Here is a 57015-nt window from a genome sequence, read left to right on the forward strand (position 1 = left end):
AAAGAACACCACGATTCCTACGAAGCATTCACAGGTCTATTCCACTGCGGAAGATAACCAGCCAGCGGTGACGATTAAGTGTTTCCAGGGTGAGCGTGAGATGGCTGTAGCCAACAAATTACTCGGTGAGTTTAATTTGGAAGGCATTGCTCCTGCACAGCGCGGTATGCCGCAAATTGAAGTAACTTTTGATATTGATGCCAATGGTATTTTGCACGTGACTGCAAAAGACAAAACAACCGGCAAAGAGAACAAAATCACTATCAAAGCAAACTCGGGTTTGACTGAAGAAGAAATTCTGCGCATGGTGAAAGACGCTGAAGCCAATGCGGATGAAGATAAAAAAGCATTGGAATTGGTAACGGCGCGCAATACTGCTGATGCTTTGGCTCATTCCACTAAGAAGGCTTTGGAAGAGCATGGCGCTACTTTAGAAGGTTCTGAAAAAGAAGCGATCGAAGCTGCCCTGAAAGAGCTGGACGAAGCAATCAAAGGTAGTGATAAAGCTGCCATTGAAACCAAGACCGAGGCTTTGGGTAAAGCCAGTCAGAAGCTAGGCGAAAAGGCCATGGCTGCTGAACAGGCTAAGGCTGGTGGCGGTGCTGCTCCCGGCGCAGCTCCCGGTGGCACACCAGGCGCTACTCCTGATGCCGATGTGGTGGATGCGGATTTTAAAGAAGTCAATGACAAGAAGTAATCTCAGAGATTGAAAGCAATTTAACGCAATTTAGAAGTAATTTAATAACAAGTCGGCCTCGTGCCGACTTGTGTCATTCAGGTTGTTGAGAGGAATTTTGTGGCTAAAGGTAAACGCGATTATTACGAAGTGCTTGGTGTTGCTAGAGGTTCAAGCGATGAAGAGCTAAAAAAGGCTTACCGCAAGTTGGCGATGAAGCATCACCCTGACCGTAATCCCGATAGCAAAACATCGGAAGCGCAATTTAAAGAAGTAAAAGAGGCTTACGAAACATTAACTGATACGAACAAACGCGCTGCTTATGACCAATACGGTCATGCAGGTGTTGATCAGTCTAGCGGTTTCGGCGGCGGTGGCTTCGGAGCTGGTGGAGGCGGTTTCTCTGATGCCTTCGGCGATATCTTCGGCGATATCTTCGGACAAGGTGGTGGACGCCAGTCAGGGCCGCAAGTCTACAAGGGCGCTGATTTACGTTACAACATGGAGATTACCCTCGAGCAAGCAGCTGAGAGTTACACCACGCAAATTCGGGTGCCAAGTTGGAGTGATTGCAAGCCATGTCATGGCACTGGCGCAGAGCCCGGCAGTAAGCCAGAAAAATGTACTACTTGCGATGGCCATGGCCAAGTTCGGGTACAGCAGGGCTTTTTCTCGATGCAGCAAACTTGCCCTAAGTGCCGCGGCACTGGCGAGTACATTCCGAAGCCGTGCAAAACATGCCATGGCAGCGGTAAACATAAAGAACAAAAAACACTCGAAATCAAAATCCCCGCAGGAATTGATGATGGTATGCGTGTGCGCTCAGTCGGTAATGGAGAGCCGGGCGTCAATGGCGGACCATCCGGTGATCTCTATGTAGAAGTGAGAGTGAAGCCGCATAAGGTATTTGAGCGCGATGGCAGTGACTTACATGTCCAGATGCCGATCTCTTTTACCACTGCAACTATTGGCGGAGATATTGAGGTACCAACGCTTTCAGGGCGCGTTGAATTCCCGATTCCTGAGGGTACGCAGACTGGAAAAACATTCCGCTTACGGAACAAGGGTATTAAGGGTTTACGGTCTACCATGGTTGGCGACCTGTTTGTTCATATTGCCGTTGAGACTCCGGTCAAATTAACCGATGAACAGAAAGCCTTATTGCAAAAGTTTGATGACAGCCTCAAGTCCGGTGGTGACAAACACAACCCTCATCAAAAGGGCTGGTTTGATGGTGTCAAAAGTTTCTTTAGTTAAGGTGTCGCAAGGGGAGTTAACCAGCAAAGCCATGTTCAGGTCCGGGAAACTTTCCGGATTTCACTTCTCGAACATAGGCTTTGACAGCGGCCTCAATCGAGGTATGGCCATCTAGAAAGTTTTTAACAAACTTCGGCGGCTTACCTGGGCTGATACCCAACATATCCTGTAGAACCAATACCTGTCCTGAACAATGAGCCCCTGCACCGATTCCGATGGTTGGGATAGAGAGTGATTCGGTAATCTGTTTGCCAAGCGAAGAAGGAATCGCTTCGAGCACAATCATTTGTGCGCCGACCTGTTCGCAAGCAATGGCTTGTTCTAGCATCAGGCTGGCAGCATCCTTCGACTTGCCTTGAACTTTGTAGCCGCCCAAGATATGAACTGACTGGGGTAGCAAGCCAAGGTGTGCGCACACGGGAACGCTCCGCTCTACTAAATATTGAATGATGTCAATTTGCCAATCACCACCCTCAAGCTTCACCATATCAGCACCAGCACGCATAAGGTCTGCCGCTGAATCTAAGGCTTGAGCAGGATCTCCATAACTGGCAAAGGGAAGATCTGCAATCACAAAAGCATTTGAATTAGCGCGGGCAACACATTCTGTGTGATACGCCATCTGCTCAACAGTCACTGGGGTAGTGCTTGAGTGCCCTTGGATTACATTACCCAAGGAGTCTCCAATCAAAATAGTATCTACTCCACAGCTATTTAATAAGGCAGACATGGTTGCGTCGTATGCAGTGAGCATCGCTATTTTCTCGCCCTCGGCACGCATCGAGAGGAGTTTAGAAATCGTCATTGGCTTATCGCCTTGCAAGTAACCCATGGCGTGAGTTTAATGAATTAATGCGCCGATTGACTATAAATCACTTTTTCTTCGCAATTGCAGTTGCGGCAAGGCAGTTTCTCAATGCGCTGGTCAGCTACTTGAGGTAAATACGTCTTGAGTTCACCCCAGTTCGGTAAAAAGAAGTCAGGGGCTATTTCTAAGAGAGGTAGCAGCACAAAGGATCGTTCAATGATTCTAGGGTGGGGAAGGGTGAGTTCGGAATCTTCTTGAGATACCCCTTCAAATGCCAGGATATCTAAATCAATTGTACGGGGCGCATTGGTATAGGGACGCTCACGTCCAAACTCTTGTTCAACTGCTTGGCAGACATGCAAAAGGCCATAAGGGCTCAATTGGGTCTCGATTTCAATCACGGCATTGATGTAATCGCCACCGGTCGCTTGAAAGGGCGCGCTTTGATAAAAGCAACTTTTAGTCACAATCTGGAGTTCACAGCGTTGTGCAAGGCAAATAATTGCGTCAGTAATGAGCTGACGCGTGTCACCGATATTGCCACCAAATCCAATGAAAGCGCGTGCCATAGGCATCCCAACGAGAAATACAGCGATAGAAACTACTGAACCAATTGGGCTTACTTTACTGAATTTTTCTCAAGTCTGCTTAGCTCGCTTCACCCTCTGTTGGTGAAGTGACTTTGGCTTTTCTGCGACGACGTCGCTTAGTGGGTGACGCTGCATGACTGCTCTCGTTCTTTACGCTAGCCATGAGTGCTTCTTGGCCAGCAAGATCTTGAGCAATAAAGCTAGTCCACCACTCACCTAAGGCTGGATTTTTCTCGCCAGTAGCGCACCGGAGCAACATAAAGTCATAACCGGCCCTAAAGCGGGGAGATTCAATCAGGCGATAAGGATAGCGACCTACCCGCTTTTCAAAGCGGGGCTGCATAGACCAGATTTCTCGCATATCACTCTCGAAGCGACGCTGAATGACCATCCCATTGCTTTGGCTGGCAATAGTTTCATCCATTGCATCATGGAGGGCTGGGATATTGGAAATCCCTTTGGCGATATTCTTGTTCCAATTGATTAATAGATCAGGCCACAACAAGGTGGCAAATAAAAATCCAGCGGAAACGCTCTTGCCCGATTGAATGCGTTCATCCGTATTGGCTAAAGCAATCCGCACAAAATCATTGGCTTCTTTAGAATCCGCCTTGTCATCGAGAATGTGGTCAAGTAAGGGAAGTAGTCCGTGATGTAGTCCAGCATCCTTTAAGCCTTGAATTGCTGCCCATGAGTAACCGGACATGAGGAGCTTAAGAATCTCATCAAACAGTCGCGCAGAAGGTACATCATTAATTAGCTTACCCAGTTTGGCAATGGGTTCACGGGTTGCAGCATCTAAGGTAAAGCCGGTTTTAGCTGCGAAGCGAATAGCGCGAAGCATCCGAATCGGATCTTCGCGATAGCGTTTGGCAGGGTCGCCAATCATGCGTAAGGTTTTCTTCTGCATGTCTGCCATGCCACCGTGATAGTCGAGTACGGTTTCAGTGGCAGGGTCGTAATACATTGCATTGATGCTGAAATCTCGACGTGCAGCATCTTCATGTTGACTACCCCAAACGTTATCTCGGAGAATGCGACCATTTTCGGCGACATGCTCTCCAGCGTTCTCTAATAGAGCTCTAAAGGTCGATACCTCAATGATTTCAGGATGACCTTTGCCAAAAAAAGTGACATGCACAATCTGAAATCGCCGGCCAATCAGGCGCGCTTTGCGAAACAGTTTTTGTACTTGCTCGGGCGTTGCATTGGTCGCCACATCAAAATCTTTGGGGCCAATACCTAGGGCTAAATCTCGAACTGCACCCCCCACAATAAAAGCTTCATAGCCAGCTTGTTGAAGCGTATCCGTTACCTTCACTGCGTTTTTAGAAAGTAGGCTTGGATCAATGCGATGTGATTTTTTTGGTACCCGTTTTGGCGCGCCGGAGGTGTGTACGGCAGTATGTCGGACCATGGGGTCGCGACGTAAAATTCGTTTAATAAATTTGGTAATCATGCAAACAGTTCAAGTATGGGCCAGCGACGTTTTAAGGCTTCATCACGTAGGCGAGCATCTGGATTGGTAGCAACGGGGTTACTAACCTTTTCCAGGAGAGGTAAATCGTTCAGAGAGTCTGAATAAAAATAGCTTTTTGGCAATTGATCTAGCGCTAAGTGCTGAGTGGCAAGCCAATCATGCACCCGTTGAATTTTGCCTTCCCGAAAGCTCGGAATTCCTTTGACTTCCCCCGTAAAGTTAGCAAGAGGGTTATCTCCTACAGTAGCGGGTTCAGTAGCAACGAGATGCTCGATACCAAAACTTTCGACGATAGGACGTGTAACAAAGCTATTGGTTGCGGTGACAACGCAGCAAAGATCACCAGCATCTTGGTGGCGCTTGACCAAGTCTAAAGCCTGTTGACGGAGTTGACCGGTAATCACTTCTTGCATAAAGGCATCATGCCATTCCTGCAGCTGTGCGCGAGAATGTTCTGAGAGTGGCTTTAAAGCAAAGCGAAGAAATTCCTGAATATTAAGCTTGCCATCTTTGTAGTCTTGATAGAAGCGCTCATTTTGCTGCTCATAGTATTTGCTATCCACTACCCCAATGCGGGCTAAGAACTGCCCCCATTCATAATCGCTATCGCAGGGTAGGAGGGTGTGATCTAAATCGAACAGTGCTATTTGAGTCATTAATATTTATCTTGGCTGTAAAAGCTCTCGTACAAGCGGCAAAGTAACAGCACGTTTTGTCTCTAGTGAATAGGCATCCAACGCATCGATCAAAGCCATGAGATTTGGCATATCCCGATAAAAGCGATTTAGCAGCCAAGGCAATACATCTGGTGATAGAACTAAGCCACGTGCCTGTGCTGCTTGTTGTAAAGCCTGTATTTTCTCATCATCGGTCAAAAGATGGGTTTGAAAGATTAAACCCCACCCCAGCCTTGTACGCAGGTCTTCTCTGAGCTTCAGATTAGCTGGAGCGCTATTGCCTGCCATAAAAATATATATTGCTTTGCTACCCTGAATTTCATTCAGAATCCGAAATAAGGATGCTACGAGACGCTCATCCAAGCGATCCACATCATCTACGGTAATGGCGGATGGACGATCGCTGCTACGTAAAGAGGGCAGATGCTCCTCTAGACGCACCCATGAGACCGGCTCATTAGGAGTTAGGGGAAAATATTCTAGACCTAGCCCTTGGGCTTGGTTACCAATGGCGCTGAGCAGGTGGGTGCGACCCGATCCTCCCGAGCCCCACCAATACATCCAGCGCTGATCCAATGGGTTTTCACTGGCAAGTCTTGGGTGATTTATTTCCCAGGATTTGGCGACAGTCAGTAAGGCAGAGTGCAGCGCTAGATTCTCACCGGCTAAGAAATTATTTAAACTGGGTTTGGGCGTATGACTAATATCAAGAGCAAACTGCCGTGGTAGCGGAGCCTTATTCATTTCCGCAGAAGCTTACTTTTGGTACCACGGGCTTTGGGTGTAGCGCGACCAGCCGTACTGGAATAGAACCAAGCCGACTGCACTAGCAGGCAATGCCAGAAGCACGCCAAAAAATCCAAATAATTTTCCAAATAACAATAAGGCGAAGACTACGGCGACCGGATGCAGCCCGATTCGCTCGCCAACCAGGCGTGGAGTTAAGAAGAAGCCTTCGAGGAATTGACCTAGTCCAAACACCGCGAGAACGCCAATGATTGCGCCGCTAGGGCCAAACTGCAACAGAGCCGCAAGGATAGCCAAAGTAAAGCCCAAAGTGATGCCAATGTAAGGAATCACAATCATGAGTGCAGTGAATACACCTAATGCCACCGCACCTTTAATGCCAATCACGCTTAAAGCAACACCATAGAAAACAGACATGATGGCGATCACAGTCAGCATGCCTCTGAGATATTGCGATAGTAGGCCATCGGCATGCATGGCCAAGTGACATACGGTATCTTGTGCGCGGAGCGGCACAATCTTTCGGACGAGTCTAAAAAAGTGATCCCAGTCAATCAGAAGATAAAACATGACAAACAAGATCAGAACAGCATTGACGAAGCCTGCAATTACCGAGCTGCCTGACATCAATACGGTATCAAAAGTGGAGGACATCAGAGCTTCAGAGTTGTCGTTCAGGTGCTCGGTGATCTTCTGGGTTGCAGTGGTCTTTAGTGTCCCCCAGTCAAAACTAATATGAAGTTCATTCAGCTTTGGCCCAAGCCAGGATTGGGTGTTTTGGATCCATTCTGGAAACTGAGCCTTAATGAGGGGGATTTCAGTTTTGAGGAGGGTAACAAACAAGGTCAAAATCGAAAATAGGACTGCCAAGCCAATAATCATGGCAATTCCAGCCGCCACTGCACGAGGCAGGCGATGCCTCTCAAGCCACAAGCAAACTGGGCGTAGGGCGTAAGCCAGAATAAATGCAGTTAGAAAAGGGGTAAATATTTCAGCCATCTTGCTCGAATCCTCTAGAATTCAATGATTCTACCGACCAAGTCCTGTTTTTTACTAATCTTCTATTTCTGCCATGACCTCATCTACTGATTCTTCCTCAAAAGGCCTTTCCTACCGTGATGCGGGCGTCGATATCGACGCTGGGGATGATTTAGTAGATCGGATTAAGCCTCTGGCAAAGAAAACCATGCGCGAAGGCGTGCTAGCAGGGATAGGCGGCTTTGGCGCCCTCTTTGAGGTGCCCAAGCGCTACAAAGAGCCAGTATTAGTGTCTGGTACTGATGGCGTTGGCACAAAGCTCAGATTAGCCTTTGAATGGAATCGTCACGATACGATCGGACAAGATTTGGTGGCGATGAGCGTGAACGATATTTTGGTTCAAGGTGCCGAGCCCCTCTTTTTCTTGGATTACTTTGCTTGCGGCAAGCTCAGTGTGGATACTGCGGCAACTGTAGTAGGCGGCATCGCCAGGGGTTGCGAGCTTTCCGGCTGCGCCCTGATTGGTGGTGAAACTGCTGAGATGCCTGGTATGTACCCTCCTGGTGAATACGATTTAGCTGGATTTGCGGTGGGCGCTGTTGAAAAATCCAAAATTATTACTGGGGCAACAATTGTTCCGGGCGATGTGGTTTTGGCAATTGGTTCTAGTGGTGCACATTCCAATGGCTATTCATTGGTTCGCAAAATTATTGAGCGGGCCGGAGCCAAGCCAACTGATGACCTGGGTGGTCGTCCGTTAGGGGATGTCGTGATGGCGCCGACACAAATTTATGTCAAACCTCTCCTTAAGCTTATTTCTGAGATGAATGTCAAAGGGATGGCTCATATTACTGGCGGTGGTCTGGTAGATAACGTGCCTCGGGTACTTCCAGAAAATACCCAAGCGGTGTTACATCGCGATAGCTGGCAAATGCCGGATCTCTTCCGTTGGTTGCAGATGAAGGGTGGCGTTGCCGATGCCGAGATGGTGCGGGTATTTAACTGCGGTATTGGTATGGTAGTGATTGTGTCTTCGGATCAAGCGGATGCCGCAATCCAATCTCTCAAGGCTGAAGGCTTAGATGCTTGGGTTGCTGGAGAAGTGGTTGAGCGTCCAACGGGTGCACCCCAAACGATTGTTATTTAAAGCTCTCTTTTCGACTACTTAGACTTTGCTTGCAGTGCTCCAAGGCTGCATCCCACTCATGTGGGTTGAAGGGATCGAAAGTGTTTCTGTCGGCAATGGCTCGCAACCAAGTGAGCTGTCTTTTGCCAAGTTGCCTAGTGGCTGCCAGCGCTTTATAGCGCATTTCTGTTTGATCAATATCGCCGGATAAATATTCCCAGATTTGTCTGTAGCCAACCGCTCGCACAGCAGGCAAGTCAGCATGAAGCTCAGGATTATTTCTCAATCTCTTTACTTCCTCTAGGAGACCTCCGGCTAGCATTTCATCAAACCGTTTTTCTAAATTCTGATGCAGGCGGGAGCGGTCACTGGGTTCGAGTGATACCAAATTAATCCATGGTGGAATGGCCGAACCTTCTCTGCCGTCTTCGCTCGGCGCATCTGCCAAGAGTTCAGACATCGGTTTGCCGGTAATCTCATAAACCTCTAAGGCGCGTTGCACTCGTTGAGAGTCGTTCGGTTGCAAGCGTGCGGCCGTGTGAGGGTCTACTTTGGCTAATTCAGTATGCATGGCGGGCCAGCCAATCAGCCTGCCTTGCTCATCAAGGCGGGCACGGATTTCTGGATCAGCCGGTGGGAGTGAAGAGAGGCCATGCACCCATGCGCGCCAATACAACATCGTGCCCCCTACAACAACAGGAATATTTCCACGTGCACGAATTTCTTCGCACAGTCGCTTGGCATCATTCGCAAAGCGCGCTGCTGAATACGACTCAGTGGGCTCTAAGATATCAATCAGATGATGCTGAACTGCTGCTTGCTCTGTCTTGCTTGGTTTTGCGCTACCAATATCGAGCCCGCGATATACCAAAGCGGAGTCCATGCTGATTAACTCAAGAGTTTGGCCAATCGATTTAGCGTGCTCTGCTAAAGCCATTGCGAGGTGGGTTTTGCCTGCACCTGTGGGGCCAACGATACAAAGGATGGGTGGCTGATCGGGTAAATGCGGAGGCTGAATGTGAGGTTCAGTTTGCATAACCCATTATAAGAATGAAATGTGGTGAACTGTATTGTCAGCCTGTTAATATCCATGCAATCAGACAGGAGCAAGCCGTTGATTGACACCCTATTGCAGTTAAGTGACATGCTATTGCATATTGACCGCCACCTGGATGTGGTGATTCAGCAATATGGCTACTGGGCATACGGCTTGCTATTTGCCATTGTATTTGCAGAGACTGGTTTGGTAGTCGCCCCTTTTTTGCCGGGCGATTCGTTATTGTTTATTGCCGGCGCTTATTGCGCGACTGAGCATTTTAATCTGTGGACTCTGTGTATTGGATTGCTAATCGCCGCAATTGCTGGCAATACCGTTAACTACTTTATTGGCCGCTGGATTGGCCAAAGAATTTTTACTAGCGAATCACGCTGGATTGATCAGGCAGCTTTGCGTAAAACACACTCTTTTTATGAGAAGCATGGTGGCAAGACGATTATCGTTGCCCGCTTTCTACCGATCATCCGAACTTTTGCGCCTTTTGTTGCCGGCGTCTCAGAAATGAACTTTGCACGTTTCCAATTATTCAATATCACTGGCGCAATCTTGTGGGTATTTGGATTGGTAGTAGCTGGTTACTTCTTTGGCAATATTCCGATCATTCGCCAAAACCTGAATGTCATCGTATTGATCGGCATTGGCGCTGCCGCCATTCCGATCGTGATAGCTGCTGCTTACAAACTCTTTCAGGGTAAAAAGAAATAAGCTCAATGCAGCTTAGTTTGGCCCTCAAGGGTAGCAATGTGCTCCCGAATATCAGCGGCATCTTCAGCGCCTGGCATTTCGCTGAGATACCGGTGTAAGTCGTCTATGGCAGGGCGTACATATTCCAGCTGCGCAAAGATTAAACCGCGGTCGCGAATTTCTTCAGGCGAGTCTGGTAACAAAATCACTAAACGTTCTTGGATGCCGAGTAGACGTTCCCAACGCTCATCCTCTGAGTAAATCATTTTTAGATTTCTCATAAAGCGCGAGAGGATTTCTCGAGGGCTAGAGGCGCGTAAGAAAATATTGAGCGGTAAGCTGAGCTCACCACGATAACCTTTTGCATCAAGGTAAGGATCGAGCATTTCCTGTAATTGATTCTTAGAGAGTGAATTGCCGGTCAAGGGATCCATGATGATTTCACCTTGTTGCAAGGAAATACGCATCATGAAGTGATTGGGAAAAGAGACGCCCCGAATATTCAAGCCAATTTGCTGGCCGAGCTCCATCATCAAAATAGCCAATGAGATGGGAATGCCGCGGCGATTTTCAATGATCTGGTGCGGATAAGAATTTTCAGGCGCATAGAAGTCATTTTGGTTGGGGCCAAAACCTAACTCTTGGTAAAAGAAATGCTTCAATAATTGCAGACGCTGAATCGGCGGTGTATCTGGAGTAATTTGTTTTTTAAGTTTATTACCCCATTGATCGATCTTATCGAGCACCCCTTGTACATCCAGATCAGGATAGGCATGTTGTGCTACGGCCACTGTTGCCTCAGTTAAGGGGAAATGTTTATCCTCAGCGACCAGCGAGGTGAAATAGTCAAGTTGTTGTGTTGGCATATCAGCTATTTTGCATGACGCAGGAATTTTTGCCAGCGGATGCCCACAAGCCCTAGGGCTCCAAAGTAAATGACTGCAGCTGCCCCAAGCCAAGCCGCCACTAGCCCTATTCTAGTCCAAGGGGTTTGTTGAAGCGCAATCCAATCATGGGCAGTAGCTGCGTAATACAGGAGGAAAGCAAAAGGAATTAAGGCAAGTAATAGCTGCCCTAAATATTTCAACCAGGAAGCGCTAGGGAGGGCGCCTCGGCGATGAAGGCCTATCCATAAAAGGGCTGCGTTAAGGCAAGCGCCGGCGCCAACCGATAGGGCTAGGCCGGCATGCCCGAGCCAAGGTACAAAAACCAGATTCGCTAGTTGGGTCGCTACTAAAACCAACAAGCCAATTTTTACGGGAGTGCGTATATCTTGACGTGAATAAAACCCTGGAGCGAGGATTTTTACCAAAATCAAGCCAATCAATCCAACGCCATAAGCGGCTAGAGCGCGTTGTGTCATCAAGACATCGAGGGCGGTAAATTTGCCATAGTGATACAAGACTGCAGCAAGAGGCTCACCAAAAATAAAGAGGGCAATGGCGCAGGGGGCTGCAAGTAAAAAGGTGAGCTGTAAGCCCCAGATTAACAATTCACCAGCATGCGCTAAATCATTTTTTGCATTTGCTTTACTCAGGCTAGGGAGAAGGACGGTACCCAAGGCAACGCCCAACAGTGCTGTCGGAAATTCCATTAAGCGATCCGCATAAGAGAGCCAAGACACGCTTCCTGTCTGTAAGCGTGAAGCAATGTTGGTGTTGATGATGAGTGAAATTTGGGCAACTGATACTGCAAATACTGCAGGCCCCATCAATTTCATGACGCGTCGGGCATCTGGGTTCTGGACGGCTGATTTAATGGCTCCAGGTAATAACCCCACTTTGGGCAATAAGCCAAGGCGAGAAAGTGCCGGCACTTGAATGGCCAGTTGCAAGACGCCGCCCAACAGAACGCCAATGCTGAGGGCATAGATCGGTTGCTCTAGTTGCGGCGCCAAAAAGATGGCGCTAGCAATCAGGGCTAAATTGAGTAAAACAGGGGTAAATGCGGGAATCGCAAAACGTCCAAAGGTATTAAGAATCCCTGCTGATAAGGAAACCATTGAAATCAGCCCAATATAAGGAAACATGATGCGCGTCATCACAACACTTGCTTCGTAGGCTGGGCCACCCTCAAACCCGGTAGCAATCGCCAGAATGAGAACTGGAGCCCCAATGACTCCCAGGAGGACGGTAAGTAACAAAGCCCAAAACAAGAGCGTGGCAACCGCATTTACGAGGATTTGGGACTGTTTTACATCCCCTTGGCTCGAAATTTCTCCCAAAATGGGTACAAATGCTTGGGAAAAGGCCCCTTCCGCAAAGAGTCTGCGGAGTAAGTTGGGTAGTCTAAAGGCCACATTAAAGGCGTCAGTCCACTCGGAAGCGCCAAAACTACGGGCAATCAGGGTTTCTCGGAGAAGTCCGGTAATCCTGGAGAGCATGGTGAGGGAGCTAACCTTGGCGGCGGCAGAAAGCAGATTCATCAGCCAATTTTCCCCTATTTGTCAGGAGACTGGGCTTTTTTGGTCCTTTAATGTAAAATCTTGGGTTTTGGTGAGTCAGCTTACAAATCTGGCGAACCACACAGAATCGCAAAAAATTTAAGTTAACCGTATTTTGAAATTTTATATAGCAAGGTTTAAAGATGGCCAATACCGCACAAGCGCGTAAACGCGCACGGCAGGCAGTAAAACAGAATGAACACAACTCGAGCTTGCGTTCAAAGCTTCGCACTTCCATCAAGGCAGTTCGTAAAGCAATTGAAACTGGCGACAAGGCTGTAGCAGCTAAGGTGTTCGCAGCAACCCAATCAACAATCGACAAGATTTCTGATAAAAAGATTGCTCACAAAAATACTGCATCACGTCAGAAGTCACGCTTGTCTGCCGCTATTAAGGCAATGGCAGCGTAAGACTTTCATAGTTTTAGGCAGGCGCTAGATTGATCTAGGTCTAAGCCCGCTCCTGATCAGAGCGGGTTTTTGTTTTTAGGATTGGGGGCGCGTAATTGAATCCGGCTGGAATTCGCAGGCTTCTTCGATTGATAGACCGTTGTCTTTGGCGAAGTTCATAACAAAGTCTAGCGCTCTCGGATCAAGGTCTCTTAGTCTGGTATCAATAACAACGCATTTTACTTTTGCAACGATTACTGGTCTGACATAAGGCGAGTAAGTGAAGCGAGGATCGCCGGCATCGCCTGGTGGGCGAAAAGTGGCCATGACTCCACAAAGCCGTTCGGCCCAGTCGCTGGGGCGAAAAGGTTTGCCAGAGGTGGTGATGCCTTGAATGAAAAGCTTTTTGTGGTTCAAGTTGACGTAGAAATCGTTGTTAGGAATCGGTATTGCTCAATTCTCGAGCTTAACAGTCTGAGAAGGCCTTAAGATGACTTTAGAAACAATTTTCGTGCGGCTCAATGCCCAAACAAAAAATGCAAGCTAAATCTTTAGTAGGAAGCTCAAAATGACATCGTTGGCAAAGCCTCAAGTGCCTGGCCAGGTCAAGCATTACTTACAGTTTGCTGATCTGACTCGTGAGGAATACGACTACCTGCTGAAACGCGCTGCATGGCTCAAGACCAAGTTCAAAAGTTATGAGACTTGGCACCCCTTGCACGACCGCACCTTGGCGATGATTTTTGAGAAGCATTCCACTCGTACCCGTCTCTCCTTTGAAGCGGGCATTCATCAGCTTGGTGGTCATGCCGTCTATCTCAATACCCGAGATACCCAGTTGGGTCGTGGCGAGCCTGTAGAGGACGCTGCGCAGGTGATTTCACGGATGACCGACATCATCATGATCCGCACCTTTGGTCAAGAGATCATCGAGCGCTTTGCAGCGAATTCTCGCGTACCAGTCATCAATGGCTTAACCAATGAATTCCATCCTTGCCAAGTATTAGCTGATATTTTTACCTTTGTAGAGGCGCGTGGCCCGATTCAAGGTAAGACCGTTGCCTGGGTAGGTGATGCCAACAATATGGCCTATACCTGGATTCAGGCTGCGGAGTGTTTGGATTTTCAGATCCGCTTTTCTGCGCCAGAGGGTTATCAGCTGGATGAGTCAAGATTGACTGCCGAAGCGTTGAAACACCTCACGGTTTGTGCTGATCCAATGGATGCCTGCAAAAATGCTGACTTAGTGACAACCGATGTATGGACTAGCATGGGCTACGAGGATGAAAATACTTCTCGTATGATTGCGTTCAAAGATTGGATGGTGGATGAAGAGTTGATGTCTGTGGCAAAGCCTCAGGCTTTATTTATGCATTGCCTACCAGCCCATCGTGGCGAAGAAGTTTCTGCAGAAGTGATTGATGGCCCTCAAAGCATTGTTTGGGAAGAGGCTGAAAATCGCTTGCATGTGCAAAAGGCGTTGATGGAGTATTTACTCTGTGGACGTTTGGACTAATTCTTTTTAAGTAATTTGCCCTATTTATTTGTTGCTTCATTTTTTTGATTGAATAGAAATCATGTCTGATATTAAAAAAGTAGTTCTAGCGTATTCCGGCGGTCTCGATACCAGCGTTATTTTGAAATGGCTGCAAGATACTTACCAATGTGAGATTGTGACTTTCACGGCAGACTTAGGTCAGGGTGAAGAGCTGGAGCCAGCACGTGCTAAGGCGCTGCAATTTGGTATCAAGCCAGAAAATATTTTTATCGATGACTTGCGCGAAGAGTTTGTACGCGACTTTGTATTCCCGATGTTTCGCGCTAATACGATTTATGAGGGCGAATATTTACTAGGCACCTCTATTGCACGCCCCTTGATTGCTAAACGCCAAATTGAAATTGCTCGTCAAACGGGTGCGGATTCGGTATCGCATGGAGCAACTGGTAAAGGGAATGACCAAGTCCGCTTTGAGTTGGGTTATTACGCATTAGAGCCGGGAATCAAGGTCATCGCTCCATGGCGTGAGTGGGATCTGCTCTCCCGTGAGAAGTTAATGGCCTATGCAGAAAAGCATGGCATCCCTGTTGAGATGAAGCATAAGCAGGGCGGCTCACCCTATTCTATGGATGCCAACTTATTGCATATCAGTTACGAAGGCCGTCATCTCGAAAATCCGAATGCCGAGGCTGAAGAGTCGATGTGGCGTTGGACCGCTTCTCCTGAAAATGCTCCAGACGCAGCAGAAATTATTGAAATTGAATTTCGTGTGGGCGACCCAGTGGCTATTAATGGCAAAGCCTATAAGCCCCATGAGCTGTTAGCTGAGCTCAATCGCATTGGCGGCATACACGGTATTGGTCGATTAGACTTGGTAGAAAACCGCTTTGTGGGTATGAAGAGCCGCGGTTGTTATGAAACTCCGGGTGGCACCATCTTGCTCAAAGCACACCGTGGTATTGAGAGTATTACTCTAGATCGTGAAGTAGCTCATCTCAAAGATGATCTCATGCCACGTTACGCAAGTTTGATTTACAACGGTTTATGGTGGGCACCAGAGCGTCTGGCATTACAAACCTTGATCGACCACACTCAGCTGATGGTCAATGGTGTCGTGCGCTTGAAACTCTACAAAGGGTCGGTATCAGTGATCTCACGGGATTCAGCGAATACTCTGTTTGATCAGACGATTGCCACCTTTGATGATGACGGCGGCGCTTATAACCAAGCTGACGCTGGTGGGTTTATTAAGCTCAATGCATTGCGTATGCGGATTGCGGAGACTGCAAGACGCAAGCGTGCCAAGTAATGCTTGCTGAAAATTATTAACCACAGTTTAGAAAGAATAACGATGCAATTTGATCAAGTTTCTGTAGGCAAAAAAGCGAATGTATTTTTTGATGGTAAATGCGTGTCCCATACGGTTACCCTGCCAAACGGCACCCGTAAGTCGGTTGGCGTAGTGCTGCCAAGCACCTTACGTTTTGACCTCAGCACAAAAGAAATCATGGAAGTGGTAGACGGTAATGCTTTTGTCAGCATTAATGGCGCCCCCGAGGTGGAGTTCAAAGCGGGTCAAAGTTGGGAGGTAGAAAAGGGTGGTTACTTCATTATCCGCGCTGAGTCTCCCGTGCATTACGTTTGTCACTTTGACTAATTAAGCGGTGGAAGTAATCTTCCCTCAAATAAAAAATGCAGACTGAGATCTGCATTTTTTATTTCTTAGGTAATCCTTGAATTACCGTTCCCGGCACGATAACTCTCTCTGAGAACCACTGCTTATTCATTTCTAGGGCATAGCGTACAGCTACCTTGGGGCAGTGATTATTGGTAGTGTCAGCTTGCATTTCTTCAATATTCACAATCTTGCCATCATCGGCAATGAATGCAATCGACAATGGGATTTTGGTGTTATTCATCCAGAAACAGTGCCCTGCTTTTTGTTCGAAGATGAATAGCATGCCCGAGTTGGTTGGCATGCTGGTGCGATTCATGAGTCCGACTTCTCTTGCTTTGGGGGTATCTGCTAGCTCCGCTTGGATACGATAGATGCCCGTCTTTAATTCAATTGTGGGGAGAGCTGTGTTTACTTGAGCTACAGCAATTCCTGAGCTGGCATATAGAGCGGAGAAAATAATATTGCGCAAAACGGTTATAGATGTATGCATACTGAGCATTTTAAGTGAAGCAAATTACAGGCGAAAAAAAACCCAGGAACAAGTCCTGGGTTTTTAATAATGATCTACATCAGATTAAGCTGCTTGGATATTAGTAGCTTGTTTGCCTTTAGGGCCTTGGGTAATATCAAACGTTACCTTTTGGTTTTCCTTAAGGGTTTTGAACCCAGGCATTGTGATCGCGCTGAAATGCGCAAACAACTCTTCTTCACCATCATCAGGTTTGATAAAGCCAAAACCTTTTGCATCATTGAACCACTTTACAATTCCGGTCGCCATGCGAACTCCATTACATAAACTTAAAACAACCGTGATGAGGGTGAATACTTTTTAATCAGTCTCGCTCTACAACACGCCTAAATAGGACTCAAATAAAGCCTACCCCCCGATTGTTTGCCCTTTATGGTGGGGTGTCAAGAGGTTAAGCAAAGATAGTTATTAGTATTTACCCCTTTATTTATCGAAAAATGCCCCAATATGTCTTACTGAGGCCTCTGTTGATGGTTTTTTGCAACAAAGCCCTCAAATCCCCATTTTTATATCTGTGTTTAGAATAGTTCTCATGAGTCGTACAACGAAAAATCCAACGGTTGGCAATCCTAACAACCCTTACATTGAAGACACCATTCTTCTCGAAAAGCAGGCCGAGAAATTAAAGACCCCTTCGATGTATAAAGTTTTACTATTGAATGACGATTACACCCCGATGGAATTTGTGGTGATGGTTATTCAGGAGTATTTTAATAAGGATCATGAGACAGCTACACGGATCATGTTGCAGGTTCATTTAGTTGGCAAAGGCATTTGCGGTTTATTTACACGTGATGTCGCGGCAACAAAAGTGCATCAAGTTATCGAGCTCTCCCGCGAAGCGGGTCACCCACTACAGTGCACTATGGAGGAAGCATGATTGCCCAGGAATTAGAAGTCAGTTTGCATATGGCGTTTGTTGATGCGAGAGCATCAAGACATGAGTTCATTACGGTTGAGCATTTGCTTGCTGCACTACTGGATAACGCAACAGCGGTCGAGGTTCTTAAGGCCTGCGCAGTCAATATTGCCGAGCTTCGTACTCAGCTGAAAAATTTCATCAACGACAACACGCCAGTTGTTCCTGGTAACGATGAGGTAGATACCCAGCCGACCCTGGGATTTCAGCGAGTGATTCAGCGCGCTATCATGCATGTGCAATCGACATCTAGTGGCAAAAAAGAAGTGACTGGAGCTAATGTACTGGTAGCCATTTTTGGCGAAAAAGATTCTCACGCAGTGTATTTCTTGCAGCAGCAAGGAGTAACCCGTCTAGATGTAGTGAACTTTATTAGCCATGGGGTCCGTAAGGATCAGGCTGAGCAGGTTAAGCCTGCTGAAGCGACTCAAGAGACTGAAGAAGCTGGCTCTAATGGAAAAGAAAGCCCGTTGGAGCAATATACCCAAAACCTGAATGTCTTAGCTAAACAGGGCAAGATTGATCCCCTCATTGGGCGCGATAGCGAAGTAGAGCGCGTGATTCAGGTACTTTGCCGTCGCCGTAAAAATAATCCGCTATTGGTGGGTGAGGCAGGCGTTGGTAAAACTGCGATTGCTGAAGGTCTCGCTTGGCGCATTGTCAAGGGTGACGTCCCTGAGATTTTGGCAGACGCCATAGTCTATTCACTGGATATGGGCGCCTTATTGGCGGGCACTAAATATCGCGGTGATTTTGAGCAGCGCCTCAAGAGCGTGCTCAAGTCCTTAAAAGATAGTGCTCATGGCGTCTTATTTATTGATGAGATTCATACTCTAATTGGTGCGGGTGCTGCATCTGGTGGCACATTGGACGCAAGTAATTTATTGAAGCCTGCCTTATCTAATGGTCAGCTTAAATGTATTGGTGCAACTACCTTTACTGAGTACCGTGGCATTTTCGAGAAAGATGCAGCGCTATCACGTCGCTTCCAAAAGGTCGATGTGGTTGAGCCAACTGTTGATCAAACAGTACAAATCTTACGCGGCCTGAAATCCCGTTTTGAGGAGCATCATGGTGTTAAATATGCTTCCGCTGCTTTGGTCGCGGCTGCGGAACTTTCCTCACGCTACATCAATGATCGCCATTTGCCGGATAAGGCAATTGATGTTATTGATGAGGCTGGTGCTGCCCAACGTATTTTGCCTAAGTCGAAGCAGAAGAAAACGATTGGTCGTCCAGAGATCGAAGAGATCGTAGCGAAAATTGCCCGCATACCGCCACAGTCTGTGACCGTAGATGACCGTAGTAAATTGCAAACTCTAGATCGCGATATTAGAAGTGTGGTGTTTGGTCAGGATCCTGCAATTGAAGCGTTAGCCAGCGCCATTAAGATGACGCGCGCAGGTCTTGGAAAGATTGATCGGCCAATCGGTTCATTCTTATTCTCTGGCCCAACCGGCGTTGGTAAGACTGAAGTTGCAAAACAACTCGCCTATATTTTGGGCATTGAGCTTCTACGCTTTGATATGTCGGAATATATGGAGCGTCATGCAGTCAGCCGACTCATTGGTGCGCCTCCCGGATATGTTGGCTTTGATCAAGGCGGCTTGCTCACTGAGGCTGTCAATAAGAAACCGCATTGCGTTCTCTTACTTGATGAGGTTGAAAAAGCTCACCCAGATATTTTCAATATCCTATTGCAAGTAATGGATCATGGCACCTTAACGGATAACAATGGTCGTAAGACTGATTTCCGTAATGTGATCATTATCATGACTACGAATGCCGGTGCTGAGGCAATGCAGAAATCCACCATTGGCTTTACCAACGCGCGTGAGTCCGGCGATGAGATGGTGGATATTAAGAAATTCTTCACACCGGAGTTCCGTAATCGTCTGGATGCGATTGTTTCCTTCAAGGCACTTGATGAGACCATCATCATGCGGGTGGTTGATAAGTTCTTAATGCAACTCGAAGAGCAGCTACATGAGAAGAAGGTGGATGCCACATTTAGTCCTGCACTAAGGGCCCATTTGGCAAAACATGGCTTTGATCCTCTCATGGGTGCGCGACCAATGCAGCGGATTATTCAGGACACAGTCCGCAAAGCGTTGGCCGACGAGCTACTTTTCGGCAAGTTGGCACAAGGTGGTCATGTTGCAGTTGATGTCGATGCTGATGGCAAAGTGCAGCTGGAGTTTGATGCGCCAGTGCAAACGGGCAAAGCACCTAAGACTGATGTAGCGCCAGTCGAGGAAATTTAATTCCTCTTCTCGGTCCAAATCTCTCAAGACATGTTGTCCAGAAATTAAAAAACTACCCTCGGGTAGTTTTTTAATTTAAAGAATCAATCAGTAGCGCGAGATACGAGTGCAGATATCTAACTTAGCCCCGACCCGTACTGCCAAATCCACCGGCCCCACGACTACTCTCAGTGAACTCTTCAACTACTTTTAGCTCCACTTGTTGAACGGGCATTACTACCAATTGAGCTAAGCGCTCCATAGGCTCGAGCTTAAAGACCGAGGAGCCGCGATTCCAAGTACTTACCATCAGCTGGCCCTGGTAATCAGAATCGATCAGCCCCACTAAGTTACCCAACACGATGCCATGCTTGTGGCCTAGGCCAGAGCGCGGCAGAATAAAGGCTGCATAGCGAGGATCTTCAACATAGATGGCTAAACCAGTTGGAACAAGCACTGTTTGTCCTGGGGCAATTTCAATCGCCTCATCAATACAAGCGCGTAAATCTAGTCCAGCACTACCGGGGGTTCCGTAAGCAGGCAGCTGATCGCGCATTCGTTCATCGAGAATTTTGACTTGAAGTTGTTGCATGAGATTTCCTAAAACGGGATTTAAGTATTTGTAGAAGTAATAATTAAATTTTCTTAGCAACCAATTGAATCAGCTGTCTAGCTAGATCAAGCTTCTCCGCTTTTGCAATTTTCTTGCTGCCGCTGCCATCAATAATGAGCAGCTGATTCAGATCACTACCGAACGTATCTGGACCAATATTGCCTGCGATCATGGGGAGACCTTTACGCTTACGTTTCTCTTCAGCGTGCTTTGCCAAGTCAGTAGATTCGGCTGCAAAGCCAACGCAGTACGGATATGGCTTGCCACCCTTAGTCTTCACTGTTTTGACAACATCCGCAAGAATATCAGGGTTGGCAGTGAACTCCAGACTTGGCGCCTGCTTTCCCTGGCGCTTGATTTTTTCTTTCGCTGGCTTAGCAATGCCCCAGTCAGCAACAGCGGCTACTGCAAAGAAGATATCGTAGTCGCTTGCATTGAGAGTGGCTGCATGCATTTCTTTGGCGCTAAGCACATTAGTACGGTTAATTTGTCCGGTAGCCTCAAGCGGCGTTGAAAGCCCGCATGGGCCGGCAATTAACTGGACTTGAGCACCAGCCTCAACTGCGGCGCGTGCAATTGCAAAACCCATCTTGCCGGAGCTATGGTTCGTGATACCGCGCACTGGATCAATCGCTTCAAAGGTAGGCCCAGCAGTAATGAGGACTCGTTTACCAGCTAGCGATTTTTTCTGGAAGAAGGCAATGAGTTGTTCAGTAATTTCAGCAGGCTCGAGCATGCGACCAAAGCCGACTTCTCCGCAAGCCTGCACACCACTGGCGGGACCAAGTAAAGCAACCTTATCCGCAAGAAGACGTTGCGCGCTTCTTTGTGTTGCCGCATGCTCCCACATTTGTTTATTCATGGCGGGGGCAATGAGGAGCGGGCAATCTCTTGCTAGGCATAAGGTGCTTAGTAAGTCATCAGCTAAGCCTAGGGAAAGTTTTGCCATCAGGTCTGCACTAGCAGGCGCTACTAGGATGGCATCAGCTGCCCTAGAGAGCTCAATGTGAGCCATATTATTAGTAATGCTGCTATCCCATTGACTCGTATAAACAGGATTGCCTGTGAGCGCCTGCATGGTGACTGGCGTCACAAACTGTTGAGCGGCTTCCGTCATCACCACTTGAACACTTGCACCTTCTTGCATGAGCATGCGTGCCAGCTCAGCAGATTTATAAGCCGCTATTCCGCCGGAGATGCCGAGAACGATTTTCTTGTTCAAAAGTGATTGCATGGCTTGAGCTTAAAGGGATTGGGAAGTTTTGCCAAATGACTTGCGTAGCTCGCCCCAAATAATGAGCGCTGCTCCTATACAAATAGCGCTATCGGCAATATTAAAGGCTGGCCAATGCCAATTTACGTAATACACATCAATAAAGTCGACTACAGCGCCGTACATGATGCGATCCAGGACATTGCCCAAAGCACCCCCAAGAATGAGGCTCAGTGCCCAGCAGAGCATCTTGTCGCCCAAACTCTTACGTAATAGCCAAACGATATAGGCGGAGGCTGCTAAACCCAAGATTGTCAGGAACCAGCGTTGCCAACCGGATCCCTGAGCCAAGAATGAAAAAGCTGCCCCTGGATTAAAGAGCAAAAGCCAGTTTAAGAAAGGTAAAACTGGCTCGGGCACTCCCAGCTGAAGATTGCTGAGTGCCGACCACTTGGTCAGCTGATCTAACAATAGTGTGATCGAGGCAATGGCTAAATAGCGCAAGAATAAGAGGTTCATGTGATTGGATTAGGCATGAGTTCAGGACTAGTTTGCTTATGCAAACAAACGCGCCTCACCATCACCAAAAAGATTGCTAATACAGCGTCCACATAATTCTGGATGATCAGGGAGTGTGCCAACATCTTTAGTGTGATGCCAGCAGCGACCACACTTCTTATATTGACTGCCACGAACCAGTACTTCTAGACCCGCACTACTACGTTCAATATTGGCGCTGGAAGTGATAGTCACAAAACGTAAGTCATCCTTGACGGACTGCAGAATTGCAAAGTCTGGGTCTCCCAGTTTGATAGTGAGTTCAGCTTGTAGAGAAGAGCCAACATTGCCTGCCTCTCGCTCAATCTCAATGGCCTTGGTCACTTCAGAGCGAATCTCTCGAATGCGATGCCACTTGGCGAGTAATTCTGTGGCTTGGGCGATTTCTGGGAAGGCACCGAACTCTTCCATAAAGATTGATTCGCTAGGCTTCGCGTTAGTACCATGCGGAAATGTTGCCCACGCTTCTTCTGCAGTAAAGGAGAGAAAGGGAGCTAACCATTTCAAGAGATTACGAGTGATATGGAATAAGGCATTCTGTGCAGCACGACGCTCTTTTGAATCTGGTGCGCTTGTGTAGAGGCGATCTTTCAGAATGTCTAGGTAAAAGCCGCCTAAATCTTCTGAACAGAAAGTCAGCATACGCGCTACAGCAGGTTGAAACTCGTAAGCCTGATAGTGCGCTTGTACATCTTGCTGCAATTGACTGGCAAGTGCAACGGCATAGCGATCAATCTCTAGCCATTCGCTTGCTGGCATCGTATGCTGGCTTGGATCAAAGTCAGACAAATTGGCTAACAAGAAACGCAAAGTATTACGAATACGGCGATAACTCTCTACGACGCGCTTCAGAATCTCATCGGAGATCGTCATTTCACCGGAGTAATCCGTAGAAGCTACCCACAGGCGAATAATTTCTGCGCCTAACTTATCAGCAACTTGCTGCGGGGCAATGACATTACCAACCGACTTACTCATCTTGCGACCCTGGCCATCTACAGTAAAGCCGTGGGTGAGAAGTGCCTTATATGGCGGCTTGCCATCAAGCATGGCACCAGTCAGCAATGAAGAGTGAAACCAGCCGCGATGTTGATCCGAACCTTCAAGATATAAATCGGCTAGACGACCATCTGCATTCTCAGCTTCTGGGCGATAGAGTTCATCACGATGCGAGCCGCGAATGACGTGCCAATGGGTTGTACCCGAATCAAACCAAACATCTAGGGTGTCGCGATTCTTTTCATATTGCGTCGCTTCATCACCTAGCAGATCAGCAACTTCTAGTTTTTGCCAGGCTTCAATCCCGTCTTTTTCAACCCGCTTTGCAATTTCTTCGAGCAACTCTACAGTCCGTGGATGTGGCTCACCGGTTTCCTTGTGAACAAAGAAGGCCATCGGCACACCCCATTGGCGCTGACGCGACAAGGTCCAATCTGGACGATTGGCAATCATACTGTTCAAGCGTTGCTTTCCCCAGGCTGGGAAGAACTCGGTATTTTCAATGCCAGCTAATGCTGTTTCGCGCAAGCTTGCTTTGCCATCGGATGGTTTTTTATCCATACTCGCAAACCACTGCGAGGTAGCTCGATAAATGATGGGAGACTTATGACGCCAGCAATGCATATAGGAGTGTGTATACGTTTGATCTCTCAGCAGGCTTCCCGCCTCACGCATTGCTTCAACAATTTTCGGATTGGCTTTCCAAATATATTCATTGGCAAAGAGGGGCAGCCAGGAGGCATACACGCCATTACCCATGACTGGATTCAGGATGTCTTTATCAGCAAGTTTGTTCGCCTTACAGGATTTAAAGTCTTCCTCACCATAGGCTGGTGCTGAATGCACTACGCCAGTACCGGTATCGAGAGTGACATATTCCGCTGGATAGATTGGGGAAAGGCGTTTATAGCCTTCATGCAATGAAGCAAGGGGATGCCAGAAAGAAATGTTGGCTAGTTGACTACCCAAGCATGTGGCAATTACCTTTCCCTCAAGACCGAAATCTTGTAAACAAGTTTCCACCCGTTCTTCTGCCAAGATCAGCAACTTGTCGCCAGTGTCTACTAAAGCGTAGCTGAGTTCGGGATGAACATTCAATGCTTGATTGGATGGAATAGTCCAAGGTGTGGTGGTCCAGATCACAATCATTCCAGGTTTGGCTGGAATCTCTGGCAGACCAAATGCCTTTGCAAGTTGCGGGCGTTGCGCATCATCAAAAGCAAAGCCAACATCTACGGTTGGGTCGGTCTTATCTTGGTATTCCACTTCCGCTTCAGCCAGCGCAGAGCCGCAATCAAAACACCAGTTCACTGGCTTTAAACCACGGAAGACATAGCCCTTTTCCCAGATCTTGCCGAGGGCACGAATTTCATCGGCCTCATTGCGGAAGTTCATGGTGAGGTAAGGATTGTTCCAATCGCCCAAAACACCCAAGCGCTCAAAGTCAATTTTTTGCTTATCTATTTGTACTTGAGCATAAGCACGTGCCTTAGCTTGCACTTCAGCCGTCGGTAAATTTTTACCAAACTGCTTTTCAATCTGGATCTCAATTGGCATGCCGTGACAATCCCAGCCTGGAACGTATGCAGAGTCAAAGCCCATGAACCAACGGGATTTCACAATCATATCCTTGAGAATCTTATTGACTGCATGGCCAATATGGATATCGCCATTTGCATAAGGGGGGCCATCATGCAAAATAAATTTTGGTTGGTCAGCGTGGGCTGCGCGAATCTTTTCGTAGAGCTTATTTTTTTGCCATTGCGCAACCCATTGAGGTTCGCGTTTCGGCAAATCTCCCCGCATCGGAAATGCCGTCTCTAGGAGATTGACGGGATACGAATTTTCTTTTTCAGACATAAGCTTTTTTCTGGAAATAATTTCTGGCATGCGCTGCATCAGATGCAATCGCTTTGGTAAGGGTATCGAGGTCGGAGTACTTCGCCTCATCACGAATTTTTTCTAAGAGTTCTACGGTAATAATTTTTCCGTAAACATCGGCATCATAATCAAAGATGTGAGTCTCAAGTAGAACGCGGCCTTCATCTTCGACGGTTGGTCTTACGCCCAGGCTAGCTACAGCAGGCAGGGGTTTATCACTAAGCCCGGTTACCTGAGCGGTAAAGATCCCAGAGCATGCTGGCTTGCGATGATGTAAGTGATTAGCAACGGCAAGATTTAATGTAGGGAAGCCTAAAGTACGCCCCAATTTTTGACCATGAATGACATGACCTGAAATACCATAAGGCCGACCGAGTAATTTACTCGCTTGCTCCATATTGCCATTGCCTAAAGCATTGCGTAATGCTGAGCTGGAAATTCTTTCGCCATCTTCAAGCACCGTCTGAATACTTGACACTTCAAAACCATATTTCTCACCGGCCATCTTCAAGCTGGCAAAATTACCCGCCCGTTTTGCGCCATAACAAAAATCATCCCCAATCAAAATCCATTTGGCATGCAATTGCTTAACAATAATTTCAGAAACAAATTCTTCTGGTGTGAGGCGAGCGAATGCGCTGTTGAAATGCTCTACCACCACGCGGTCGATGCCAATGTCTGCAAATGCAGCTAGCTTGTCACGCAAATTCAGAATGCGAGGAGGTGCTTTTTCTGGAGAGAAAAATTCTTTGGGGTGTGGCTCGAAAGTCATCACGCAACTTACTAAGCCACGTTCTTGCGCCCCTTCTTTCAGTTGTTTCAGCAGGGCGCCATGACCCCTGTGCACGCCATCGAAATTTCCGATGGTTAAGGCACAAACTGGTCCTGCAGAAAACTGGGTAGGGCCACGGAATACGTTCACTAAATCGCTTTCAGGGTCGCTTTCGGGGTAACCATCAATTATATTGTGGGCATGCCATCCATCGTCACCTTAATCTCTGGTCGCGGCTCTAATTTCGAGGCGATCGTCAAAACTGCTCAAAAAGAGGGGTGGTCCGTTGACTTTAGTGGGGTCATTGCCAACCATTCAGCGGCTAAGGGGCTTGATTTTGCTCGCTCTCAGGGGATTCCAGCCTTTACTATCGAACATCGAGAACACGCAACTCGTGAGTCCTTTGATGCTGCCTTAATGAAGAAAATCGATGAATTAGGCGCGGATTTAGTGGTTTTAGCGGGTTTCATGCGCATTCTGACTCCAGAATTTATTCGCCATTTTGAAGGCCGCCTCATCAATATTCACCCCGCCTTACTCCCAGCATTCCCGGGTTTGCATACCCATGAACGCGCTTTGGAAGCTGGCGTGGCTGAACATGGTGCCAGCGTGCATTTTGTTACTGAGGGTGTTGACGAAGGCCCCATCATCTACCAAGCCTCTGTTCCCGTGCTTCCCGGGGACGATGCCGACAGTTTGGCAGCGCGAGTTTTGACTGCTGAGCATCAGATTTACCCGCGGGCCGTAAAATGGTACCTAGATGGACGATTGCGAATAGAAGGTAATCAAGTTCAGGTTCAACCACCGGAGTCGCAATTAATTAAATTATGAGTAAAGAACGTTCATCCCGCGGCGCTAGTGCTGGAAGTGCTGGAAGTAAGTCGGGATCCAGGTCGGGATCAAGACTAGGCCCACAAAAAAGCTATGCCGCTAAATCAAAAGATCCTTTGCGTCGCCCGGAGCGTCGTAATGCGAGTGGCAATATCATTGCGCCGGAAGGTCAAAAAAACTTTTCCAATGCCAAAGCATTGCCTCAGCATGCGATTCACTTAGAACGATTGCTACCAGAGCTGCTCAATTTTGAGCAACCAGCTGATCGGGTAGTGAGTCGGTATTTCCGCTCTGAACCCCAATTAGGTAATCGTGACCGAGCGTTAATTGCAGAGAGTGCCTTTGCTATTTTGCGTCGTAAAAATGAGTTCTCCCAATTCGCTTCTAGCGGTGAAGGTTCACAAGCTAGACGCTTAGCCCTATTGGGTCTGATGGCTGCTCTGACAGAGGGCGGGCTGGGTTCTGCCAATCGCGCTGAGAGCGCCATTGCTGATCTGGCTCACGTATTAAAGCCCGGTGAGTATGAGTGGTTGCAACGTTTTGCCACCGTCGACTCAAGCGCATTAAATCCATTGGTACGGAACAATTTACCGGAATGGCTGTGGGATGCATTTGGAAAATATCCTGGTGAAGAGACGCGTGAAGCCTTGGCTAAATCATTAATGCACCCTGCCTTATTAGATCTGCGTGCCAACACCATGAAAACCACTCGCGAGCAATTGTTGGTGGAGATGAATGCACTCGGTGGTCGTTACCAAGCCATCCCAACGCCTTACGCACCGGATGGTGTTCGCATCATGGGCAAGCCTGCTTTGCAAAATACCGTCGGCTTTAAGGCGGGTATGTTTGAGGTGCAGGACGAAGGCAGTCAGTTATTAGCTTACTTGCTAGCTCCTAAGCGGGGCGAGATGGTAGTGGACTTTTGCGCGGGTGCTGGTGGCAAGACGCTAGCGATTGGGGCGCTCATGCGGTCTACAGGACGCTTATACGCCCTTGACACATCTGAACGTCGTCTGGCTAATTTAAAGCCACGACAAGCCCGCAGTGGCCTCTCAAACGTGCACCCAGTGTGGATCGATAGTGAAAATGATGCCAAGATTAAACGCTTGGCTGGCAAGATAGATCGTGTTTTGGTAGATGCACCTTGTAGCGGCATGGGTACTTTGCGTCGTAACCCAGATTTGAAGTGGCGTCAGACTCCAGAAGGTGTTCTTGAGCTAAATCAAAAGCAAATGAATATTTTGGCCTCTGCAAGTCGCCTGTTAAAACCCGGTGGTCGCCTGGTTTATGCCACTTGCAGCCTGTTGCCCCAAGAAAATCAACAGATTGCGGAAGAATTTTTGGCCAAACACCCCAATTTTGAGGTGGTTCCTGCCGCTGAAGCTCTTAAGCCACTGTTTCCAAAGGATAAAATGCCCTTAGGCTGTAGCCCAGATAATCCTTGGTGGCAGTTATGGCCTCACATTCATGGCACTGATGGCTTCTTTGCTGCGGTTTTCCAAAAGAAGGCTGCTGCACCAGTTCCTAAAACCGTAAAAGACGATGCAAAAGATGAAGAAAAAGAGATTCCAGTCAAAAACAAGAAAGCTAGTAAAGAACTAAAATAAGGGTTAGATCCACTACCTACTATCTAGGACACCCTTTTGAACATAGTTTCTGATGTCGATTTATTCCTTAATTGGCTTTCCAATGGTTATTTAGATTGGTCTTGGTGGCAAATCCTCGTTTTCACTTTGGTTGCCACCCACATTACCATCGCCAGCGTCACCATTTATTTGCATCGCTGCCAAGCACACCGTGCCTTGGACTTGCACCCGATCATGTCCCATTTTTTTCGTTTCTGGCTTTGGCTCACAACCGGAATGGTGACTAAAGAGTGGGCGGCCATTCATCGTAAGCACCATGCTAAGTGCGAGACTGTTGACGATCCTCATAGCCCACAAATTTTAGGTATCAGTACCGTCCTGTCTCGCGGTGCTGAGCTGTATAAACAAGAGTCGCGCAATCAAGAGACTTTGGATAAGTTTGGTCACGGCACGCCAGATGATTGGCTCGAACACAATGTGTATTCCAAGTTTTCTTGGCAGGGCGTTGCCTTAATGCTCATCATTGATGTGTTCTTGTTTGGTGCCATTGGCTTAACAGTATGGGCAGTGCAAATGCTGTGGATACCAATTACCGCCGCTGGCATCATTAATGGTATCGGCCACTATTGGGGTTATCGCAATTACGATTGCGAAGATGCTGCAACCAATATTTTTCCTTGGGGTATTTTGATTGGCGGGGAAGAATTACATAATAATCACCACACCTTCGCAACCAGCGCCAAGCTGTCTAGTAAGTGGTATGAGTTTGATATTGGCTGGATGTACATTCAGATTCTCAGTGCAGTCGGATTGGCTAAGGTAAAGAAGACTTCCCCCAAGCCGGTTCTTAGCGAATTGCGCCCTGCAGACCAGGGAACGCTCGAGGCGATTATCGCTAACCGTTATGAAGTCATGGCGCGCTATAGCAAAACTTTGCATAAGTTCTTCATTCATGAGGTGCAGCATATGCATGAGCTAGCATCTCACTTGAAGGACGCGCGCACTTGGTTAGGTAAAGATGAGTCCCGCTTAAATATTGAGGAACAAGCTAAGCTCGAAGAACTCATGACGACGAATACTCAGTTACGCAAGATGATTGAGATGCGTCGCGATTTACAGGCCATCTGGAGCCGTTCTAATGCTACTGGTGAGCAATTGCTCTCTCAGCTGCATGAATGGTGTCAGCGTGCTGAAGACAGCGGCTTAAGCTCTTTGCGTGACTTCTCTTTGAGGTTGCGTCGTTACGCTTAAGTTAGTCGGCTAGTAAAAATGAAGGCAATAAAAAACCCGCTGATGGAGCGGGTTTTTTATTGCAGCTGATCAATATCGAATCGATAAATTATTTCAGCTTGGTTTCTTTGTAAGCAACGTGCTTGCGAATAGTAGGATCGAATTTCATGATCTCCATTTTCTCAGGCTTAGTACGCTTGTTTTTTGAAGTAGTGTAGAAGTGACCAGTACCAGCTGATGACTCTAACTTGATTTTTTCTCTGCCGCCTTTAGCCATTTGCGTGCTCCTTAAATTTCGCCGCGTGCGCGAAGATCAGACAAAACAGCATCGATGCCGTTTTTGTCGATAACGCGCAAACCAGCATTGGTTAAGCGCAAGCTAATCCAACGGTTTTCAGATTCAACCCAGAAACGTCGATTTTGCAAATTCGGCAAAAAGCGACGCTTCGTTTTATTGTTTGCATGGGAAACATTGTTGCCAACCATCGGCTTTTTCCCAGTGACTTGGCAAACTTTTGCCATGACATAACTCCATTAATTGCGAAAAGAGAAGATTGTATCAGTCTCTACCTACTTTGATCTACTCCTAATTGGCTTTAGTTTGGGGGATTAAACAATCGAGCCAATCATAGTGGTAGAAACTGGTAAATAAGTTAGTGATTACTTCTGATTTTAGTCATTTTTCATAAGGCCTGAATCTGAAAATGAGAAAAATCCGCTATCGCTGACGATACAGTGATCTAAGAGTGGAATATCGACCAATTGCAAGGCTTGAGATAGTAACTTCGTTAATTCTTGATCGGCTGGACTGGGTAGTGGGTTTCCGCTGGGGTGGTTGTGAGCCACGATCAGAGCGCTGGCGTTCTTAGCAAGGGCTTCCTTCAGGATTTCTCGAGGATAGACGGCGGTATGGGTCAGGGACCCCCTAAAGAGCTCCTGGCACTCAATGAGGTGGAGGCGTGAGTCTAGGTGGAGGCAAAGGAAAACTTCATGGGGGAGGCGCCCAAATCTCGCTTGCAAGAACTCCTTGACATAGCTCGGCGATGAAAAAACGGAATCTTGGGAAAGGGTTTCCTCAAGACTGCGCTTCACCAGCTCATAGGCAGCCTGGATTTGTGACCATTTGGAGATACCCATGCCATGAATCTGGGTTAATTCCTCTGGGGTGCATGACAGCAGGCGCGGTAGATTGCCAAAATGATGAAGCAGATCCTCTGCTAGCGCCACGGCAGTTTTGCCTTTGACGCCCACCCGCAGGAAAATGGCTAGCAATTCCGCATCGGATAGGGCTCTAGCCCCTAGGGCGCGCAGCTTTTCACGGGGCTGATCCATTTTTGGCCAATTCGTAATCGGGGAGTGCACGCTGGTGTCCGGCCTAGATACAATTACCTTATGACTAAGCTTACGGTTTTGCCTAACTCCTTCTTGACTCTCAACTATCGGCTGACTCTGCCCAGTGGGGATGATTACATCAATACTTTTATCGATCGCCCTGCGACGGTGCTGATGGGTTCTGGACAATTTGCGCCTTGTTTTGAAAGAGTGTTGATGGGATTGGGTATTGGAGAAAAGAAAAGTGCTGTACTGCCACCAGAGGAAAGTTTTGGCGAGCGTAAGGAAGAATTAATTCAGTGGGTTTCTTTGGGTGCGCTTAAAGAAGGACGCGATGATGATGTGGAATTTAATCCAGGCGATGTCATAGAATTTAATGCGCCTGGTGGAGCGCAATACGCTGGCGTATTGAAATCGATTAACGAAGAGGGCGCCTGGTTTGATTTTAATCATCCGCTTGCTGGCAGGCCAGTGACCTTCGAAGCCGAAGTTGTTGGGATTCTTTAAGTGATGAACAAGCAAACAAATATCCAAACCCCTATGCAAGACAATGCAGAAATATTGATGGCGCAACCCCGTGGTTTTTGCGCAGGAGTTGATCGGGCAATCAATATTGTCGAGGAGGCCATCACCCGTTTTGGTGCGCCGATTTATGTGCGTCATGAGATTGTTCACAACGCTTTTGTTGTGAATGATTTGCGCGAGAAGGGCGCGGTATTTGTTGAGGATCTGAATGAGGTTCCTCAGGGTGGAATTGTGGTGTTCAGTGCGCATGGGGTTTCTCAAGAGGTTCGCAGGGATGCTGAGGCACGTGGTCTTCAGGTGTATGACGCTACTTGCCCATTGGTGACTAAGGTCCATCTTGAAGTGGTCAAGATGTGCAAGGAGGACTTTACGGTATTGATGATCGGCCATGCTGGACATCCTGAAGTGGAGGGCACCATGGGCCAAGTCAAAGAAGGCGTTTACCTGATTGAAACAATCGCCGATATTGCCAGTCTGAATTTTGACGAGAATGAAAAAATTGCTTTTGTGACGCAAACCACGCTCTCCGTAGATGAGACTAAAGAAATTGTTGATGCCTTAACTAAAAAATACCCAAAGATTGTTCAGCCTCGCAAACAAGATATTTGCTATGCCACTCAAAATCGCCAAGATGCTGTCAAATTTATGGCGCCCCAAGTAGAGGTAGTTATTGTGGTTGGTAGCAAAGCAAGTTCGAACTCGAATCGCTTGCGTGAATTGGCTGAAAAGCTGGGCGTACCTGCTTACATGGTGGATGCGCCTGAGCAACTACAGGCAGAATGGTTTGCTGGTAAGAAGCGGGTGGGGCTTACTGCAGGTGCTTCAGCTCCTGAAAGTTTGGCGCAATTGATTGCAGCAAAAATTCAAGAATTTGGCCCACGCAGTGTTCGAGCCTTGGAGGGTGTTGTTGAAGATGTGACTTTTTCCCTGCCAAAGAATTTAGTGGACTAACTTCAGTAGCTCTCTCAAGGCATTACACATCTGATGAATTTCATCATCACTCACATTGAGTGCGGGCATAAAACGCAATAGATTCGGTCTTGGTGAATTAATCAACAAGCCTTCTGGGCTGCGATCGCGTGCTAGCTCAACCAATTTACCGCCAATATCACTGCTCAAAATGAGGGCGCGTAATAGACCCTCGCCACGCTCACCCTGCAAGTTAAATTCTGCAGAGATGGAGAGCAATTCTTTGCTAAGCAATTCTCCTTTTGAGCGCACGGATTCTAAGAAGCCTGGTGCTAAGAGCTGCTCAATGACGCTGATACCCACAGCAGTCATGAGCGGATTGCCGTTATAAGTGCCACCTTGATCGCCCGGCACAAAACACGCAACCGCATCGGTTGCCATTAGTGCCGCCAAGGGAACGCCACCACCAATACCCTTGCCTAAGCTCATGATGTCCGGTTCAATACCATAATGCTGGTAAGCGAATAATTTACCGGTGCGGCCACAACCAGCTTGCACCTCATCAACGATCAGAAGAATATTATTTTCTTTGGTGAATTGACGCAGACCTTGCATGAACTCTTTAGTAGTGGGAATGACACCACCCTCACCTTGAACTGGCTCAATCATCACTGCGACCGTTTTATCCGTCACCAGTTTCTTGACTGACTCTAAATCATTTAATTCTGCTTTGGGAAAGCCGGCCACTTGTGGAGCAAACATGGTGTCCCACCCCGGCTTACCGGAGGCGCTCATGGTGGCTAAAGTGCGACCATGAAAGCTGTGGTCAAACGTGATGATTTCAAAAGCACCTGATTTGTTCAGTTGCCCCCATTTACGCGCTAATTTAATAGCACCTTCATTAGCCTCTGCTCCGCTATTCGCAAAGAAGACCTTATTAAAGCAGCTGTTATTTGTCAGCAAGTTCGATAAACGAATCATGGGTTCGTTATAGAACGCAGGACTAGGATTAATCAGTTTTTTTGCTTGGCCGTTCAGGGCTTCAATCATCCCTGGATTGCTATGACCTAGACAGTTCACAGCCCAGCCTTGCAAAAAATCCAAATACCGTTTGCCATTGTTATCAGTCAGCCATGATCCTTTGCCCTCAACCATCACTATTTCTGGTCGTGGAGTAATAAACATCACTGAGTGGGCATCTATGGATTGGGCCGGCTTATTCATATCGTTTGCGTGGTGAGATCAAATGTGGTTTCTATTATCGCGCTTAGTAACTTAGTTTGTTGCAAGATCAGCGGCGCTGGTAAAGGAGTCTGCGTAGAATTCTTCCTCAGGCAAATGACATTGGGATGAAAAGTCCTGACGAGCCGCATTGACCATCACAGGCGCGCCACAGGCATAGACCTGGAACGCGGCCAAATCAGGATGATCAGCCATAACGGCTTGATGAACAAAGCCTGTGCGACCAGTCCAAGTATCTTCTGGGAGAGCTTCTGAGATCACGGGGATATATTGAAAGTCAGGAATGGCTTGAGCCCAACTTTGGCAAAGTGCATCGCGGTATAGGTCGCTAGGGCGACGTCCACCCCAATACAGTTGAATAGGGCGCTGAATTTTCTTCAGTTGCATCTGCTCAATAATCGATTTAATCGGAGCAAAGCCGGTACCCGCAGCAACAAAAATAATCGGTTTCGGAGAGGCTTCTTGTAAGAAGAAGCTACCTAATGGCCCTTCAAAACGCAGAATGTCTTTTTCTTTTAGGGCTGGCTCTGCAGCGCCAAAGACAAAATCGGTGAAGAGTCCGCCTGGTAAGTGCCGGATGTGCAACTCTAATGGACCATCCTGACCGGGCGCATTCGCAATCGAGTAAGCACGACGTTGACCGTCTTTGAGAAGAAATTCTAAATATTGACCAGCTAAAAATTGAAAGCGCTCAGCCGCTGGAAGCTGCAGCGTCAGAATGGCCACATCCTTATTTGGTATTGCAATCGAATTCACACGGCAGGGTACTTTGCGGATGGCAATGTCACTGTTGCCTTGAACCTCACGAGCCTCAATCAGGAGATCAGATTTGGGATGTGCGCAGCAAAATAAGGTGCCTCCGGCTTCCTCATCAGCTGGACTGAGTGCGGAAGTGCTGTGCTGGCCATGCTCTACTTGACCTTCTAGAATCTTGCCCTTACAGGATCCACAAGCTCCATTTTTACAGCCATAAGGCAAGGTGATACCCTGCTGCAGAGCTGCCTCTAAGAGGGTCTCATCATTCTGGACTGTAAATTGTTTGCCGCTCGCTTTGAGCGTGACTTGATAAGACACTCTCATTCCTTTCAATAAATCGTTACGATGTAACTTATGCAATCTTTTGGTAAATCTCGAATCCTGATCATCGGCTGCGGTGATATTGGTTTGCGCGTCGCCAAACAGTTAGCGCGAAGTTATCGCGTCTATGCCTTAACTTCCCAGAAAACCCGTTTTCAAGAGTTGAGAGCGGTTGGCGCAATGCCGATTTTGGGGGATCTGGATAAGCCCGATAGCTTGTGGCGCTTGAGTGGATTGGCAGAAACCGTGATTCACTTAGCACCACCCCAAAATACAGGTCATCGTGATTGCCGAACTCGCAACCTCCTCCGAATTTTAGCCCAAGGTCCTGATACTGTCAGGCGTCTGATTTATGTGAGCACTACCGGCGTCTATGGTGATCATGGAGGCGGTATGGTCAGCGAAGTGACCCCAGTAAACCCGCAAAGTGTCCGTGCTAAGCGGCGTGTCGATGCTGAAAATAGTCTGCGCTTATGGGCTCCTGCCCATGGAGTGGCGCTCACCATTCTCCGTGTGCCCGGTATCTATGCGGCAGACCGTTTGCCCGTCGAGCGCATTCAGGCCGGTACACCCGCCTTAATTGCAAGTGAAGATGCTTACTCAAATCACATTCAAAGTGATGATTTGGCCAGGTTGGTCTGTGCCGCTGTTTATCACGGCAAGCCGCAACGCGTGATTAATGCCTGCGACGGTGGTAAAACCAAGATGGGGGATTACTTCGATGAAGTGGCTGATGCCTTTGGATTGAATCGACCGCCCAGATTGCCGGGTTCGGAGCTAGAAAAAATCGTCTCTCCGATGCTCTGGTCATTTATGCGGGAGTCACGGCGCGTCACGAATGGTCGACTACACGAATTAAAAACTCCGCTACGCTATCCCAGCGTGACCGAGTTTCTGAAAACTATTTCCAAGAATCCTTGAGGCCGACAGTACGGTTAAATACTGGTTGGCCGGGTTTCGAATCGCTTTGATCGGCAATAAAATAGCCGTGGCGCTCAAACTGAAAACGATCTTCCGCTTTTACCTCGTTCATGCAAGGCTCTAAATAGGCAGTAATCGTTTGCTTGGAGTTAGGGTTAATGGCACTGAGGAAGTTTTTATCGCCACTATCGGGGTGTGGATCATTGAACAGATGATCATAGAGGCGCACTTGTGCACGTACAGCTTCTGCTGCGCTTACCCAATGAATATTGCCTTTTACTTTGTAATTATTTGAACCCGGTGTTCCACTCTTACTATCCGCAAAATGAGTGGCATTGACCTGAATCACCTGACCATTGACGTCGACTTCAAAGCCAGTACATTCAATCACGAAGCCATGACGTAAACGCACGCGTCCACCAGCTTGGTCGCCAATCGGTGGGTACAGTCTGAAGAAGCCCTTAATGGGCTCTTTCATGAAATCATCTTCTTCAATCCACAATTCTTTAGTGAAATGAAATTCGCGATTGCCCCATTCCGGATGCTGCGGATGGCGCGGCGCTGAGCAGGGCTCACTTACAGAGGCATCCAGGTTTGTAATGACGAGTTTGAGCGGCTTGAGTACGGCAGTAGCGCGCGGGGCCTTGGCTTCTAGATCATCGCGCAAGGCTTGATCGAGCGTGCTCATGTCAATCCAACTATCGGCTTTCGAGACACCAATCCGTTCACAGAACAGGCGAATACTTTCGGGCGTATAACCTCTGCGACGGATGCCTACGATGGTTGGCATCCGTGGATCATCCCAACCCTCAACATGGTTTTCTTCCACTAACTGCAGGAGCTTGCGCTTACTGGTGATGGTGTAAGTCAGATTAAGGCGGGCGAATTCATACTGATGTGGAACAGGAGTTTTGAAGATCCCCAGTTCGACTAAAGAACCCACAATCCAATCGTAGAGTGGACGATTGTTTTCGAATTCCAAGGTGCAAATAGAGTGCGAGACATTCTCAAGTGCATCTGAAATGCAGTGTGTAAAGTCATACAGGGGGTAGATGCACCACTTGTTACCAGTGCGGTGATGATCAGTATGACGAATGCGATAGACCACGGGATCGCGCATCACAATATTGGGATGCGCCATATCAATCTTTAGGCGCAGGACATGCTCACCATCTTTATATTTACCATCACGCATCTCACGAAAGAGCGTGAGATTTTCAGTGGGAGTGCGATCACGAAAGGGGCTATTTTTTCCGGCTTGACCAAAGTTGCCGCGATTCGTATGAATGTCATCAGCACTTTGACTATCGATATACGCTTTGCCATTCTGAATCAGAATTTCTGCAAACTGATAGAGCTGGTAGAAGTAATCACTCGCGTGATACAGATGGGTACCCCAATCAAATCCTAGCCATTGCACTGCATCCAGAATGCTGTCTGCGTACTCGACATCTTCCTTAACGGGGTTGGTGTCATCCAAGCGCATATTGCAGCGTGCGCCACCTGCTTGGTGGTTGTAATCGCTGGCTAAGCCAAAGTTGAGACAAATACTTTTAGCGTGGCCGATGTGAAGATAGCCATTGGGCTCTGGTGGAAAGCGGGTAATGATGGAGGGGATAGCCTGCCCATCTAGATTAGTGCGATTTTGATAGGCACCACTCGCAAGATCATGATCAATAATCTGGCGTAAAAAATTGGAGGGCTCGGAGACGGTACCGGTACCGTCAGATGTTTTAGAGGGTTTGCTGTCTTGGGACATGGCTTCATTGTAGAGAAAACCCCACCCATTAAGAAAAAAGCCCGCAAACTGCTGCGGGCTTGTTTTCAGGAGGTGCTCGAGAATTAGTCTTCTACGAAAGCCTCTTCACGGGTTTTCTTCACTGCAGGTAAGGCCACAATCACGACCAAGAGGGCTGCTGCAATGAGCAAACCTAAGGATAGTGGGCGGGTTACAAAGGTGGTGAAATCGCCACGTGACAACAATAGGGCGCGACGGAAGTTCTCTTCCATCATTGGCCCCAGCACAAAGCCGAGTAGCAATGGAGGGGGTTCGCAACCAAGCTTGAAGAAGAGGTAGCCAATAATGCCGAAAGCTGCCGTAATGTAAACATCAAACACGGTGTTGTTCACGGTATAGACACCAATACAGCAGAAGACCAAAATCGCTGGGTAAAGGAAGCGATACGGAATCTTTAAGAGCTTGACCCAAATGCCGATGAGTGGCAAGTTCAAGAGAATCAACATCACGTTACCAATCCACATAGAAGCGATCAAACCCCAGAACAAGGCTGGGTTACTGGTCATCACTTGTGGACCTGGCTGAATATTGTGAATCGTCATCGCACCAACCATCAAGGCCATCACAGCGTTAGGTGGGATACCTAGGGTAAGCAATGGGATGAAAGAGGTTTGAGCTGCAGCATTGTTCGCGGACTCAGGGCCTGCTACACCTTCAATGGCGCCTTTACCAAACTCATGGCTGTACTTAGAAGATTTCTTCTCAACAGAGTAGGCTCCAAAGGCCGCTAAAGCAGCGCCGCCGCCTGGCAAGATTCCTAAGATGGAGCCAATGGTTGTACCGCGCAAGATAGATGGGATCATCCGCTTAATATCTTGTTTGGTTGGGATCATGGTGGTCATCTTGTTTAAGAAGCCCTCATCTTCACCCGTCTTCTCAAGGTTGCCCATGATTTCAGCGAAGCCAAAAACACCCATCGCCACGGCTACGAAACCAATGCCATCACTCAACTCAGGAATATCAAATGCATAGCGTGATACGCCCGAGTTCACGTCGGTACCAATTAAGCCCATCAAAAGACCCAAAATGATCATGCCGATTGCCTTGATCAAAGAACCGGATGCCAACACAACTGCACCAATCAATCCTAAAACCATGAGAGAGAAGTACTCAGCCGGCCCAAACTTAAAGGCTAGTTGAGAAAGGGGTGTAGCAAAGGCAGCCAAAACCAAGGTAGCCACGCAACCCGCAAAGAATGAACCCATACCAGCGGTAAACAAAGCAACGCCTGCTCGACCGTTTCGGGCCATTTGGTAACCATCAATCGCCGTCACTACCGAGGACGTTTCTCCCGGGATGTTGAGCAAAATCGCAGTAGTAGAGCCGCCGTATTGCGAGCCGTAGTAAATACCGGCCAACATAATTAAGGCAGCGATTGGAGGCAGTGCATAGGTTGCTGGTAGCAACATCGCAATGGTTGCGATTGGCCCCAGACCAGGCAAAACTCCAATTAATGTTCCTAGGACGCAGCCAATAAGGCAGTACAGGAGATTTTGTAGAGTAAAGGCGGTATCAAAACCGAGGGCTAAATTAGCAAATAATTCCATTTTTCAGAGTCTCGGTTCGTTATTGTTGTAGGAATACAGGTAGAAGTGGGAATTGAAGCTTGAGGCCCACAACAAATACTGAGTAAGTAAACGCTACCAAAAAGGCGGCATTAATGGCAGTACCTTTCCAGGTAAATTCTTTACTTGCGCCGGCAGATACGAATACCAGTACTACCACGGCAACTAAAAAGCCCATTCTTGGGAGAAGTAAGCCATAAAGGACTACTGAGCCCGTGATTTGGCCAATGATCCTCCAGTTGAATTTGGGGATACTTTCAATTGCAGCAGTAGCCTTTAAGGACTGAACAAGGACTAGAAGGCCTAAAAGAGTCATCAAAACGCCAAGCCAGAATGGAAAATACCCCGGTCCCATTTTGGCCGCAGTCCCCATGGAGTATTGCGATGCCACGATGGTGAAGAAGAGGCCAATAACCATGTACATGATTCCAGCGCCAAAATCCCGTTGATTGCGAATTTTCAAGTCAAGCTCCTTATATATCGACTTAAATGCCGATCTATTTATTAATGTTGTGAGATTGTAAGTCAGGAAGGGGTGTGTTTACCAAGGGTTTGCCCTCAACTAGTGCCAATGCGATAATTATTTGTATGAAAGTCTCCCAAATTCGCCAGGCATACCTGGATTACTTCGCCCAAAACGGCCATCAAATCGTCCCCTCTAGCCCGGTAGTCCCCGGAGATGATCCCACCCTGCTATTTACCAATGCGGGTATGAACCAGTTCAAAGATGTTTTTCTGGGGTTTGATAAGCGCCCATACAGCCGCGCCACCACTGCTCAAAAATGTATTCGTGCTGGGGGCAAGCATAACGACCTCGATAACGTTGGCTATACAGCTCGTCACCATACCTTTTTTGAAATGTTGGGTAATTTCTCTTTTGGGGATTACTTCAAGAAGGATGCTATTACCTTCGCTTGGGGTCTGTTGACGGAAGTCTTCAAGCTCCCCAAAGACAAGCTCTTAGTAACGGTCTATGCCGAAGACGACGAGGCTTATGAAATTTGGAATAAGCAAATCGGTGTTCCGGCCGAGCGCATTATTCGCATCGGTGACAACAAGGGCGGGCGTTATGCATCAGATAACTTCTGGATGATGGGTGATACAGGCCCTTGTGGTCCTTGCACTGAAATCTTCTACGACCATGGTCCTCATATCGCGGGTGGTCCTCCAGGCAGTCCTGATGAAGATGGCGATCGCTATATTGAAATTTGGAATAACGTATTTATGCAGTTCAATCGCGATGAAGCGGGCAATATGAATCCATTGCCAAAGCCTAGCGTGGATACCGGTATGGGCCTTGAACGGATTGCAGCGGTGTTACAGCACGTGCACTCTAACTACGAAATCGATCTGTTCGTCAATTTACTGAAGGCTGCCAAGGAGGCGGTGGATGCCGCCGGTGGTGAAAATTGCGATCCTACCAGCCCATCCTTGAAAGTCATTGCTGACCATATTCGTGCCTGTAGTTTTATCGTGGTAGATGGCGTCATCCCTGGTAACGCGGGTCGAGGCTATGTGCTGCGTCGTATTACGCGTCGTGCAATTCGTCATGGATATAAATTAGGTGCACGCAAGCCGTTTTTCTACCAGCTCGTACCAGCGCTAGTAAAAGAGATGGGTTTGGCTTATCCAGAATTACAAGCAGCAAAAGATAAAGTGAGTGAGGTCATCAAGCAAGAAGAAGAGCGTTTCTTCCAGACGATCGCTAATGGTATGGAGATTCTGGAAGGCGCCCTTGCTGGTGGCACCAAGACTGTTGATGGTGAGACTGCTTTTCGTTTGCACGATACCTTTGGCTTCCCTTTGGATTTAACTGCTGACGTATGTCGTGAACGTGATGTCATGGTAGATGCCGAAGGTTTTGAATTGGCGATGCAAAAGCAGCGTGATCAAGCGAGAGCTGCTGGTAAGTTTAAGGTCGCTCAAGGTTTGGAATATTCAGGCAAGCCAACGCAATTTCATGGCTATGACACCCTAAAGCATGACGGTGCCAAAGTGACTGCGCTTTATGTCGATGGTTCATCCGTCCAGTCAGTAAAGGCTGGTGATGCGGCCGTCATTGTTTTAGACAGCACCCCTTTTTATGCTGAGTCAGGTGGTCAGATTGGTGACCAGGGCGAGCTGCGTAACGAGTCAGTGCGTTTTGCAGTTGCAGACACTTTCAAGATTCAGGCTGATGTGTTTGGGCATCAAGGCGAAGTTCACGAAGGTGAACTCAAAGTAGGCGATGTGCTGAATGCCTTGGTAGACGTGCAGCAAAGAACAGAAACGATGCGCAACCATAGTGCTACGCATATTCTGCACAAAGCCTTGCGTGAAGTCTTGGGCGATCATGTGCAACAAAAAGGTTCACTAGTGGATGCTAGCAAAACCCGTTTTGATTTCACGCACAATGCACCCATTACTGCCGCAGAGATTCGTCGGGTAGAGGATATTGTCAATGCGGAGATCTTAGCCAATACCGCAACCTCTGGAAAAGTCATGTCATTAGACGATGCCCAGAAAACTGGAGCCATGATGCTCTTTGGCGAGAAGTATGGTGATGAAGTTCGTGTTCTAGAAATCGGTAGCTCTAAAGAGCTTTGTGGCGGCACTCACGTAGGACGCACTGGTGATATTGGTAGCTTGAAGATTGTTTCTGAGGGGGGTGTTGCTGCTGGTATTCGCCGCGTAGAGGCGGTCACCGGTAGAAACGCGTTGAACTTCCTGCAGGGTTTAGAAGATAAGATCAATGAGGCGGCTGCGGTTCTAAAAACCCATCCGGGTGATTTAGTCAATCGCGTTACACAACTGCAAGAGAGTCTTCGTCAGGCTGAACGTGAGTTAGATAAAGTGAACTCTAAGTTAGCCGCTAGTCAGGGTGATGAGTTGGCTACCCAGGCAATCGATATCAATGGACTAAAAGTATTAGCGGCTCGTTTAGATGGCGCCGATGGCCAAGTATTGCGCGAGACCATGGATGCTTTGAAGGCGAAATTGAAAACCGCTGTGATTGTTCTTGCTTCAGTACAAGGCGATAAAGTAAGTTTGATTGCTGGTGTTACTGCAGACGCCATTGCGAAAGTAAAAGCAGGTGACCTAGTGAATTTTGTGGCCCAACAAGTTGGCGGTAAAGGCGGCGGTAAGCCAGAGATGGCTATGGCTGGCGGTAATGACCCCAGTAATTTGGGGGCAGCTTTAGCTGGCGTTCCAGATTGGGTGGCTTCTAAATGAGTGATGCGATCGAATTTAATCTCGAGGTGGATGCCATTGGCATGAATTGTCCGCTCCCAATTTTGCGCACGAAGAAAGCCTTGGCCACTATGCAATCTGGTGAAGTGCTTAAAGTCAAAGCCACAGATGCGGGGGCAGCACATGACTTCCCAGCATTCGCTAAGCAAACGGGTAACGAGCTTCTCTCCAGTTCTGCTGAAGGTGATGTTTTAGTCTTTTTTCTAAAAAGAAGGTAAGACCAAACAAAAAGTGAAAAAAGACTGAGGCCTTGAGAATTCAAGCATTAAAAAAGGCAGAAAGTGATTTCTGCCTTTTTTGCTTTTATCTCAAAAGAGATCAAGAGTAGAGTCTAAGTTAAGGAGCGACTCTTGAGATAGGAGGCAAACTCTGTCCTGACCTCGGGATGACGCAAAGCAAACTCCACAGAAGCTTTGAGATATCCCAACTTGCTGCCGCAGTCATAGCGCACGCCATCATATTCGTAAGCAAAGACCGGCTCCTCTTTAAGCAAAGAGGCAATCGCATCCGTTAATTGAATTTCACCACCAGCCCCGGGCTTGAGGTTACGAATATGCTTAAAGATGTCAGAGGATAGAACATAGCGACCTACTACTGCCAAGTTAGAAGGCGCATCTTGAGGTTGCGGCTTTTCGACGATTCCATTGAGGCGATAGATGCCCTTGGATACTTCAGCGCCTGCAACAATTCCATACGAGCTACTTTTGGCTGGATCAATTTTTTCTACCGCTACCACTGAACCATTTTGTTCATCAAATACTTTGAGCATTTGCTTGAGAACGGGCGGCTGGCCATCGAGTAAGTCATCAGCCAGGATGATGGCAAAGGGCTCGTCTCGTACGAGCTTCTCTGCGCATAAGACGGCATGACCAAGGCCTAGCGCTTCAGGTTGGCGTACATAGACGCAATCCACGTGACTTGGTTTTACGCTACGAACAATTTCCAATAGAGCCGTCTTATTTTTCGCTTCGAGCTCGGCTTCTAATTCATACGCTTTATCAAAGTGATCCTCAATTGCACGCTTGCTACGGCCGGTAACAAAAATCATTTCAGTAATGCCGGCAGCAATAGCTTCTTCTACCGCATATTGAATGAGCGGTTTATCCACCACATTGAGCATCTCTTTCGGACTAGCCTTGGTGGCTGGTAGGAAACGTGTGCCCAACCCCGCAACAGGGAAGACGGCTTTAGTAACGGCTTTAGTGCTTAATGGCATTGAAATTCCGATCTATTGAGACTTCACTTCATTCGTTCTAATTGTGCAACAAGCTTCTCATGGTTTTGCTCAAAGCCTGCTAGACGTTGTTTTTCTTGGGCAACAACCTCCTCCGGAGCCCGAGCCACAAAACTCTCGTTACCGAGTTTGCTACGCGCTTTGGTAATTTCATTTGCTAAACGCTCAATTTCTTTGCCGAGACGAATTCTCTCTGCAGCCACGTCAACCTCAATCTTAAGCAATAGCTTTAGATTGCCAACCAAGGCCATAGGTGCGTCAGGCGCATCTTTCTCTAAGGCGGACTCGTCGTCATAGATTTTGACTTCTGAAAGCTTAGCCAATGCAGTGAGGTATGGGCTTGCTTGCCTCAAGAAATCTGGCGGCCCGCTAATCCACAAAGGTACCTTGAGGGCCGGAGAGACTTGCATCTCGCCACGCAGATTACGACAAGCATCTACGATGGATTTAATTTGAGCAACCCAAGCTTCACTTTGTTCATCAATCTTATCGAGTTGGGCAGCTGGATAGGGTTGCAAAGCAATAGTTTGTTTATCTTGTTTGGCTAACTCTTTGCCCACTTTAGGTCCTACGGTTTGCCAGAGCGTTTCAGTGATAAATGGAATGAGAGGGTGGGCCATACGCAAGATCGTCTCTAGAACCCGTAACAGCGTGCGGCGGGTAGCGCGTTGTTGTGCCGGCGTTCCCGTCTGCAATTGAACCTTGGCAAGCTCTAGGTACCAGTCGCAATACTCATCCCAAACAAACTGATAAATACTCGTGGCGATATTGTCAAAACGATAGTTATGGAAGCCTTTAGCAACGTCAGCTTCTGTTTTTTGCAGTAAAGAAACAATCCATTTATCTGCCGCCGAAAAGTCTAACTGGCCCTCAGGACCGCATTGGCTATCGCAAGGGGCAAAGCCGTTCTCTTCATTACTTCCTGGGCAGTTCATTAGAACAAAGCGGGTCGCATTCCAGAGCTTGTTACAGAAATTACGATAGCCTTCGCAACGCTTTTGATCAAAATTAATATTGCGACCGAGCGATGCCATGGAGGCGAAAGTAAAGCGCAGTGCATCCGTACCAAATGCGGGGATCCCTTCCGGAAATTCTTTCTTGGTTTTTTTACTAATACTTTCAGCCTGCCTGGGATTCATCAAACCCGTCGTGCGCTTGGCAACCAAGTCTTCAATCTGGATGCCATCAATCAAATCAATTGGGTCCAAGGTATTGCCCTTGGACTTGCTCATTTTCTGGCCTTCAGCATCACGCACTAAGCCATGAACATAAACCGTGTGAAATGGCACTTTGCCAGTGAAATGGCAAGTCAACATCACCATGCGGGCAACCCAGAAGAAGATGATGTCAAAACCCGTAACCAATACTGAGGAAGGTAAGAAATGCTTGAGAGCAGGCGTCTCTTCTGGCCAGCCTAATGAGCTGAAAGGAACGAGCGCAGAGCTAAACCAGGTATCTAAGACATCGGGATCACGATGCAGTAGGCCTGCATAGCCAGAAACTGCTGCTTTAGCTTTGGCTTCTTCTTCAGAGCGCGCTACAAAGATCTGACCATCATCGCTATACCAGGCGGGGATTTGATGGCCCCACCATAGTTGACGTGAGATGCACCAATCTTGAATATTCTCCAGCCATTGGGAATAGGTGCTAATCCAGTTCTCCGGGACAAGCTTAATATCACCTTTAGTGACAGCATCTAATGCGGCACCAGCGATAGATGAGCCGGGCTGATATTGGTTATCTGGACTCGGTTTAGACACTGCTACAAACCATTGGTCGGTGAGCATAGGTTCGATGATGGTTTGGGTGCGATCGCCGCGGGGCACCATCAATTTATGAGGCTGAACCTTTTCTAATAAGCCGGCTGTATCTAGATCGGCAACAATCTGCTTGCGCGCAGCAAAACGCTCTAAGCCTTGATAAACAGCGGGGGCATTTTCATTAATCTTCGCATCTAAGGTCAGAATATTAATAAGCGGTAATTGATGACGCTGTCCAACGGCATAATCATTGAAGTCATGTGCAGGTGTGACCTTAACAACGCCAGTGCCAAAAGCGGCATCAACATAATCATCCGCAATGATAGGAATTTCTCGATTGCACAAGGGGAGATTCACAGACTTGCCAATGAGATGCTGATAGCGCTCATCTTCTGGATTTACCATCACAGCAACATCGCCTAGCAAAGTCTCTGGACGTGTGGTGGCAACGGTCAGATGTCCAGAGCCATCGACTAATGGGTAGCGAATGTGCCACATCGAGCCATCTTCTTCTTCGCTAACTACTTCTAAGTCAGATACTGCAGTACCGAGGACTGGGTCCCAGTTCACCAAACGTTTTCCGCGATAAATCAGGCCTTGCTCATGTAAGCGCACAAATACTTCCACGACGGCTTTGGACATCTTGTTATCCATCGTGAAATATTCTTTACCCCAATCAATCGAGGCACCCAGGCGACGAATTTGACGAGTGATAGTAGAGCCTGAAGTTTCTTTCCACTCCCATACCTTTTCCAGAAACTTTTCGCGACCTAAATCATGACGAGAAATTTTTTGTGCATCGAGTTGGCGCTCAACGACGATTTGCGTAGCGATACCGGCGTGATCTGTGCCAGGCACCCATAAGGTATTTTTGCCAGACATCCGAGCATGGCGAACCAAGCCATCCATGATGGTTTGGTTAAAGGCATGACCCATATGTAAGGTGCCGGTCACATTCGGTGGCGGCAGTTGAATCGAGAAATCTTCCTTACCTTCTTCTAAGGTCGCGTCGGCAATGCCTCGACGTTCCCATTCCGGACCCCAATAGGCTTCAATTGGGGCCGGTTCATAGGATTTAGCTAGCTCATCTACAGAACTGGCTAAAGGAGAATGAGGGGAGTCGGATGAATTAGGGGTATTCGAAGCATTTGGCATAAGAGGCAAATTATAATTGGGACGATGTACTCAGACCTCCTCGCAAACCTTAATCCAGAACAACGCGAGGCAGTGACCCTCCCGCCCCTGAACCCACAGGGTCAAGCCCAGTCTGCCATGATTTTGGCTGGTGCTGGAAGTGGCAAGACCCGGGTTCTCACTACCCGTATAGCTTGGTTGATCCAAACTGGCCAGGTTTCGCCGATTGGGGTCTTAGCGGTGACCTTCACTAATAAGGCTGCCAAGGAGATGATGCTGCGCTTAAGCGCGATGTTGCCAATTAATACCCGCGGGATGTGGATCGGCACCTTTCATGGACTTTGCAACCGTTTATTGCGCGCACACCATAAAGAAGCTGGTTTGCCATCCACTTTTCAAATTTTGGACACCCAAGATCAGTTATCAGCCATTAAGCGCCTTTTGAAGGGCTTGAAGGTCGATGATGAGAAATACCCCGCTAAGCAGTTGCAATACTTCATTGCGCACGCCAAAGAGCGCGGCCAACGCGCTCGTGAGCTATCGGTTGGTGATGACTTCCAGGCCAAGATGGCTCAGCTTTACGAAGCCTATGATGCGCAGTGCCAACGTGAAGGCGTGGTTGACTTTGCTGAACTCTTATTACGAAGCTATGAATTGCTAAAACACAATGAAGCGATTCGGACGCATTACCAAGAGCGCTTCCGTCATATCCTGATTGATGAGTTTCAAGATACCAATGCCTTGCAATACGCTTGGCTCAAACTTCTCTCCGGACATGATGCCAGCCGTGTCAATGTGAGTAGTGCTGGTAGCAGTGCAGTTTTCGCCGTGGGCGATGACGATCAAAGTATTTACGCTTTCCGCGGCGCAGATGTTGAGAATATGCGTCTTTACGAAAAGCAATACCACCCATTGATGGTCAAGCTAGAGCAGAACTACCGTTCACATGGTCACATCTTAGATACTGCTAATTATCTGATTTCTAATAATACGGATCGCCTAGGTAAAAATCTGCGCACGGACGCAGGTCATGGTGAACCCGTTCGCATTTACGATGCACCAAGCGATCATGCCGAAGCCGCTTGGCTGATTGATGAAATCAAAGCACTGGTTAACAGCGGCATTAAGCGCACTGAAATCGCCTTGCTTTATAGAAGTAATGCGCAGTCCCGCATCATCGAGCATGCCTTATTTTCTGCTGCTATTCCCTATCGTGTTTATGGCGGATTGCGCTTCTTTGAGCGCGCTGAAATTAAACATGCCCTAGCCTATCTTCGTCTTTTAGAAAATCCGAATGACGATACGTCTTTCTCACGAGTCGTCAATTTCCCGACACGCGGTATTGGTGCAAGATCAATTGAAGCTGTTCAAGATTCAGCCCGCGCCCAGAACAGCTCACTCTATTTAGCGGCCTCGACTTTAGATGGTAAGGCAGGTGCTGCGCTTGGTGGTTTTGTTCGTTTGGTAGATCACATGCGTGAGGCAACTCGCCATAACACTTTGCCGGAGACAGTGGAGTTTGTCATTCAGCATAGTGGACTCATTCAGCATTACCTTTCTGAGCGTGAGGGTCAGGATCGGGTAGAGAACTTACAGGAATTGATCAACGCTGCTACCGCATTTATAGCGGAAGAGGGTTATGGCCAAGACGCCACTGCCGCCACCTTGCCGGGTGAGAATGCACCAGGCATAGCGGAAGTTTCACCCTTAGCAGCGTTCCTCTCACACGCTTCTTTAGAGGCTGGTGATAATCAAGCGCAAGCGGGTCAAGACGCTGTCCAACTCATGACGGTGCACTCCGCTAAAGGCTTGGAATTCACCTCTGTATTTATTACCGGCTTAGAGGAGGGATTATTTCCTCATGAGAACAGCATCAACGAGCAGAACGGTTTAGAAGAGGAGCGACGCTTGATGTATGTGGCGATCACCCGCGCTAAGGAACGTCTGTATCTCTCGCATACCCAGTCCAGAATGCTGCACGGTCAAGTGCGCTACAACATGCCTTCTCGTTTTTTAGAGGAGTTACCTTCAGATTCATTGAAGTGGCTTACTCCAAAAGTAAAGGATGCTCGTTGGGGTGGCACTTCTGGTGGCAATGGCAATACTTGGCAAGATGGCTACACCCGTCAGCGCGAGTTTGGGTCCAATGATTTCTTCGATTCAGGTAGTGAGCGTGAGAGACCCGCTAAACAAATTGGTCGCGTTGGGTCTGCCTCTACATCAGTCACCAGAATGGCTTCACCACCACGCGGGAGCTATCCCTTCTCCATCGGCCAAAATGTGTTCCATACCAAGTTCGGTGAGGGACGAGTGACGGGCCTAGAGGGTAATGATACCGACGCGCGTGCTCAAGTGAACTTTAAGCGCCATGGCGTGAAATGGTTGCAACTCAGCATTGCCAAGCTTGCTGCTATCGATTAATTCAATTAGTTAACGCAGTAGTAGAGCTAAGCAATCAGAGTCGCTGATTCTTTTTCGGCAAAGCAGGCTTTCCAAGTAGCAAAGAAAGAGCAGTGCATCACAGTTAATCCCGCCATTGAGAGCGGGGCAATGATGAACGAGGCGGCTTGACCCAAATCGAGTGCATCAAAGATAGTCCCAATCGTGAGTGGAATGGCGATTAAGATCAGGCCCCAAACGGTAATATACAAAAAGAATGCGCCTAGATTAGACCAGCAGGCGAGCACGCTAGAAAAAAGCGCTTTCGCTACCGGCATATCCTCCCAAGCAACCAACACAGGGGAGAACCACATCAACATGGCTACAGGTATGTAGAGTAAGCCACCAAAAAAGAGAATCAGATAGATTTGCCGTACAGCTTCAGGCGTCATCTGCTTATCGCCAGTCAGTAGTGGCAGTAGCAACTCAAAATCGACCAACATACTTAAGATAAAGCTCAGAGTAATAATGAGCGCTGAGTAAACTGTGCCTAACTGCAGAATGCGCTTACGAATCACGGGTGTTGATTGGAGGGCAATTAAATATACCGTTGGGCGGATACGTTCTTTTAGAATGGCTTGTCGACAGGCTGTCATGAAGCCAACCGATAAGGTTGGTGTCAGTAATAAAACTGCAAAAACGCCAATCACGGGTACGAGTACAGCTAGCTGTGCGACAAAAACATACATGAATATCAGCATCAGAAAACCCAGAGGATTTTGTTTAAACAACCAAATACCTTGGCGTATCCAGGTGTAACCCTCTTTGGGTGCGACAGACTGTAGTTTCATATTGCTTTTCTGCTTAAGAGAATATTTTCAAAATGACGAGGGTCATGCGGCGTGAGCATCTGAGCATCGCGCGGTAAATAAAAATCCCAGAGGCGAGAAATCCAAAAACGGAGGGCTGCTGCGCGTATCATCAGCGGCCAACTCTGTTGCTCTAGATCATTTAGTGCACGAACAGTTTGGTAAGCATCCATCAGCGCCTGAAAGCGAGCTGGATCTAGATCCGATTTGTTATCTGCCAAGCACCAATCATTGACAGTCACCGCTAAATCAAATAACCACTTATCTGTACCGGCGAAATAAAAGTCAAAGAAGCCGCCCAACTGATCCTTGGACATATCTTTTTCGGCTTGAGGGTCAAAGAGCACATTGTCTCTAAAGAGATCGCAATGACTTGCACCTTGAGGAAGCGATGCATAAGCGGCTGAAGTAAAGAATTGCTCTTGGGTTGCGAGCTCGCTAGTGAGTAATTCTTTTTGCGCATTGCTGAGATGGGGCAACACTTCCGGTACCGTTTGTTTCCACCAAGCAAGGCTGCGAAGATTTTCTTGGGTATGCTGAAAGTCTACGCCCGCCAAATGCATCTTTGCAAGGTTCTCACCAACTAACGCGCAATGCACGGCTTGGGGTGCAAGTCTTGATAGGCCTGGCAGCTTGCTCACAATTGCAGCGGGCTTCCCCTTTAATGAGAACAGAATTTGTCCATGCTTATTCTCGAGTGGCTTAGGCACTGGAATGCCCTTATTAGCCAAATGCCTCATTAGCTCCAAGTAATAGGGCAATTGCTCTGCTGTTAGTCTCTCAAAAATAGTCAATACATATTTTTGATTCTTGCCATCCTTCTCTGTATCGAGAAAGAAATTCGAGTTCTCAATACCACCATGAATTCCGCGAATATCTGTGGCTCGCCCAATATCAAAATCGGTTGCGATCCAATCAGAGATATCGCTCAGTTCAATAGGAGTAAATACGGCCATAACTAAAAATGAACAGTGCGAATAATTAAATCAAGTACATCAGCGACTAGAACGGGATGCTGATGCTAGGCACGCTGATCAGATCAGTTTCTTTGGGTACGCCCGGCATGACCGTAGCTGGTGGTGCCATTTCATAGGTGGTAAAGCGTGTTTTGACATCTACCTGAGTCGGTGAATTGGCATCTTTATATTCAGTTATTTCAGTACCAGTTGCCTCTTTATGCTGAAAGCTGGGCTTACGACCTTGAGGGGCATTCGTTGCCTCAGCAGCACTGACTGGCGGTGATAATGGTAGGTTGTTGATGCGTTGAAGTTCTGATGGGCTTAAAGCCTGACTATTGCCCTGGGCTTGTGCTGAATGTAAGCCATACGAGGCAAAAGCCACTAAAAAGCTTGCAAGAACAAGGGTTTGACTCAATGAAGAGTGGAGTAAGTTTGTGAGAGCGGGCATCATTTTTTACCTTTTTAAGCCTCTTGTCAGGATTATTTGAACCTGATCAGCGGGCAGTTAGCAACTAGATTGTACGATTGCGGTATGACTAAACATAGACTCCTGTTGGTAGACGGCTCTAGCTACCTTTACCGCGCCTTTCATGCCATGCCAGACCTCAGAAATGGGGCGGGAGACCCTACTGGGGCTATCTATGGCATGGTCAATATGATGCGCCGGGCTCGTTCGGAGCTCCAAGCCGACCATATTGCCTGTGTTTTTGATGCCAAAGGGAAGACTTTTCGCGATGAAATGTACTCTGAGTACAAAGCGCACCGCTCTCCTATGCCTGAAGACTTGGTAAAGCAGATTGAGCCGATTCATGCCATGGTGAAGGCATTAGGCTGGCCAGTATTGATGGTTTCTGGGGTGGAAGCGGATGATGTGATTGGCACCTTAGCTTGTCAAGCAACGCAAGCTGGGTGGGAGACTATTATTTCCACCGGCGATAAAGATTTGGCCCAATTGGTGAATGCCTCCGTCACCCTGATTAATACGATGACCAATGAAACATTGGATATCGAAGGTGTCATTGCAAAATTTGGTGTGCCGCCAGAGCGAATTGTGGATTACCTTTCCATCATTGGCGACACAGTAGATAACGTCCCCGGTGTTCCCAAGGCTGGTCCAAAAACGGCAAATAAATGGTTGGCCGAGTTCGGAGATTTAGATCAGTTGATGGCGAACGCAGATCAGGTGAAAGGCGTTGTCGGAGAAAATCTCCGCAATAGTTTGGAGTGGCTCCCACAAGCGCGCCAACTCATTACCGTTAAAACAGATTGTGATTTATCCCCCCATTTACCTGGGCTGGATGATCTTCATGCAAAACCAGAAGACGCGCCACTCTTACGCGAACTGTTTGAGCGTTATGCATTTAAAACTTGGTTACGTGATGTGGAGAAGCAGCTGAGTGGATCGAGTATTGATGTGAGTAGTGGTTTAGATTTAGCGGGAAGCCCGATAAAAACTACATCCGAGCCTAAGGAAAGAGTTGCTAATAATCCGTTTGGTCCCACTGCTACAGCCGCTACTACGGCGCTATCTCAAGAAACTACTGACTTACAGGGCGCCATTGAAAAAAGTTACGAATGTGTTGTAGATGAGGTGGCATTAGATCGTTGGTTAAAGAAAATTGAGGGTGCGCAACTCACTGCCGTAGATACGGAAACTACTGGCCTAGATGCTCTGGCGGCAGAGCTCGTGGGTATTTCACTCTGTGTTGCCCCAGGGGATGCTTGCTATATACCGGTAGCGCATCGTAATGGGGAAGATCAACTGAGTCGTGAGTTCGTTTTGGCAAAACTCAAGCCGTGGCTGGAGAGCACTAAGCATTTCAAAGTAGGTCAAAATTTAAAATACGACAGTCATATTTTTGCGAACTATGACATCACCTTGCAAGGTATTCGGTTTGATACGTTGCTCGAGTCTTATGTGCTGGAATCGCATATGCCACATAACCTGGATAACTTGGCCGAGCGACATCTGGGCATGAAGACCATTCGCTATGAAGAGGTATGCGGTAAAGGGGTTCATCAAATTGGCTTTGATCAGGTGGATCTGAAAATCGCAACTGATTACGCTGCCGAAGACGCTGACATTACACTGCGCTTGCATTTAGCCTTATGGCCACAAATTCAGGAGAGTCCTGGGCTGCTGTATGTCTATGAAAACATTGAGATGCCGGCAATGCGCGTCTTGGGAATTATGGAGCGCAATGGTATTCGCATTGATTCAGCGCTCCTCTCCAAACAAGGCCAAGAGGTTGGTAAGCGTCTACTTGCTTTAGAGGGTGAAATTCATAAACTAGCAGGCCAGCCGTTCAACATTCAATCGCCCAAACAGATTGCAGAAATCCTATTTGGACAGTTAGCACTTCCGGTAATTAAGAAGACACCATCAGGTGCGCCATCAACGGATGAAGAGGTTTTGCAGAAGCTGGCTGAGGATTACCCTTTGCCAGCGCGCATTTTGGATTACCGTAGCTTAGCTAAATTGATGTCGACGTATATTGAGAAGTTGCCCCGCATGGCTGACGCTAAGACCGGGCGCGTACATACCAATTTTTCTCAAGCCACTGCGGTAACGGGGCGCTTAGCCTCTAGTGAACCCAATTTGCAAAATATTCCTGTTCGTACAGAGGAGGGTCGCCGTATTCGTGAGGCATTTATTCCGGCAGAAGGGTGTAAGTTACTCTCAGCCGACTATTCGCAAATTGAATTGCGCATCATGGCGCATATTGCTGAAGATGAAAATCTACTGGCTGCCTTTGCTGCTGGCAAGGATGTTCACCAGGCTACTGCTGCGGAGATTTTTAGTGTGCCATTAGAGGCCGTCACTTCAGAGCAGCGTCGTTATGCCAAGGTCATTAACTTTGGCTTGATTTATGGCATGAGCGCTTTTGGCCTCGCAGGTAACTTGGGTATTGAGCGCTCAGCCGCGCAAAACTATATTGCTAAGTATTTCGATCGCTATCCTGGAGTTGCTCAATACATGGAGCGGACTCGCCTTGAAGCCAGAGAGAATGGTTATGTGGAGACTGTCTTTGGCAGACGTCTCTGGCTACCTGAGATCAAAGGCTCTAACGGTCCCCGCCGTCAAGGTGCAGAGCGCGCAGCGATTAATGCGCCGATGCAGGGAACTGCAGCTGACTTGATTAAGTTGGCCATGATCGCAGTAGAAAACTGGCTTGAAAAAGAGCAGTTAAAGACCCGCATGTTGCTCCAAGTCCATGATGAATTGGTGTTTGACGTACCCTTAGACGAATTGGAGTTGCTGCAGAGTAAGTTACCTGACTTAATGTGTCGGGTAGCTGAACTGAAGGTTCCTTTGTTGGTGGGGATCGGGATTGGCGATAATTGGGAAGAAGCGCATTAAGAATAGGAATCTGGAGACATAAATGACTAAGAAAATACAATCAGACATACGGACAGTATCCGAAGATAGAAGAGGCTTTATTAAGGCGTCTGCGATCACCGCCACTACTATTGGGATTGGATTTGTGGCTGCCTCAGAGCCAGTGATGGCTGCTGCAATTGAAACCGATTTCACGGGCATTAAAGCGGGTGAGCAAATGATTCCGGTGGGCAGTTTTCAGATGCCGGCCTATGTCTCTCGTCCAGACAAAGCAAAGGGCTCTTTGCCCATCATCATCGTTGCGAGTGAAATCTTTGGTGTGCATGAATACATCGCAGACATCACAAGACGGTTTGCCAAATTGGGCTATCTGGCCATTGCCCCAGAATTCTTTACCCGTGCTGGTGATCCTAATGCCTATGGAACCATTGCTGAAATTCAGAAAAACATCATCGCGGTGACTCCAGACTCACAAGTAATCAATGATCTACAAGCTGCATTAGTGTGGGCTGGTAAAAATGGCGGCGACTTGAAAAAGGTAGGCGTGACTGGATTCTGTTGGGGTGGTCGGATTGTTTGGTTGTCTGCAACCCTTCCTCAAGTGCGCGCAGGTGTGGCTTGGTATGGTCGGGTCATCGGTGAAAAAACAGAAAATAGTCCACGTCATCCGGTTGATATTGCAGCCGATCTCAAAGCCCCTGTCTTGGGTTTGTATGGCGGTGCGGATACCGGTATTTCTCTGGAAAGCGTTGAGCAAATGCGCGAGGCGCTGGCAAAAGCGGCCCCTAAAAACCCAGCAGCCAAAGCCAGTCGTTTTGAAATCTATCCAGATACACCCCATGCTTTTCATGCGGACTATCGCGCAACCTATCGTGAAGGGCCCGCTAAGGATGGCTGGGAAAAGTGCCTTGCTTGGTTTAAGCAAAACGGGGTAGCGTAAGTTCTATGTCAGTACTGCAAACAATTTTATTGGTCACGGCACTAGCGGGAACCGCGAGTGTTTTAGTGGCTGCGAGTTTTTCTTTATCTTTGCTCTCAAAGATGGTTCACAGTATGGTGAGTGTATCGGTCGGGATTTTGCTAGCGACTGCCTTTTTACATTCTTTGCCTGAGGCTTTCACAATGGCTGGAGCGAGCCCGCAGTTACTATTCGCTACTTTGCTTGCCGGACTCTTGGGCTTCTTCTTACTGGAAAAAATTGCTTTATTGCGTCATAGCCATCATCACGAGGGCGATGGTCATGATCATCACCATGGTCACGATGCAGAGGTGGCGGGTCGAAGTGGCTGGATGATTTTGGTGGGCGACGGAATACATAATTTTGTCGATGGTGTTTTGATCGCAGCCGCCTTTATGGCGGATTACCAAGTGGGTATCTTCACCGCTATTGCGATCATTGCCCATGAGATTCCTCAAGAGATTGGGGATTTCATCGTGCTACTGAATGCAGGCTTCTCGCGTGCGCGTGCTTTGTTTTACAACCTCATTTGTGGATTGTCTGCAGTGCTTGGTGGTGTGTTAGCTTATTTCTTTTTAGAAAAAGCCCAAGGAGCAATGCCTTACCTTTTAGTCATTGCATCTAGTAGCTTTATTTATATTGCGGTGAGTGATCTTATTCCGCAAATGCATCGACGCCCGCATTGGGCCGAGTCTTTGCGTCAAATTATTTTGATTGCGTGTGGGGTTGGTTTTGTAATCTCACTATCACTACTGCATTAGAGTGCTGCATTAGAGCGCTGCATTAGAGCGCCGCATCAGATTTCTACTGGCCTACTAGGGTCAGCGCACCATTCACTCCAGCTACCTGCATAAAGACGTGAACCCTTTAGGCCAGCCAATTCCATGGCCAGTAAATTATGGCAAGCAGTCACTCCAGAGCCGCATTGATGAATGATTTCTGAAGCTTTAGTAGACCCTAAGAGGTCATGAAAATCTTTGAATAACTGTTCAGGCGTTTTAAATGATCTACCAGACAGATTTTGTCTAAAGCAGTAGTTCAATGCATCAGGTATGTGGCCGCCGACAGGATCTAAAGTTTCATTTTGACCATGAAAGCGATCATTTGCACGAGCATCGAGCACAACACTCTTCTTGGCCTGAAGATTTTCAACCACATCCTTTACCAGTACCAAGCCAACATAAGGCATTGCTGGTACTGCGGCGATCGTCGGCTCTGCTTGCCGAGGCAAAGTACCAATCGGACCGTTCCAAGCGTCTAGGCCCCCATCTAAGACTTGGACTTTGGCATGACCGGTTGCCTTCAGCATCCACCATAAGCGGCTCGCATAAACGGAGCCCTGAGCGTCATAGGCCACTACCAAGGTATTGGAGTCCATTCCTAAGCGCGATTTAGTCTGCGCCCAAGCTTCAGAGGTAGGTAGGGGGTGACGACCATTTTTACCGTTTACCTCGCCTGACAAGTCGACATCGAGGTCTACATAAATAGCGCCGGGAATATGACCTTCTAAATAGGATTTTTTGCCAATGTTTGGATCTACTAAATCAAAACGACAGTCGCAAAGCAACACATTCTCACCGCTGTTAATGATTTCTTCTAACTGGTTTGCAGTAATGAGGGGAGTCATAGTAGCTTCCTATTGAGGGCAAATAGAGTGTTACCGAATTATGCGCCTTGATACTGCATGGCACGGCGATACCATTCATGAAAATGTTGCATACCATCTTCCATAGGGCTTTGATAGGGACCTACTTCATTGTGGCCGCGAGCTAGTAGCGCAGCTCGTCCCGCATCCATGCGCTCTGCAATCTCGTCATCCTCGATACAGGTTTCCATATAAGCCGCCCGTTCTGCCTCGACAAACTCTCGCTCAAAGAGGGCGATTTCTTCTGGGTAATAAAACTCCACAATGTTGCGGGTCTTATTAGGGCCCATTGGATGTAAGGTGGAAACGCAGAGCACACCTGGATACCACTCCACCATCACATTGGGGTAGTAGGTCAGCCAAATGGCACCGTGGCGTGGTGTCTTGCCTTTATGGTGGCGCAGGACGGCTTCATGCCACTTTTGATAGACCGGCGAACCTGGCTTCTCAAGATTTTTATGAATGCCGACAGTTTGTACGCTATGCCAGTCACCAAATTCCCAGTGCAAGTTTTCGCAAGAAACAAACTTGCCTAGTCCCGGATGAAAAGGCACTACGTGATAGTCCTCTAGATAGACCTCAATAAAAGTCTTCCAGTTGTAATTACATTCGTGGACTTCAACGTGATCGAGAACATAGCCCTCAAACTGAAGATCATCAGCCACGCCAAGTTTG

At 47.7% G+C, this 57015-nt stretch carries 54 protein-coding genes (2 of these 54 only partly in view); 22 read left to right on the top strand and 32 right to left on the bottom strand.

Translation table 11 applies throughout. From position 1 onward, the window contains the following. Together dnaK and dnaJ are read left to right on the top strand one after the other, a co-directional pair. Positions 1–697, top strand: the 3' portion of a protein-coding gene (gene dnaK, locus ICN15_RS01425) for a molecular chaperone DnaK (protein WP_216200718.1). Its footprint begins 1241 nt before the window's first position; only the last 697 of its 1938 coding nucleotides appear in the window; its start codon lies off the left edge, out of view; its stop codon occupies positions 695–697. Positions 698–796: 99 nt separating this feature from the next. Continuing rightward, on the top strand, positions 797–1933 hold the full coding sequence (gene dnaJ, locus ICN15_RS01430; protein ID WP_216200719.1) for a molecular chaperone DnaJ: 1137 nt from the start codon (positions 797–799) through the stop codon (positions 1931–1933). A 16-nt stretch (positions 1934–1949) separates the two neighbouring features. Here dnaJ and panB read toward each other — a convergent pair whose 3' ends face one another. The 6 genes from panB to ICN15_RS01460 all read right to left on the bottom strand — a co-directional run bounded on the left by panB (position 1950) and on the right by ICN15_RS01460 (position 7234). After that, positions 1950–2765 carry a 3-methyl-2-oxobutanoate hydroxymethyltransferase gene (panB, locus tag ICN15_RS01435; RefSeq protein ID WP_216200720.1) on the bottom strand — a complete coding sequence of 272 codons (816 nt, stop codon included), beginning with the start codon at positions 2763–2765 and terminating at the stop codon, positions 1950–1952. A gap of 17 nt (positions 2766–2782) precedes the next feature. Continuing rightward, positions 2783–3310, bottom strand: a complete 528-nt coding sequence (gene folK / locus ICN15_RS01440; protein ID WP_216200721.1) for a 2-amino-4-hydroxy-6-hydroxymethyldihydropteridine diphosphokinase — start codon at positions 3308–3310, stop codon at positions 2783–2785. A 79-nt stretch (positions 3311–3389) separates the two neighbouring features. After that, positions 3390–4790 (bottom strand): polynucleotide adenylyltransferase PcnB, encoded by a 1401-nt coding sequence (gene pcnB, locus ICN15_RS01445; protein WP_216200722.1) that lies wholly within the window; start codon positions 4788–4790, stop codon positions 3390–3392. After that, positions 4787–5467 carry an HAD family phosphatase gene (locus ICN15_RS01450; RefSeq protein ID WP_216200723.1) on the bottom strand — a complete coding sequence of 227 codons (681 nt, stop codon included), beginning with the start codon at positions 5465–5467 and terminating at the stop codon, positions 4787–4789. The genes pcnB and ICN15_RS01450 overlap by 4 nt, the downstream gene beginning before the upstream one ends. Positions 5468–5473: 6 nt before the next feature. Next, positions 5474–6232: a DnaA regulatory inactivator Hda gene (gene hda / locus ICN15_RS01455; protein WP_216200724.1), complete on the bottom strand. Its 759-nt coding sequence runs from the start codon at positions 6230–6232 to the stop codon at positions 5474–5476. Between the two features lie 12 nt (positions 6233–6244). After that, entirely contained in the window at positions 6245–7234 is a 990-nt protein-coding gene (locus ICN15_RS01460; protein WP_216200725.1) for an AI-2E family transporter, read from the bottom strand. 73 nt (positions 7235–7307) lie between these two features. Between ICN15_RS01460 and purM the strand changes: the two genes are divergently transcribed. Further along, on the top strand, positions 7308–8360 hold the full coding sequence (purM, locus tag ICN15_RS01465; protein ID WP_216200726.1) for a phosphoribosylformylglycinamidine cyclo-ligase: 1053 nt from the start codon (positions 7308–7310) through the stop codon (positions 8358–8360). On the opposite strand, the gene miaA is transcribed toward purM, so the two are convergent. Continuing rightward, positions 8353–9375, bottom strand: a complete 1023-nt coding sequence (miaA, locus tag ICN15_RS01470; RefSeq protein ID WP_216200727.1) for a tRNA (adenosine(37)-N6)-dimethylallyltransferase MiaA — start codon at positions 9373–9375, stop codon at positions 8353–8355. The genes purM and miaA overlap by 8 nt on opposite strands. A gap of 54 nt (positions 9376–9429) precedes the next feature. Between miaA and ICN15_RS01475 the strand changes: the two genes are divergently transcribed. After that, on the top strand, positions 9430–10101 hold the full coding sequence (locus tag ICN15_RS01475) for a VTT domain-containing protein (RefSeq protein WP_370625379.1): 672 nt from the start codon (positions 9430–9432) through the stop codon (positions 10099–10101). A 2-nt stretch (positions 10102–10103) separates the two neighbouring features. On the opposite strand, the gene ICN15_RS01480 is transcribed toward ICN15_RS01475, so the two are convergent. Next, on the bottom strand, positions 10104–10946 hold the full coding sequence (locus ICN15_RS01480; RefSeq protein WP_216200729.1) for a SirB1 family protein: 843 nt from the start codon (positions 10944–10946) through the stop codon (positions 10104–10106). A 5-nt stretch (positions 10947–10951) separates the two neighbouring features. Next, entirely contained in the window at positions 10952–12505 is a 1554-nt protein-coding gene (gene murJ / locus ICN15_RS01485; RefSeq protein ID WP_216200731.1) for a murein biosynthesis integral membrane protein MurJ, read from the bottom strand. Between the two features lie 161 nt (positions 12506–12666). Here murJ and rpsT point away from each other — a divergent pair, with 161 nt between their 5' ends. Continuing rightward, a complete protein-coding gene (gene rpsT, locus ICN15_RS01490; RefSeq protein WP_216200733.1) occupies positions 12667–12933 on the top strand; it encodes a 30S ribosomal protein S20 in 267 nt (88 codons plus the stop codon). Positions 12934–13008: 75 nt separating this feature from the next. On the opposite strand, the gene ICN15_RS01495 is transcribed toward rpsT, so the two are convergent. Next, a complete protein-coding gene (locus ICN15_RS01495; RefSeq protein WP_216200735.1) occupies positions 13009–13329 on the bottom strand; it encodes a DUF3579 domain-containing protein in 321 nt (106 codons plus the stop codon). Between the two features lie 151 nt (positions 13330–13480). Here ICN15_RS01495 and argF point away from each other — a divergent pair, with 151 nt between their 5' ends. The 3 genes from argF to ICN15_RS01510 all read left to right on the top strand — a co-directional run bounded on the left by argF (position 13481) and on the right by ICN15_RS01510 (position 16067). After that, entirely contained in the window at positions 13481–14428 is a 948-nt protein-coding gene (argF, locus tag ICN15_RS01500; RefSeq protein ID WP_216200737.1) for an ornithine carbamoyltransferase, read from the top strand. Positions 14429–14489: 61 nt separating this feature from the next. Further along, positions 14490–15719, top strand: coding sequence for an argininosuccinate synthase (locus ICN15_RS01505; protein ID WP_216200739.1), 1230 nt, complete (start codon positions 14490–14492; stop codon positions 15717–15719). A 42-nt stretch (positions 15720–15761) separates the two neighbouring features. Continuing rightward, positions 15762–16067 (top strand): pyrimidine/purine nucleoside phosphorylase, encoded by a 306-nt coding sequence (locus ICN15_RS01510; RefSeq protein ID WP_216200741.1) that lies wholly within the window; start codon positions 15762–15764, stop codon positions 16065–16067. A 58-nt stretch (positions 16068–16125) separates the two neighbouring features. Here ICN15_RS01510 and ICN15_RS01515 read toward each other — a convergent pair whose 3' ends face one another. Both ICN15_RS01515 and ICN15_RS01520 read right to left on the bottom strand, forming a co-directional pair. Further along, complete coding sequence (locus ICN15_RS01515) at positions 16126–16578, bottom strand: DUF192 domain-containing protein (RefSeq protein WP_216200743.1); 453 nt, start codon at positions 16576–16578, stop codon at positions 16126–16128. 84 nt (positions 16579–16662) lie between these two features. Beyond that, complete coding sequence (locus ICN15_RS01520; RefSeq protein ID WP_011903586.1) at positions 16663–16866, bottom strand: cold-shock protein; 204 nt, start codon at positions 16864–16866, stop codon at positions 16663–16665. A 283-nt stretch (positions 16867–17149) separates the two neighbouring features. Between ICN15_RS01520 and clpS the strand changes: the two genes are divergently transcribed. Continuing rightward, positions 17150–17497, top strand: coding sequence for an ATP-dependent Clp protease adapter ClpS (gene clpS, locus ICN15_RS01525; RefSeq protein ID WP_216200745.1), 348 nt, complete (start codon positions 17150–17152; stop codon positions 17495–17497). Continuing rightward, positions 17494–19800, top strand: a complete 2307-nt coding sequence (gene clpA / locus ICN15_RS01530; RefSeq protein ID WP_216200747.1) for an ATP-dependent Clp protease ATP-binding subunit ClpA — start codon at positions 17494–17496, stop codon at positions 19798–19800. Before clpS ends, clpA begins: the two co-directional genes overlap by 4 nt. A 121-nt stretch (positions 19801–19921) precedes the next feature. Here the strand turns inward: clpA and dut are convergent, their stop codons facing one another. From dut to ICN15_RS01555, 5 genes are read right to left on the bottom strand one after another with little or no spacing between them, the layout of a single operon-like run. Continuing rightward, a complete protein-coding gene (dut, locus tag ICN15_RS01535) occupies positions 19922–20371 on the bottom strand; it encodes a dUTP diphosphatase (protein ID WP_216200749.1) in 450 nt (149 codons plus the stop codon). Positions 20372–20414: 43 nt separating this feature from the next. Then, complete coding sequence (gene coaBC, locus ICN15_RS01540; protein ID WP_216200752.1) at positions 20415–21626, bottom strand: bifunctional phosphopantothenoylcysteine decarboxylase/phosphopantothenate--cysteine ligase CoaBC; 1212 nt, start codon at positions 21624–21626, stop codon at positions 20415–20417. Positions 21627–21635: 9 nt separating this feature from the next. Then, positions 21636–22124, bottom strand: a complete 489-nt coding sequence (gene lspA / locus ICN15_RS01545; RefSeq protein ID WP_216200754.1) for a signal peptidase II — start codon at positions 22122–22124, stop codon at positions 21636–21638. Positions 22125–22160: 36 nt separating this feature from the next. Beyond that, positions 22161–25040 carry an isoleucine--tRNA ligase gene (gene ileS, locus ICN15_RS01550; RefSeq protein WP_370625410.1) on the bottom strand — a complete coding sequence of 960 codons (2880 nt, stop codon included), beginning with the start codon at positions 25038–25040 and terminating at the stop codon, positions 22161–22163. Continuing rightward, entirely contained in the window at positions 25015–25965 is a 951-nt protein-coding gene (locus ICN15_RS01555) for a bifunctional riboflavin kinase/FAD synthetase (protein WP_216200758.1), read from the bottom strand. The genes ileS and ICN15_RS01555 overlap by 26 nt, the downstream gene beginning before the upstream one ends. Before the next feature lie 51 nt (positions 25966–26016). Here ICN15_RS01555 and purN point away from each other — a divergent pair, with 51 nt between their 5' ends. The 3 genes from purN to ICN15_RS01570 are packed head-to-tail and all read left to right on the top strand — an operon-like array spanning position 26017 to position 29483. Then, positions 26017–26646, top strand: a complete 630-nt coding sequence (gene purN, locus ICN15_RS01560; RefSeq protein WP_216200760.1) for a phosphoribosylglycinamide formyltransferase — start codon at positions 26017–26019, stop codon at positions 26644–26646. Then, positions 26643–28253: an RsmB/NOP family class I SAM-dependent RNA methyltransferase gene (locus tag ICN15_RS01565; RefSeq protein ID WP_255532825.1), complete on the top strand. Its 1611-nt coding sequence runs from the start codon at positions 26643–26645 to the stop codon at positions 28251–28253. Before purN ends, ICN15_RS01565 begins: the two co-directional genes overlap by 4 nt. 42 nt (positions 28254–28295) lie before the next feature. Beyond that, positions 28296–29483 (top strand): fatty acid desaturase, encoded by a 1188-nt coding sequence (locus tag ICN15_RS01570; protein ID WP_370625411.1) that lies wholly within the window; start codon positions 28296–28298, stop codon positions 29481–29483. Between the two features lie 88 nt (positions 29484–29571). Here ICN15_RS01570 and rpmG read toward each other — a convergent pair whose 3' ends face one another. The 3 genes from rpmG to radC form a co-directional block, all read right to left on the bottom strand. Beyond that, the gene (gene rpmG / locus ICN15_RS01575; protein ID WP_015421876.1) at positions 29572–29739 is read right to left on the bottom strand and encodes a 50S ribosomal protein L33; all 168 of its coding nucleotides are present in this window, start codon (positions 29737–29739) and stop codon (positions 29572–29574) included. 11 nt (positions 29740–29750) lie between these two features. Continuing rightward, complete coding sequence (rpmB, locus tag ICN15_RS01580) at positions 29751–29984, bottom strand: 50S ribosomal protein L28 (RefSeq protein ID WP_011903570.1); 234 nt, start codon at positions 29982–29984, stop codon at positions 29751–29753. A 150-nt stretch (positions 29985–30134) separates the two neighbouring features. Beyond that, entirely contained in the window at positions 30135–30824 is a 690-nt protein-coding gene (gene radC / locus ICN15_RS01585; protein ID WP_370625380.1) for a DNA repair protein RadC, read from the bottom strand. Between the two features lie 30 nt (positions 30825–30854). On the opposite strand from radC, the gene ICN15_RS01590 reads away from it, so the two are divergent. Together ICN15_RS01590 and ispH are read left to right on the top strand one after the other, a co-directional pair. Then, on the top strand, positions 30855–31301 hold the full coding sequence (locus ICN15_RS01590) for a peptidylprolyl isomerase (protein WP_216200767.1): 447 nt from the start codon (positions 30855–30857) through the stop codon (positions 31299–31301). A gap of 3 nt (positions 31302–31304) precedes the next feature. After that, on the top strand, positions 31305–32270 hold the full coding sequence (gene ispH, locus ICN15_RS01595) for a 4-hydroxy-3-methylbut-2-enyl diphosphate reductase (protein WP_255532826.1): 966 nt from the start codon (positions 31305–31307) through the stop codon (positions 32268–32270). Here the strand turns inward: ispH and ICN15_RS01600 are convergent. After that, a complete protein-coding gene (locus ICN15_RS01600; protein WP_216200768.1) occupies positions 32259–33452 on the bottom strand; it encodes an acetylornithine transaminase in 1194 nt (397 codons plus the stop codon). The genes ispH and ICN15_RS01600 overlap by 12 nt on opposite strands. Positions 33453–33503: 51 nt before the next feature. Then, positions 33504–34544, bottom strand: coding sequence for a 2Fe-2S iron-sulfur cluster-binding protein (locus tag ICN15_RS01605; protein WP_216200770.1), 1041 nt, complete (start codon positions 34542–34544; stop codon positions 33504–33506). 36 nt (positions 34545–34580) lie between these two features. On the opposite strand from ICN15_RS01605, the gene ICN15_RS01610 reads away from it, so the two are divergent. Continuing rightward, positions 34581–35468, top strand: a complete 888-nt coding sequence (locus tag ICN15_RS01610; RefSeq protein WP_216200772.1) for an SDR family oxidoreductase — start codon at positions 34581–34583, stop codon at positions 35466–35468. On the opposite strand, the gene ICN15_RS01615 is transcribed toward ICN15_RS01610, so the two are convergent. From ICN15_RS01615 to ICN15_RS01625, 3 genes are all read right to left on the bottom strand, one after another. After that, positions 35449–37227, bottom strand: a complete 1779-nt coding sequence (locus ICN15_RS01615) for a glutamine--tRNA ligase/YqeY domain fusion protein (protein ID WP_216200773.1) — start codon at positions 37225–37227, stop codon at positions 35449–35451. The genes ICN15_RS01610 and ICN15_RS01615 overlap by 20 nt on opposite strands. An 83-nt stretch (positions 37228–37310) precedes the next feature. Continuing rightward, complete coding sequence (locus tag ICN15_RS01620) at positions 37311–38813, bottom strand: tripartite tricarboxylate transporter permease (RefSeq protein WP_216200775.1); 1503 nt, start codon at positions 38811–38813, stop codon at positions 37311–37313. A 19-nt stretch (positions 38814–38832) separates the two neighbouring features. Next, on the bottom strand, positions 38833–39294 hold the full coding sequence (locus ICN15_RS01625; RefSeq protein WP_216200777.1) for a tripartite tricarboxylate transporter TctB family protein: 462 nt from the start codon (positions 39292–39294) through the stop codon (positions 38833–38835). 125 nt (positions 39295–39419) lie between these two features. Here ICN15_RS01625 and alaS point away from each other — a divergent pair, with 125 nt between their 5' ends. Further along, positions 39420–42044: an alanine--tRNA ligase gene (alaS, locus tag ICN15_RS01630; RefSeq protein ID WP_216200779.1), complete on the top strand. Its 2625-nt coding sequence runs from the start codon at positions 39420–39422 to the stop codon at positions 42042–42044. 8 nt (positions 42045–42052) lie between these two features. Further along, positions 42053–42280 carry a sulfurtransferase TusA family protein gene (locus ICN15_RS01635; RefSeq protein WP_216201495.1) on the top strand — a complete coding sequence of 76 codons (228 nt, stop codon included), beginning with the start codon at positions 42053–42055 and terminating at the stop codon, positions 42278–42280. 113 nt (positions 42281–42393) lie between these two features. Here the strand turns inward: ICN15_RS01635 and galU are convergent, their stop codons facing one another. Both galU and ICN15_RS01645 read right to left on the bottom strand, forming a co-directional pair. After that, positions 42394–43278, bottom strand: a complete 885-nt coding sequence (galU, locus tag ICN15_RS01640; protein WP_216200781.1) for a UTP--glucose-1-phosphate uridylyltransferase GalU — start codon at positions 43276–43278, stop codon at positions 42394–42396. 23 nt (positions 43279–43301) lie between these two features. Next, positions 43302–46211 (bottom strand): valine--tRNA ligase, encoded by a 2910-nt coding sequence (locus tag ICN15_RS01645; RefSeq protein ID WP_216200783.1) that lies wholly within the window; start codon positions 46209–46211, stop codon positions 43302–43304. A 24-nt stretch (positions 46212–46235) separates the two neighbouring features. Here ICN15_RS01645 and ICN15_RS01650 point away from each other — a divergent pair, with 24 nt between their 5' ends. Continuing rightward, the gene (locus ICN15_RS01650; RefSeq protein WP_216200786.1) at positions 46236–48611 is read left to right on the top strand and encodes a UvrD-helicase domain-containing protein; all 2376 of its coding nucleotides are present in this window, start codon (positions 46236–46238) and stop codon (positions 48609–48611) included. Between the two features lie 26 nt (positions 48612–48637). Here ICN15_RS01650 and ICN15_RS01655 read toward each other — a convergent pair whose 3' ends face one another. Genes ICN15_RS01655 through ICN15_RS01665 form a run of 3 tightly spaced genes read right to left on the bottom strand, consistent with a single transcriptional unit; the run spans position 48638 to position 50848 of the window. Further along, positions 48638–49420, bottom strand: a complete 783-nt coding sequence (locus tag ICN15_RS01655; protein WP_216200787.1) for a BPSS1780 family membrane protein — start codon at positions 49418–49420, stop codon at positions 48638–48640. Next, the gene (locus ICN15_RS01660; RefSeq protein WP_216200789.1) at positions 49417–50394 is read right to left on the bottom strand and encodes a homoserine kinase; all 978 of its coding nucleotides are present in this window, start codon (positions 50392–50394) and stop codon (positions 49417–49419) included. The genes ICN15_RS01655 and ICN15_RS01660 overlap by 4 nt, the downstream gene beginning before the upstream one ends. A 46-nt stretch (positions 50395–50440) precedes the next feature. Next, a complete protein-coding gene (locus ICN15_RS01665; protein WP_255532828.1) occupies positions 50441–50848 on the bottom strand; it encodes a hypothetical protein in 408 nt (135 codons plus the stop codon). Between the two features lie 81 nt (positions 50849–50929). Between ICN15_RS01665 and polA the strand changes: the two genes are divergently transcribed. From polA to ICN15_RS01680, 3 genes are read left to right on the top strand one after another with little or no spacing between them, the layout of a single operon-like run. Beyond that, positions 50930–53758: a DNA polymerase I gene (gene polA / locus ICN15_RS01670; protein WP_216200791.1), complete on the top strand. Its 2829-nt coding sequence runs from the start codon at positions 50930–50932 to the stop codon at positions 53756–53758. 22 nt (positions 53759–53780) lie between these two features. After that, positions 53781–54677, top strand: coding sequence for a dienelactone hydrolase family protein (locus ICN15_RS01675; protein ID WP_216200793.1), 897 nt, complete (start codon positions 53781–53783; stop codon positions 54675–54677). A 5-nt stretch (positions 54678–54682) separates the two neighbouring features. Further along, a complete protein-coding gene (locus ICN15_RS01680) occupies positions 54683–55456 on the top strand; it encodes a ZIP family metal transporter (RefSeq protein ID WP_216200795.1) in 774 nt (257 codons plus the stop codon). Positions 55457–55491: 35 nt separating this feature from the next. Here ICN15_RS01680 and ICN15_RS01685 read toward each other — a convergent pair whose 3' ends face one another. Together ICN15_RS01685 and ICN15_RS01690 are read right to left on the bottom strand one after the other, a co-directional pair. Next, positions 55492–56322 carry a sulfurtransferase gene (locus ICN15_RS01685; RefSeq protein ID WP_216200797.1) on the bottom strand — a complete coding sequence of 277 codons (831 nt, stop codon included), beginning with the start codon at positions 56320–56322 and terminating at the stop codon, positions 55492–55494. 38 nt (positions 56323–56360) lie between these two features. Beyond that, positions 56361–57015, bottom strand: partial view of an aromatic ring-hydroxylating dioxygenase subunit alpha gene (locus tag ICN15_RS01690; protein ID WP_216200798.1) — the 3' portion only. Its footprint extends 452 nt past the window's final position; the window shows 655 of its 1107 coding nt (coding positions 453–1107); its start codon lies off the right edge, out of view; it ends in the stop codon at positions 56361–56363.

This window comes from Polynucleobacter sp. CS-Odin-A6, assembly GCF_018882095.1.
Lineage (GTDB): Bacteria > Pseudomonadota > Gammaproteobacteria > Burkholderiales > Burkholderiaceae > Polynucleobacter.

What these genes read in the sequence shown, in the direction of transcription:
- panB (WP_216200720.1), bottom strand. Translation starts at nt 2,765, where the DNA reads ATGGGTTACTTGCAAGGCGATAAGCCAATGACGATTTCTAAACTCCTC.
- folK (WP_216200721.1), bottom strand. Translation starts at nt 3,310, where the DNA reads ATGGCACGCGCTTTCATTGGATTTGGTGGCAATATCGGTGACACGCGT.
- pcnB (WP_216200722.1), bottom strand. Translation starts at nt 4,790, where the DNA reads ATGATTACCAAATTTATTAAACGAATTTTACGTCGCGACCCCATGGTC.
- ICN15_RS01450 (WP_216200723.1), bottom strand. Translation starts at nt 5,467, where the DNA reads ATGACTCAAATAGCACTGTTCGATTTAGATCACACCCTCCTACCCTGC.
- hda (WP_216200724.1), bottom strand. Translation starts at nt 6,232, where the DNA reads ATGAATAAGGCTCCGCTACCACGGCAGTTTGCTCTTGATATTAGTCAT.
- ICN15_RS01460 (WP_216200725.1), bottom strand. Translation starts at nt 7,234, where the DNA reads ATGGCTGAAATATTTACCCCTTTTCTAACTGCATTTATTCTGGCTTAC.
- purM (WP_216200726.1), top strand. Translation starts at nt 7,308, where the DNA reads ATGACCTCATCTACTGATTCTTCCTCAAAAGGCCTTTCCTACCGTGAT.
- miaA (WP_216200727.1), bottom strand. Translation starts at nt 9,375, where the DNA reads ATGCAAACTGAACCTCACATTCAGCCTCCGCATTTACCCGATCAGCCA.
- ICN15_RS01475 (WP_370625379.1), top strand. Translation starts at nt 9,430, where the DNA reads ATGCAATCAGACAGGAGCAAGCCGTTGATTGACACCCTATTGCAGTTA.
- ICN15_RS01480 (WP_216200729.1), bottom strand. Translation starts at nt 10,946, where the DNA reads ATGCCAACACAACAACTTGACTATTTCACCTCGCTGGTCGCTGAGGAT.
- murJ (WP_216200731.1), bottom strand. Translation starts at nt 12,505, where the DNA reads ATGAATCTGCTTTCTGCCGCCGCCAAGGTTAGCTCCCTCACCATGCTC.
- rpsT (WP_216200733.1), top strand. Translation starts at nt 12,667, where the DNA reads ATGGCCAATACCGCACAAGCGCGTAAACGCGCACGGCAGGCAGTAAAA.
- argF (WP_216200737.1), top strand. Translation starts at nt 13,481, where the DNA reads ATGACATCGTTGGCAAAGCCTCAAGTGCCTGGCCAGGTCAAGCATTAC.
- ICN15_RS01505 (WP_216200739.1), top strand. Translation starts at nt 14,490, where the DNA reads ATGTCTGATATTAAAAAAGTAGTTCTAGCGTATTCCGGCGGTCTCGAT.
- ICN15_RS01510 (WP_216200741.1), top strand. Translation starts at nt 15,762, where the DNA reads ATGCAATTTGATCAAGTTTCTGTAGGCAAAAAAGCGAATGTATTTTTT.
- ICN15_RS01515 (WP_216200743.1), bottom strand. Translation starts at nt 16,578, where the DNA reads ATGCATACATCTATAACCGTTTTGCGCAATATTATTTTCTCCGCTCTA.
- ICN15_RS01520 (WP_011903586.1), bottom strand. Translation starts at nt 16,866, where the DNA reads ATGGCGACCGGAATTGTAAAGTGGTTCAATGATGCAAAAGGTTTTGGC.
- clpS (WP_216200745.1), top strand. Translation starts at nt 17,150, where the DNA reads ATGAGTCGTACAACGAAAAATCCAACGGTTGGCAATCCTAACAACCCT.
- clpA (WP_216200747.1), top strand. Translation starts at nt 17,494, where the DNA reads ATGATTGCCCAGGAATTAGAAGTCAGTTTGCATATGGCGTTTGTTGAT.
- dut (WP_216200749.1), bottom strand. Translation starts at nt 20,371, where the DNA reads ATGCAACAACTTCAAGTCAAAATTCTCGATGAACGAATGCGCGATCAG.
- coaBC (WP_216200752.1), bottom strand. Translation starts at nt 21,626, where the DNA reads ATGCAATCACTTTTGAACAAGAAAATCGTTCTCGGCATCTCCGGCGGA.
- lspA (WP_216200754.1), bottom strand. Translation starts at nt 22,124, where the DNA reads ATGAACCTCTTATTCTTGCGCTATTTAGCCATTGCCTCGATCACACTA.
- purN (WP_216200760.1), top strand. Translation starts at nt 26,017, where the DNA reads ATGCCATCCATCGTCACCTTAATCTCTGGTCGCGGCTCTAATTTCGAG.
- ICN15_RS01565 (WP_255532825.1), top strand. Translation starts at nt 26,643, where the DNA reads ATGAGTAAAGAACGTTCATCCCGCGGCGCTAGTGCTGGAAGTGCTGGA.
- rpmG (WP_015421876.1), bottom strand. Translation starts at nt 29,739, where the DNA reads ATGGCTAAAGGCGGCAGAGAAAAAATCAAGTTAGAGTCATCAGCTGGT.
- rpmB (WP_011903570.1), bottom strand. Translation starts at nt 29,984, where the DNA reads ATGGCAAAAGTTTGCCAAGTCACTGGGAAAAAGCCGATGGTTGGCAAC.
- ICN15_RS01590 (WP_216200767.1), top strand. Translation starts at nt 30,855, where the DNA reads ATGACTAAGCTTACGGTTTTGCCTAACTCCTTCTTGACTCTCAACTAT.
- ispH (WP_255532826.1), top strand. Translation starts at nt 31,305, where the DNA reads ATGAACAAGCAAACAAATATCCAAACCCCTATGCAAGACAATGCAGAA.
- ICN15_RS01600 (WP_216200768.1), bottom strand. Translation starts at nt 33,452, where the DNA reads ATGAATAAGCCGGCCCAATCCATAGATGCCCACTCAGTGATGTTTATT.
- ICN15_RS01610 (WP_216200772.1), top strand. Translation starts at nt 34,581, where the DNA reads ATGCAATCTTTTGGTAAATCTCGAATCCTGATCATCGGCTGCGGTGAT.
- ICN15_RS01615 (WP_216200773.1), bottom strand. Translation starts at nt 37,227, where the DNA reads ATGTCCCAAGACAGCAAACCCTCTAAAACATCTGACGGTACCGGTACC.
- ICN15_RS01620 (WP_216200775.1), bottom strand. Translation starts at nt 38,813, where the DNA reads ATGGAATTATTTGCTAATTTAGCCCTCGGTTTTGATACCGCCTTTACT.
- alaS (WP_216200779.1), top strand. Translation starts at nt 39,420, where the DNA reads ATGAAAGTCTCCCAAATTCGCCAGGCATACCTGGATTACTTCGCCCAA.
- galU (WP_216200781.1), bottom strand. Translation starts at nt 43,278, where the DNA reads ATGCCATTAAGCACTAAAGCCGTTACTAAAGCCGTCTTCCCTGTTGCG.
- ICN15_RS01645 (WP_216200783.1), bottom strand. Translation starts at nt 46,211, where the DNA reads ATGCCAAATGCTTCGAATACCCCTAATTCATCCGACTCCCCTCATTCT.
- ICN15_RS01650 (WP_216200786.1), top strand. Translation starts at nt 46,236, where the DNA reads ATGTACTCAGACCTCCTCGCAAACCTTAATCCAGAACAACGCGAGGCA.
- ICN15_RS01655 (WP_216200787.1), bottom strand. Translation starts at nt 49,420, where the DNA reads ATGAAACTACAGTCTGTCGCACCCAAAGAGGGTTACACCTGGATACGC.
- ICN15_RS01660 (WP_216200789.1), bottom strand. Translation starts at nt 50,394, where the DNA reads ATGGCCGTATTTACTCCTATTGAACTGAGCGATATCTCTGATTGGATC.
- ICN15_RS01665 (WP_255532828.1), bottom strand. Translation starts at nt 50,848, where the DNA reads ATGATGCCCGCTCTCACAAACTTACTCCACTCTTCATTGAGTCAAACC.
- polA (WP_216200791.1), top strand. Translation starts at nt 50,930, where the DNA reads ATGACTAAACATAGACTCCTGTTGGTAGACGGCTCTAGCTACCTTTAC.
- ICN15_RS01675 (WP_216200793.1), top strand. Translation starts at nt 53,781, where the DNA reads ATGACTAAGAAAATACAATCAGACATACGGACAGTATCCGAAGATAGA.
- ICN15_RS01680 (WP_216200795.1), top strand. Translation starts at nt 54,683, where the DNA reads ATGTCAGTACTGCAAACAATTTTATTGGTCACGGCACTAGCGGGAACC.
- ICN15_RS01685 (WP_216200797.1), bottom strand. Translation starts at nt 56,322, where the DNA reads ATGACTCCCCTCATTACTGCAAACCAGTTAGAAGAAATCATTAACAGC.